At 49.8% G+C, this 54,476-nt stretch carries 69 protein-coding genes and 1 tRNA gene (2 of these 70 only partly in view); 22 read left to right on the forward strand and 48 right to left on the reverse strand.

Features of this window, described 5'->3' with window-relative positions; translation table 11 throughout:
* Positions 1 to 235, forward strand: partial view of a helix-turn-helix domain-containing protein gene (locus ACJJI3_RS12425; protein WP_444939915.1) — the 3' portion only. The gene continues 107 nt to the left of window position 1, outside the view; 235 of the gene's 342 nt are visible here — the last part of the coding sequence; the start codon falls outside the window, past its left edge; it ends in the stop codon at positions 233 to 235.
* A gap of 287 nt (positions 236 to 522) precedes the next feature.
* Complete coding sequence (locus ACJJI3_RS12430; protein WP_444939916.1) at positions 523 to 837, forward strand: hypothetical protein; 315 nt, start codon at positions 523 to 525, stop codon at positions 835 to 837.
* Between the two features lie 26 nt (positions 838 to 863).
* On the opposite strand, the gene ACJJI3_RS12435 is transcribed toward ACJJI3_RS12430, so the two are convergent.
* The 39 genes from ACJJI3_RS12435 to ACJJI3_RS12625 form a co-directional block, all read right to left on the reverse strand.
* Entirely contained in the window at positions 864 to 1,361 is a 498-nt protein-coding gene (locus tag ACJJI3_RS12435; protein ID WP_444939917.1) for a GmrSD restriction endonuclease domain-containing protein, read from the reverse strand.
* Between the two features lie 49 nt (positions 1,362 to 1,410).
* On the reverse strand, positions 1,411 to 1,818 hold the full coding sequence (locus ACJJI3_RS12440; protein WP_444939918.1) for a hypothetical protein: 408 nt from the start codon (positions 1,816 to 1,818) through the stop codon (positions 1,411 to 1,413).
* Positions 1,819 to 1,891: 73 nt separating this feature from the next.
* Complete coding sequence (locus ACJJI3_RS12445; RefSeq protein ID WP_444939919.1) at positions 1,892 to 2,596, reverse strand: RipA family octameric membrane protein; 705 nt, start codon at positions 2,594 to 2,596, stop codon at positions 1,892 to 1,894.
* Between the two features lie 151 nt (positions 2,597 to 2,747).
* The gene (locus ACJJI3_RS12450; protein ID WP_444939920.1) at positions 2,748 to 3,188 is read right to left on the reverse strand and encodes a DUF2793 domain-containing protein; all 441 of its coding nucleotides are present in this window, start codon (positions 3,186 to 3,188) and stop codon (positions 2,748 to 2,750) included.
* A 16-nt stretch (positions 3,189 to 3,204) separates the two neighbouring features.
* Positions 3,205 to 4,764: a phage tail protein gene (locus ACJJI3_RS12455; RefSeq protein ID WP_444939921.1), complete on the reverse strand. Its 1,560-nt coding sequence runs from the start codon at positions 4,762 to 4,764 to the stop codon at positions 3,205 to 3,207.
* 7 nt (positions 4,765 to 4,771) lie between these two features.
* Positions 4,772 to 5,353 (reverse strand): hypothetical protein, encoded by a 582-nt coding sequence (locus ACJJI3_RS12460; RefSeq protein WP_444939922.1) that lies wholly within the window; start codon positions 5,351 to 5,353, stop codon positions 4,772 to 4,774.
* Between the two features lies 1 nt (position 5,354).
* On the reverse strand, positions 5,355 to 6,245 hold the full coding sequence (locus tag ACJJI3_RS12465) for a hypothetical protein (RefSeq protein ID WP_444939923.1): 891 nt from the start codon (positions 6,243 to 6,245) through the stop codon (positions 5,355 to 5,357).
* Positions 6,242 to 7,159, reverse strand: a complete 918-nt coding sequence (locus ACJJI3_RS12470; protein WP_444939924.1) for a hypothetical protein — start codon at positions 7,157 to 7,159, stop codon at positions 6,242 to 6,244. The genes ACJJI3_RS12465 and ACJJI3_RS12470 overlap by 4 nt, the downstream gene beginning before the upstream one ends.
* Positions 7,147 to 7,581, reverse strand: coding sequence for an NlpC/P60 family protein (locus tag ACJJI3_RS12475; protein ID WP_444939925.1), 435 nt, complete (start codon positions 7,579 to 7,581; stop codon positions 7,147 to 7,149). Before ACJJI3_RS12475 ends, ACJJI3_RS12470 begins: the two co-directional genes overlap by 13 nt.
* 5 nt (positions 7,582 to 7,586) lie before the next feature.
* Entirely contained in the window at positions 7,587 to 8,516 is a 930-nt protein-coding gene (locus ACJJI3_RS12480; protein WP_444939926.1) for a phage/gene transfer agent baseplate hub protein, read from the reverse strand.
* Positions 8,513 to 9,103: a DUF2460 domain-containing protein gene (locus tag ACJJI3_RS12485; RefSeq protein ID WP_444939927.1), complete on the reverse strand. Its 591-nt coding sequence runs from the start codon at positions 9,101 to 9,103 to the stop codon at positions 8,513 to 8,515. The genes ACJJI3_RS12480 and ACJJI3_RS12485 overlap by 4 nt, the downstream gene beginning before the upstream one ends.
* Positions 9,103 to 11,328: a hypothetical protein gene (locus ACJJI3_RS12490; RefSeq protein WP_444939928.1), complete on the reverse strand. Its 2,226-nt coding sequence runs from the start codon at positions 11,326 to 11,328 to the stop codon at positions 9,103 to 9,105. Before ACJJI3_RS12490 ends, ACJJI3_RS12485 begins: the two co-directional genes overlap by 1 nt.
* Positions 11,329 to 11,344: 16 nt before the next feature.
* Entirely contained in the window at positions 11,345 to 11,608 is a 264-nt protein-coding gene (locus tag ACJJI3_RS12495; protein WP_444919120.1) for a phage tail assembly protein T, read from the reverse strand.
* A 20-nt stretch (positions 11,609 to 11,628) separates the two neighbouring features.
* Entirely contained in the window at positions 11,629 to 11,988 is a 360-nt protein-coding gene (locus ACJJI3_RS12500) for a phage tail assembly chaperone family protein, TAC (protein ID WP_444939929.1), read from the reverse strand.
* A 10-nt stretch (positions 11,989 to 11,998) separates the two neighbouring features.
* The gene (locus tag ACJJI3_RS12505; protein ID WP_444931509.1) at positions 11,999 to 12,472 is read right to left on the reverse strand and encodes a phage tail tube protein; all 474 of its coding nucleotides are present in this window, start codon (positions 12,470 to 12,472) and stop codon (positions 11,999 to 12,001) included.
* Positions 12,473 to 12,523: 51 nt separating this feature from the next.
* Positions 12,524 to 12,916, reverse strand: a complete 393-nt coding sequence (locus tag ACJJI3_RS12510; protein WP_444939930.1) for a hypothetical protein — start codon at positions 12,914 to 12,916, stop codon at positions 12,524 to 12,526.
* A 156-nt stretch (positions 12,917 to 13,072) separates the two neighbouring features.
* Entirely contained in the window at positions 13,073 to 14,152 is a 1,080-nt protein-coding gene (locus ACJJI3_RS12515; protein ID WP_444939931.1) for a hypothetical protein, read from the reverse strand.
* Positions 14,153 to 14,475: 323 nt separating this feature from the next.
* On the reverse strand, positions 14,476 to 14,739 hold the full coding sequence (locus tag ACJJI3_RS12520) for a hypothetical protein (protein WP_444939932.1): 264 nt from the start codon (positions 14,737 to 14,739) through the stop codon (positions 14,476 to 14,478).
* A gap of 34 nt (positions 14,740 to 14,773) precedes the next feature.
* Positions 14,774 to 15,565: a KilA-N domain-containing protein gene (locus tag ACJJI3_RS12525; protein WP_444939933.1), complete on the reverse strand. Its 792-nt coding sequence runs from the start codon at positions 15,563 to 15,565 to the stop codon at positions 14,774 to 14,776.
* A 16-nt stretch (positions 15,566 to 15,581) separates the two neighbouring features.
* Complete coding sequence (locus ACJJI3_RS12530) at positions 15,582 to 15,824, reverse strand: hypothetical protein (RefSeq protein WP_444939934.1); 243 nt, start codon at positions 15,822 to 15,824, stop codon at positions 15,582 to 15,584.
* A gap of 480 nt (positions 15,825 to 16,304) precedes the next feature.
* Positions 16,305 to 16,841 carry a hypothetical protein gene (locus tag ACJJI3_RS12535; RefSeq protein WP_444939935.1) on the reverse strand — a complete coding sequence of 179 codons (537 nt, stop codon included), beginning with the start codon at positions 16,839 to 16,841 and terminating at the stop codon, positions 16,305 to 16,307.
* Between the two features lie 127 nt (positions 16,842 to 16,968).
* A complete protein-coding gene (locus ACJJI3_RS12540; protein ID WP_444939936.1) occupies positions 16,969 to 17,259 on the reverse strand; it encodes a head-tail joining protein in 291 nt (96 codons plus the stop codon).
* A 61-nt stretch (positions 17,260 to 17,320) separates the two neighbouring features.
* Positions 17,321 to 17,647 (reverse strand): hypothetical protein, encoded by a 327-nt coding sequence (locus tag ACJJI3_RS12545; protein ID WP_444939937.1) that lies wholly within the window; start codon positions 17,645 to 17,647, stop codon positions 17,321 to 17,323.
* A gap of 97 nt (positions 17,648 to 17,744) precedes the next feature.
* Positions 17,745 to 18,041 carry a head-tail joining protein gene (locus tag ACJJI3_RS12550; protein ID WP_444939938.1) on the reverse strand — a complete coding sequence of 99 codons (297 nt, stop codon included), beginning with the start codon at positions 18,039 to 18,041 and terminating at the stop codon, positions 17,745 to 17,747.
* 7 nt (positions 18,042 to 18,048) lie between these two features.
* A complete protein-coding gene (locus ACJJI3_RS12555) occupies positions 18,049 to 18,420 on the reverse strand; it encodes a capsid cement protein (protein ID WP_444939939.1) in 372 nt (123 codons plus the stop codon).
* A gap of 81 nt (positions 18,421 to 18,501) precedes the next feature.
* Positions 18,502 to 20,550: a ClpP-like prohead protease/major capsid protein fusion protein gene (locus ACJJI3_RS12560; protein ID WP_444939940.1), complete on the reverse strand. Its 2,049-nt coding sequence runs from the start codon at positions 20,548 to 20,550 to the stop codon at positions 18,502 to 18,504.
* Between the two features lie 9 nt (positions 20,551 to 20,559).
* Positions 20,560 to 22,041, reverse strand: a complete 1,482-nt coding sequence (locus ACJJI3_RS12565; protein WP_444939941.1) for a phage portal protein — start codon at positions 22,039 to 22,041, stop codon at positions 20,560 to 20,562.
* The gene (locus tag ACJJI3_RS12570) at positions 22,041 to 22,256 is read right to left on the reverse strand and encodes a DUF6148 family protein (RefSeq protein WP_444900499.1); all 216 of its coding nucleotides are present in this window, start codon (positions 22,254 to 22,256) and stop codon (positions 22,041 to 22,043) included. The genes ACJJI3_RS12565 and ACJJI3_RS12570 overlap by 1 nt, the downstream gene beginning before the upstream one ends.
* A complete protein-coding gene (locus ACJJI3_RS12575; protein ID WP_444939942.1) occupies positions 22,257 to 24,248 on the reverse strand; it encodes a terminase gpA endonuclease subunit in 1,992 nt (663 codons plus the stop codon).
* Positions 24,220 to 24,741, reverse strand: a complete 522-nt coding sequence (locus ACJJI3_RS12580) for a hypothetical protein (RefSeq protein WP_444939943.1) — start codon at positions 24,739 to 24,741, stop codon at positions 24,220 to 24,222. The genes ACJJI3_RS12575 and ACJJI3_RS12580 overlap by 29 nt, the downstream gene beginning before the upstream one ends.
* A gap of 85 nt (positions 24,742 to 24,826) precedes the next feature.
* Positions 24,827 to 25,549 (reverse strand): hypothetical protein, encoded by a 723-nt coding sequence (locus ACJJI3_RS12585; protein ID WP_444939944.1) that lies wholly within the window; start codon positions 25,547 to 25,549, stop codon positions 24,827 to 24,829.
* A 4-nt stretch (positions 25,550 to 25,553) separates the two neighbouring features.
* A complete protein-coding gene (locus tag ACJJI3_RS12590; RefSeq protein WP_444919101.1) occupies positions 25,554 to 25,751 on the reverse strand; it encodes a holin in 198 nt (65 codons plus the stop codon).
* Positions 25,748 to 26,116, reverse strand: coding sequence for a 3TM-type holin (locus ACJJI3_RS12595; RefSeq protein ID WP_444919100.1), 369 nt, complete (start codon positions 26,114 to 26,116; stop codon positions 25,748 to 25,750). Before ACJJI3_RS12595 ends, ACJJI3_RS12590 begins: the two co-directional genes overlap by 4 nt.
* A gap of 468 nt (positions 26,117 to 26,584) precedes the next feature.
* On the reverse strand, positions 26,585 to 26,926 hold the full coding sequence (locus ACJJI3_RS12600) for a hypothetical protein (protein ID WP_444919099.1): 342 nt from the start codon (positions 26,924 to 26,926) through the stop codon (positions 26,585 to 26,587).
* A 206-nt stretch (positions 26,927 to 27,132) separates the two neighbouring features.
* Positions 27,133 to 27,510 carry a D-Ala-D-Ala carboxypeptidase family metallohydrolase gene (locus ACJJI3_RS12605; protein WP_444939945.1) on the reverse strand — a complete coding sequence of 126 codons (378 nt, stop codon included), beginning with the start codon at positions 27,508 to 27,510 and terminating at the stop codon, positions 27,133 to 27,135.
* 176 nt (positions 27,511 to 27,686) lie between these two features.
* On the reverse strand, positions 27,687 to 28,352 hold the full coding sequence (locus ACJJI3_RS12610) for a hypothetical protein (RefSeq protein WP_444939946.1): 666 nt from the start codon (positions 28,350 to 28,352) through the stop codon (positions 27,687 to 27,689).
* Between the two features lie 44 nt (positions 28,353 to 28,396).
* Positions 28,397 to 28,642 (reverse strand): hypothetical protein, encoded by a 246-nt coding sequence (locus tag ACJJI3_RS12615; protein WP_444919096.1) that lies wholly within the window; start codon positions 28,640 to 28,642, stop codon positions 28,397 to 28,399.
* A gap of 25 nt (positions 28,643 to 28,667) precedes the next feature.
* Positions 28,668 to 29,516 (reverse strand): hypothetical protein, encoded by an 849-nt coding sequence (locus ACJJI3_RS12620; protein WP_444939947.1) that lies wholly within the window; start codon positions 29,514 to 29,516, stop codon positions 28,668 to 28,670.
* Positions 29,517 to 29,858: 342 nt separating this feature from the next.
* Positions 29,859 to 30,128 carry a transcriptional regulator gene (locus ACJJI3_RS12625; protein WP_444919091.1) on the reverse strand — a complete coding sequence of 90 codons (270 nt, stop codon included), beginning with the start codon at positions 30,126 to 30,128 and terminating at the stop codon, positions 29,859 to 29,861.
* 96 nt (positions 30,129 to 30,224) lie between these two features.
* On the opposite strand from ACJJI3_RS12625, the gene ACJJI3_RS12630 reads away from it, so the two are divergent.
* The 11 genes from ACJJI3_RS12630 to ACJJI3_RS12680 all read left to right on the forward strand — a co-directional run bounded on the left by ACJJI3_RS12630 (position 30,225) and on the right by ACJJI3_RS12680 (position 37,035).
* Positions 30,225 to 30,899, forward strand: a complete 675-nt coding sequence (locus ACJJI3_RS12630) for a LexA family protein (protein ID WP_444919090.1) — start codon at positions 30,225 to 30,227, stop codon at positions 30,897 to 30,899.
* 219 nt (positions 30,900 to 31,118) lie between these two features.
* Positions 31,119 to 32,456, forward strand: coding sequence for an SNIPE associated domain-containing protein (locus ACJJI3_RS12635; protein WP_444919089.1), 1,338 nt, complete (start codon positions 31,119 to 31,121; stop codon positions 32,454 to 32,456).
* 304 nt (positions 32,457 to 32,760) lie between these two features.
* A complete protein-coding gene (locus tag ACJJI3_RS12640) occupies positions 32,761 to 33,093 on the forward strand; it encodes a response regulator transcription factor (protein ID WP_444939948.1) in 333 nt (110 codons plus the stop codon).
* Entirely contained in the window at positions 33,090 to 33,272 is a 183-nt protein-coding gene (locus ACJJI3_RS12645) for a hypothetical protein (RefSeq protein WP_444914662.1), read from the forward strand. Before ACJJI3_RS12640 ends, ACJJI3_RS12645 begins: the two co-directional genes overlap by 4 nt.
* Positions 33,269 to 33,571, forward strand: a complete 303-nt coding sequence (locus ACJJI3_RS12650; RefSeq protein WP_444939949.1) for a DUF7673 family protein — start codon at positions 33,269 to 33,271, stop codon at positions 33,569 to 33,571. Before ACJJI3_RS12645 ends, ACJJI3_RS12650 begins: the two co-directional genes overlap by 4 nt.
* A 165-nt stretch (positions 33,572 to 33,736) precedes the next feature.
* The gene (locus tag ACJJI3_RS12655) at positions 33,737 to 33,895 is read left to right on the forward strand and encodes a hypothetical protein (protein WP_444939950.1); all 159 of its coding nucleotides are present in this window, start codon (positions 33,737 to 33,739) and stop codon (positions 33,893 to 33,895) included.
* On the forward strand, positions 33,892 to 34,179 hold the full coding sequence (locus ACJJI3_RS12660; RefSeq protein ID WP_444914665.1) for a phage antirepressor KilAC domain-containing protein: 288 nt from the start codon (positions 33,892 to 33,894) through the stop codon (positions 34,177 to 34,179). The genes ACJJI3_RS12655 and ACJJI3_RS12660 overlap by 4 nt, the downstream gene beginning before the upstream one ends.
* Before the next feature lie 89 nt (positions 34,180 to 34,268).
* Positions 34,269 to 34,523, forward strand: a complete 255-nt coding sequence (locus tag ACJJI3_RS12665; protein WP_444939951.1) for a hypothetical protein — start codon at positions 34,269 to 34,271, stop codon at positions 34,521 to 34,523.
* Positions 34,524 to 34,631: 108 nt separating this feature from the next.
* Positions 34,632 to 35,564, forward strand: a complete 933-nt coding sequence (locus ACJJI3_RS12670; RefSeq protein WP_444939952.1) for a hypothetical protein — start codon at positions 34,632 to 34,634, stop codon at positions 35,562 to 35,564.
* Positions 35,557 to 35,802 (forward strand): hypothetical protein, encoded by a 246-nt coding sequence (locus ACJJI3_RS12675; protein WP_444919080.1) that lies wholly within the window; start codon positions 35,557 to 35,559, stop codon positions 35,800 to 35,802. The genes ACJJI3_RS12670 and ACJJI3_RS12675 overlap by 8 nt, the downstream gene beginning before the upstream one ends.
* A 30-nt stretch (positions 35,803 to 35,832) precedes the next feature.
* A complete protein-coding gene (locus ACJJI3_RS12680) occupies positions 35,833 to 37,035 on the forward strand; it encodes a tyrosine-type recombinase/integrase (protein ID WP_444939953.1) in 1,203 nt (400 codons plus the stop codon).
* A gap of 103 nt (positions 37,036 to 37,138) precedes the next feature.
* Here ACJJI3_RS12680 and ACJJI3_RS12685 read toward each other — a convergent pair whose 3' ends face one another.
* The 5 genes from ACJJI3_RS12685 to gltX form a co-directional block, all read right to left on the reverse strand.
* On the reverse strand, positions 37,139 to 38,953 hold the full coding sequence (locus ACJJI3_RS12685; protein ID WP_444939954.1) for a P-loop NTPase fold protein: 1,815 nt from the start codon (positions 38,951 to 38,953) through the stop codon (positions 37,139 to 37,141).
* Between the two features lie 191 nt (positions 38,954 to 39,144).
* The gene (locus ACJJI3_RS12690; RefSeq protein WP_444939955.1) at positions 39,145 to 39,330 is read right to left on the reverse strand and encodes a hypothetical protein; all 186 of its coding nucleotides are present in this window, start codon (positions 39,328 to 39,330) and stop codon (positions 39,145 to 39,147) included.
* A gap of 119 nt (positions 39,331 to 39,449) precedes the next feature.
* The gene (locus ACJJI3_RS12695) at positions 39,450 to 39,695 is read right to left on the reverse strand and encodes a hypothetical protein (protein WP_444939956.1); all 246 of its coding nucleotides are present in this window, start codon (positions 39,693 to 39,695) and stop codon (positions 39,450 to 39,452) included.
* A gap of 455 nt (positions 39,696 to 40,150) precedes the next feature.
* Positions 40,151 to 40,226 (reverse strand) — tRNA-Ala (locus ACJJI3_RS12700).
* Between the two features lie 161 nt (positions 40,227 to 40,387).
* A complete protein-coding gene (gltX, locus tag ACJJI3_RS12705; protein WP_444939957.1) occupies positions 40,388 to 41,863 on the reverse strand; it encodes a glutamate--tRNA ligase in 1,476 nt (491 codons plus the stop codon).
* A 276-nt stretch (positions 41,864 to 42,139) separates the two neighbouring features.
* Here gltX and ACJJI3_RS12710 point away from each other — a divergent pair, with 276 nt between their 5' ends.
* From ACJJI3_RS12710 to ACJJI3_RS12720, 3 genes are read left to right on the forward strand one after another with little or no spacing between them, the layout of a single operon-like run.
* A complete protein-coding gene (locus ACJJI3_RS12710; RefSeq protein ID WP_444939958.1) occupies positions 42,140 to 42,667 on the forward strand; it encodes a hypothetical protein in 528 nt (175 codons plus the stop codon).
* 38 nt (positions 42,668 to 42,705) lie between these two features.
* Positions 42,706 to 45,219, forward strand: a complete 2,514-nt coding sequence (locus ACJJI3_RS12715) for a TcfC E-set like domain-containing protein (protein ID WP_444939959.1) — start codon at positions 42,706 to 42,708, stop codon at positions 45,217 to 45,219.
* Positions 45,206 to 46,153: a hypothetical protein gene (locus tag ACJJI3_RS12720; RefSeq protein ID WP_444939960.1), complete on the forward strand. Its 948-nt coding sequence runs from the start codon at positions 45,206 to 45,208 to the stop codon at positions 46,151 to 46,153. Before ACJJI3_RS12715 ends, ACJJI3_RS12720 begins: the two co-directional genes overlap by 14 nt.
* 61 nt (positions 46,154 to 46,214) lie before the next feature.
* On the opposite strand, the gene ACJJI3_RS12725 is transcribed toward ACJJI3_RS12720, so the two are convergent.
* A complete protein-coding gene (locus tag ACJJI3_RS12725) occupies positions 46,215 to 46,898 on the reverse strand; it encodes a fimbrial biogenesis chaperone (RefSeq protein ID WP_444939961.1) in 684 nt (227 codons plus the stop codon).
* A 460-nt stretch (positions 46,899 to 47,358) separates the two neighbouring features.
* Between ACJJI3_RS12725 and ACJJI3_RS12730 the strand changes: the two genes are divergently transcribed.
* Positions 47,359 to 48,051 carry a glycerophosphodiester phosphodiesterase family protein gene (locus tag ACJJI3_RS12730; RefSeq protein ID WP_282934155.1) on the forward strand — a complete coding sequence of 231 codons (693 nt, stop codon included), beginning with the start codon at positions 47,359 to 47,361 and terminating at the stop codon, positions 48,049 to 48,051.
* Complete coding sequence (locus ACJJI3_RS12735) at positions 48,035 to 49,243, forward strand: glycerol-3-phosphate dehydrogenase/oxidase (RefSeq protein WP_444939962.1); 1,209 nt, start codon at positions 48,035 to 48,037, stop codon at positions 49,241 to 49,243. Before ACJJI3_RS12730 ends, ACJJI3_RS12735 begins: the two co-directional genes overlap by 17 nt.
* Positions 49,244 to 49,323: 80 nt before the next feature.
* Here the strand turns inward: ACJJI3_RS12735 and ACJJI3_RS12740 are convergent, their stop codons facing one another.
* From ACJJI3_RS12740 to ACJJI3_RS12750, 3 genes are read right to left on the reverse strand one after another with little or no spacing between them, the layout of a single operon-like run.
* Positions 49,324 to 49,545 carry a hypothetical protein gene (locus tag ACJJI3_RS12740; RefSeq protein ID WP_444939963.1) on the reverse strand — a complete coding sequence of 74 codons (222 nt, stop codon included), beginning with the start codon at positions 49,543 to 49,545 and terminating at the stop codon, positions 49,324 to 49,326.
* A 44-nt stretch (positions 49,546 to 49,589) separates the two neighbouring features.
* The gene (locus ACJJI3_RS12745) at positions 49,590 to 50,213 is read right to left on the reverse strand and encodes an isochorismatase family protein (protein ID WP_444934985.1); all 624 of its coding nucleotides are present in this window, start codon (positions 50,211 to 50,213) and stop codon (positions 49,590 to 49,592) included.
* 16 nt (positions 50,214 to 50,229) lie between these two features.
* Positions 50,230 to 50,922 carry a pirin family protein gene (locus ACJJI3_RS12750; RefSeq protein ID WP_444939964.1) on the reverse strand — a complete coding sequence of 231 codons (693 nt, stop codon included), beginning with the start codon at positions 50,920 to 50,922 and terminating at the stop codon, positions 50,230 to 50,232.
* Positions 50,923 to 51,054: 132 nt separating this feature from the next.
* Between ACJJI3_RS12750 and ACJJI3_RS12755 the strand changes: the two genes are divergently transcribed.
* The 4 genes from ACJJI3_RS12755 to ACJJI3_RS12770 form a co-directional block, all read left to right on the forward strand.
* Entirely contained in the window at positions 51,055 to 51,204 is a 150-nt protein-coding gene (locus tag ACJJI3_RS12755; RefSeq protein ID WP_444942556.1) for a helix-turn-helix domain-containing protein, read from the forward strand.
* Between the two features lie 842 nt (positions 51,205 to 52,046).
* Complete coding sequence (dusA, locus tag ACJJI3_RS12760) at positions 52,047 to 53,024, forward strand: tRNA dihydrouridine(20/20a) synthase DusA (protein ID WP_444939965.1); 978 nt, start codon at positions 52,047 to 52,049, stop codon at positions 53,022 to 53,024.
* Positions 53,025 to 53,068: 44 nt separating this feature from the next.
* Positions 53,069 to 54,064, forward strand: coding sequence for a transaldolase (gene tal, locus ACJJI3_RS12765; RefSeq protein ID WP_444939966.1), 996 nt, complete (start codon positions 53,069 to 53,071; stop codon positions 54,062 to 54,064).
* Positions 54,045 to 54,476, forward strand: the 5' portion of a protein-coding gene (locus ACJJI3_RS12770) for a tellurite resistance TerB family protein (RefSeq protein WP_444939967.1). 27 nt of this gene lie beyond the right edge of the window; 432 of the gene's 459 nt are visible here — the first part of the coding sequence; it begins with the start codon at positions 54,045 to 54,047; its stop codon lies beyond the right edge, outside the window. Before tal ends, ACJJI3_RS12770 begins: the two co-directional genes overlap by 20 nt.

A 54,476-nucleotide genomic window follows, 5' to 3' on the forward strand; every position in this document is an offset into this window, starting at 1 on the left:
TTCGAAAATGGAAACAGGCGTACAAAGAATTCCGGCGGACCTGCTGCCGGTGTGGTGTGAGGCGGTGGGGATTACTTTGGCGGAGGTGTACGGGGTGGAGAACCTGCACCACTTTGCGCAAATCCCGTTTCCGCCTTTTATTGCGCGGCTCTATTCGCAACTGCCAGAGAGTTTTCGCAAGCATATCCACCGGGTAATAGAGAGCACTTACCAGCTATGGAAAAGTCGGCGTTAATTTAAACCCCACTTCCTTTCGGAAGCTGATCAACAGCATATCCAATTGCTGCGCGTATTTTGGTTTTATCCAGATTAGGCTGAAATCTGGCATTGTCCCACCTCCTCAACCGGTGGACTGTGCCGCGCAACTGCTGTTCACTGATTGCATGTCTCTCGACCCTTTTACTCGACTAAAAGAATTACTCAGGGAAAAATTAATCCTCGCGAACGACCTGTTGAATTAAAGAACCAGTAGAGAGTCAATATGTAGACGTTGATACCTATAAAGCAAAAGGATAAATTGAAATGCAAATAGACAATAGCATGCTAAGTGCAGGCGACCTCACTCTCACTGAAGTCATAGACGTTGATGGCGCTGGCATTGTGACCACCGTTTATGAAGTCAGAACATCTGCTGGTTTGATTTTCACCAGCGAAAGCAAAGCCGCTGCGCTTGCGAAATATGAAAGCCTTTTGCAAAAACAACAACTACAACAACTACAACAACTACAACACGAGCAAGAGCTACAAAAGCTGCAAGATTGGCAAGAGCAACAAGAGCAACAAGAGCAACAAGAGCAACAAGAGCAAAATACTTCGGACCCAGATATGAGAATGTAACAAAAAAAGAGCCTATTTTACTTACATCACATCAGCCTATATTTGCCGGCTACCATCTCAAACTGTCGCTTATAGATAGTGTGAGCGGGTTGATATGGCGGCAACCATTCATCGGGGCCTTTAGCCCCTTTGCTTTGGTTGTGGCCGTCATCCACCAGCCAAAGATTGGCCGGGTCTTCCGCGAAGGTGCGGCGCTGTTCTCGTGTCCAGTTGGCACCACCGTTCTTGTGGGCCCAGGCGAGTGGGACTATATGCTCGACATCCAAGTCTGAAGCTTTATCGAAGAACTGACCAGTGTAGGGGTCCATCCATAAGCCTGATACGACAGTACAAGAACCCTCGTTACTGAAGGTAACCGGAGCTAAGGAGAGGCGAATCAATAGCTCCTGGCGGGTGTTCTGACAGTCACCGTCAGTATCGGACCAACGGGGAAGCCATTGTTGACGATCGTAATTTTTAGTGTGGGTCTTTTCATAACATCCATATAAAGTGGTCATTATGAAAAATATAGAAAGTAAACGCATACAAACCTTGCTGAGCCAGAGGCTTTCTTTACCCTAGCTTTTCTTAAGTTTACAGCATCTCAAGTTTTGCCATTAAAACTTGAACTCTATCATAGTGCTCTGCAACTACGTCCTGACAAGTCTTAACTCGATCAGAATACTCTAGATTAAGTTCATTAAATTTATTTCTAAGATCCTCTTGTGCAGAAGAAGCTCGTAGATATTTTTCTATTTCATTAGTGCTCAGCACAGCCTGATTTCTATCTCCGGTAATTTTTGAGACTATAGAAATTGCTGATCTCTTTGACTGTCTATAGCGAGCAAGACCACCTAAATATTCCTGGCAGGAATAATTTACAATCATATCTTCTCGGATAGCCGAAGCAAGCTCTCTAGCGACATTCTCTTCATTTGCATTCGCTATTGAGGCTAACACTAACAAAGCGAAACTTAGTATCAACTTATAATTAAACAACATACCAACCCCTTATTTTTTTATATTAGACAAACATCTTACAACTTATATCATTCAAATAAATAAAAGCTCTTATTTAATTATTTATCTTTGCTGTTCGTTTCTCCGCACCATGCCAAAAGCCACCTTTCCACCTACCTCCAAACAAAAAGAGCACCAAGCTCGCGACCACACTCCCCCCAACCACAACAAAATATAGTGCTTTAAAATCTCTCAACTGCTCAAACTCTGGTAGCGCGTGATATATCAAATAAAGCCACACCACCCCAATATATAAACTAATTATCTGATTGATTTTGGAGACTGAAAACTGTGAGGGCCCCGTTATAAGGTGAGAGAATTTATAGTAGCAATCTTCAGCAAACTGCTTTAATGAAACATATGAATGAAAAATCGACCTCCAACTCATCACCTCTCTTCGAGTTAATACAGTCTTGTAGAGCGGCCCCATTACATCATCTTCTAATAGCTCAACGTGTTTCTCCCAATTTTCTTGCCAGTGCTTGCTCCCTCGATTGACACAATACCATGCATTAGAGAAGACAAAACCCAAACAGGATAGAATCACTCCTAGCTCTCGCTTCAAGTCAGAATTTAACGATTGAACTGCAACATATCCAGCAAATATTACACCAATAAATGTCCAGAAATAGGTTGCCCTTTTCCAATACAGCTCTGTCTCAAATTTACGAATATCTAAAGCATGTGTTAATGCTTTTTCTTTTTTTTCCCCAGCAAACAAAACATCATATTCCGCCTGACTAATCTTGTCTTTGGGCATTACGATCTCTCTATCGAACAAGCCAGTTACTACTTAATACTTAAGTCCTGGATATAAGCTTTTAGTATTTCAGTTAGAAATAGATTTAATTAAGACACTGTACCATAAGAGAAGATCGAAACTTAAACCCACCTAAAGAACATCGCTGCCATTAAGTAACGCGGCTATCCCAATATACCCCATCCAAAGCCCCCAACATCTGCCCCACCACCCCAGCCAAATCCGTCGATGTATCCCCAGTAATCTGCGGCAAAGTCGCCGGGCGGTTGGCTACCTGCCAGCCACTGCTGCCATTGATATATAACAGGCCGTCCGCTTGATTCAGTGCGACCTTGGCGGGGAAGAATTGCCAGTAGCCGGGGTCTGCCACATAGCGGGTCAGCTGGCCGTTTTGGCTTGCCCACTCATTGCTACCGGCGGCAACTATATAGCGGTCGCCATCGCTGGGGGAGCTGGGGGGATCGTTTTGGATTCCCAACACTTCAATCTGCAGAAGCGCGTCGATGGTATCCAAGGCTTGGTTGAGGCTCGCGGCTGGGTCCAGGGTGCCTTCAGCGGCGTAGGGTATGGCGTTGTTGGGTGTGTTGCTCATGGTCCTTTGGTCCTGTTTATACCGTGATCTCTGCAGCCGGGCCGGCGCCGGTAATGCTGTTGATTTGGCTCACTTGGATGGTGGCGGTGCCTGGGTCGGTGATTGTTAGTGTGGTAGCGGTGGTATCGGTGCTATCGCCGTTCACCGTTACCCGGTAGCCGGTAAAGAACTGGCTTTGATCGTAGGCAGCGCGGCCACCTAAGCACCCCACCCCAACCCATTCGATGGTGAGCTGGCCGCCGCTGCGGTAGGCGCGCAGGCTGCTGGGTGCTGGCTCAATATGGCTGGCGCCGGTGTAGGTGGCGGCGGTGGTGGTCTCTTCGCCGCTGCCACTACTGGTGGCACGGAAGGTGAGTAGTTGGTTCAGGTTGTAGCGCTCGGTGGGGATATAGTTGAGCGTGTTGCGATCCAGCAGGACAAAGCGGGTACCCGCTGAGTGCTGGGTGATTTCGGTTCCCAGGCGCCCGCGCAGCAGGTAGCCAATTTCCCATAGGCCGGGACTGATCTCGTCAGCCTCGCCAAAGCTCACTATTTCATTACCGATCAGCGCCCGGTTCTGCCGGTTGAGCAGCTGCGCCAGGGTGCGATACTCGAGCGCATCGCCGTCGTCGTAGAGTTGGATTTGCACGCGGTTGTGGGTGTCGGGGATCTCGCGTTTATGCGTACCGAGCGCAGTAACCAACTCACCCATAACCGCTTCCACGTCCGTGGTATCGGACTCGCTATAGTTCTCTCCACTATCTAAAGACAGTGCAACAGTGGCACCGCTCCAGGCGCTGTTGCTGCCGGCGATAGCGATGTAATAGCCCAGCTGGGTATCGTCGCCGCTGGACAGTATTGGCGCGTCGATAAATTCGATATAGGTGGCGCCGGCCACTAGCGGCACTGGGTCCGGTGTGGCCATGGGGGCCACGCCTAGGGCCTGACTTTGGTAGGCGCTTTTGCGGTCGTGGATCAGTTTGTATTTTTGCTCGCCCCGATCAATATTCACTTCGTCGATGCGAAGGCGGTCGCCCTGATACAGCACCACATCACCAGCGGTGAGCCCCAGGTAATTGCGGGGTAAAGTAATATCAAACTCGCCGCGCTGCTCTTCGATCATTACTTTATGCATGATGACAGCGATCTGCGCGGCCTGATCGGTTTCCAGTACCACGGGGGTTTCAATACTTTTTTCCCCTTCGCCGCGAGTGTCGATACTGCGGTCTGAGGTTTGTTTGCAGGTATCGATACCGCCGACAGAGTCGTAGTAATTCAGGTTTAACACCTGCACGATTTCCTCGGGGGAGCGGCGGGTTTTTTCGTCGTCGCTATCACCGATTAAATCGTTGTCGCCGATTTCCATTACCGGTTCACCGCCGCGCGGAACAAAACTTACCGTGCCGCTGCGATTAACCGGATCAAAAAAATACACCTTGGCCAGCTCTTGGATATGCTCGAATGCCGGGGATTCGTTGGTGATCTGCATCCCCTGCACATAGCCTTCTAGCAGAGTGGTGTCGAATTTATCGAAGGGCACGCCGGCGCGCTCGCAGATCTCAGCCACGACGGCGTAGAGGGGATATGCAGAAGACATAGAGAGCCTAGGGTTTTAATAAAAATTGCAGCCTAAAATGGCGATTCATGCTGACTTTAATCAGCCCGGAACGATTCACGCTTTCCTGTAAGAGGTATTCGGTTTGATAGCGGTCGCGCTGCTGCCGACAGTAGAGGTTCCCCGATTTTAAATAGGCAAAAATCACATCACTCTTTGTGGATTGCAGAGGCCGCTTATCGTCCATGGTGACACGCGGGGTAACTACGCCGGGCCACTCGTCAGTGACCTGCATTCCCTGAGCGGTGTCATACCAATACAGTTTGGCTAGGCCCGCTTCGACATAGGCCAGCACCGGGTGCATATTCTGGTCGAACGCCAGACTCACTTCGCTAATATTACTGCCGGTGATAGCCGTGAATGCCGGCACCTCACGCGCATCCAGCACAATTTCAGTGCCGTCATTTAAGATACGCGCCCGCCAGGTCTGATACAGCAGCCCTTCTGACGGATCTTGAATCGCAATACCGCCGCTCTCGTAGTCAATCAGCGAGCGCACCGGCAGTTGGGCGGCGCCGGTAAAGGGGGCGCTATCGATTTGTGTCGATAGCGTATTATCGGGCAGCGCCATCTCAGACCCGACCCCAACTAACCGTGTGCCTGACAGTCAATTCCTGATCGCTGGTTTTTGAGATAGGCGGGTCTATTTCCACCTGAAAGGACATAGTGCCAAAATCGAACTTAAATGACCGAATATCGAAATTGGCTTCACTGATTTCAAACACCACACCGCCGCTGCGCTGGTGGGAACCCGGCACATAGTCATCGGTAAAAATATTCGTTCTGGCTGCCTCTTCAGAATCATCGCCCCCGGGGATACTGGTGATACTACCGATGCCTCCAGAGTAGGCGTAAGAGGAGAAATTTTGTTCCGGGAATACCAGTTCACCCGTTGGCATAGCCCATTCGCTGGGCGTGTCCACATAGGCGGCGCGGGCGGTATAGCTATACCCATTGCTGGAGCCCACCGCATCGACCTCCGGTTTATACATACGCAGCTCATAAGTCACTACCAAAATTTCATCCGCCTGAATCGATACCGTGGTGGGATTGCCCTGCTCATCTTTGATTAAGGCGCGGGAAAATAGGTTGCCGGAAGTGTTTGGAGAAATACCAAACTCGGAGATATTACCTGTGGCCGTTCCCGCGCTGAACTCATACACTCGTCGCACCCATAAATAGCGATCCCCTGGCGTTGTGGTATATCCCTCTGTTTGGTCGAGATCTGTCGACGTGGCCAGATAGCCAGTCAGGGTTGTGTCATTCACGGACGGCGTAGCAGTACCAGAACCCACCTGGCAGTAGGACAGAATGCTGCCCGATGTGAGGGTGCCGAACATCTCCAGGCCGTTATCTAAAATCAGATTATTTTGCCAGCCTGCCGCTGATACCAGCTTGCCGCCGGGCCGGCGCTTCTCCACTTTAAAGCGACCGGCAAATGCAATGGGAATATTGGGGGTCATACGCTCTCCAATTCGGCACTAAACCCGGCATAGGCCGGGATAATTGATTCAGGGTCTTCACTGTAAAAGCGGGCAACGGTTTTTAATTCAAAACTAAATCCGCTGTAGGCCGGGGCCATACTCTCCGGGTTTTCGGCGTAGTTACGGGCTAGGGTTTTTAGTTCAAAACTGAGCCCGCTATAGGCCGGGGCCAGGGCCTCTTGATATTCGCCGCTGTCTTTTCTTACCGCCCGCAGCTCAGCGAAAAAGCCGCTATAGCTAGGGGCCATGGCCTCAACGGTTGCGCCCATAGCCTGGGCATCAAATCGGCTGTATCCCGCCGTAAAACTGTCACTGCCTTCCAGCGCATAGGGCCTGCTGGTCAGCGTGTAACCCTCAGCCCGCTCCACCTCGAACGCAAATTGGGGAATGGCACCGCCGGTGCTGGTGAGGTTTTCGTTGTCGATCACCATGTAACAGGTGCCGCGATAGGCGTGTACCTCACTGACCCCAAAGGCGGATTGCATCACTGCGCTGGGCATCTGATCCCAGTCACCCAGGAAGAACTCCGCAATTTGCAGAAACGCGTAGTTATTCACTATCTGGGTACTGTCGGTACTATCGCGGTCGTACACCAATTCATTGTTGCGCCAGACGCGAGAGATACCGGTGATAGGCCCCTCGCAAATTCTTATGGCGTAGGTGCGGTAAACCTCCTCGTTGACAACTTCTGTCGAGCCGCCGCCCTTGCCGGATTTTTGTTTTTCTTTTTTCTTAACAATCTTGGGCGCGGTGGTGGCGATAATATTGCCGATAACCGGCAGCACCTTGCCAAAAATAATCGGGCGCGGTACGCCGGCTTTGGAGGTCTGCACTTTGATATCGTCAAAGGTGCGGCCTTCAATCGTCGTAGTACCAAAAATTAAGTTACCCATGGGGAATACACCTCCACCAGTAGGCGGCGCCAGCGCTTATCTAAAATATGTTCGCGGCAGTCTTGATCGGCGTGAGCATGGATTAAGGTAAATCCGCCGTGGGGATAATCCCCTAAAAAACCCACGTGACTCGGGTCGGTTTTTTGCGGCGATTTAAATATCGCAATATCCCCCGGTTGCCATAGGGGTTCCGCCACCGGATTGCCAAAACGCCGCTGCATTTTTTGCCGCAGGCCATCTTTCCAGGGTTCGCGGCCGTAGTGCTTTTCATCTTCGATATCGACACCGGCAGCGCGCAGACTGAGCACAATCAGGCCCACGCAATCGATCGCCCATTCGGTGCGGCCCCGATGGCGCCAGCGCACACCCTTAGCCACCAGGCCCCGCGCGTGGGCCAGTGTCGCTTGTCTTTGTGGATTCATAGGATCTATACCGGCACCGGCCCGTCGTTGATACCCGGCCAGGCGGTATCGCCAGGCACTCCAGCGCCGGGCGTATCGGAGGCTTGGCCGATAGGGATTAGATTCTCGCCTTTAAAATCCAGCTCGTTGCCGTGGTATTTACAGGTGGAAAACTGTTTGTCGCAGTCTTCGCGAATTTCCAACTCATCACCGGGTTGCACGGCAAACGGCAGGGGTTCGATCTGGGTGATCTGGCCGCTGGCGGTATCCACGGCCTCGATCTGATAGAGGCGCGAGGAGACGTTATCACCGGATTTCCAGCGCACTCGCCAGCGGTTGGCCGCCGTAGACAGTGAGGCAATATCATCTACCAGATAGGTGACTTTGGGTTCGTCGCTATTAACGGCGGTGACCGTAGCCGATTGCCACAGCGCATCCGCATTCACACCACAGCCGGTTTGCGAATTCGCATCGGTACCGAAAATAGCCCGGCAGGTGACGGAATCCACATGGCCGACAGACTGGCGCAACCGCATCATGTAGCTCAGCAGCTCAGGAATAAATACCGTGTTGCGAACGGTCTTTACCTCACCAATATCACCGCCGTCCAGCTCGATAGCGCCCATGGATAAATCGCGGTAATTAACCTCGTACATCACCCACTCCGCATTATCCAGCTCACCGCGCTCGGCCATCTCGACGGTGATGCCGGGTACGTCGGTGGAGTACAGGGAATAACCCTCGGCATTGTCCACATCGAATGACGTATCGCTGGCAATCACACTGGGGTCGAAGCCGTTCTGGGCGTAATAGGTAATTCCGTTGTATTCGACATTGCGGTCTAACGTAGTGGCACCAAATGCGCGGCCATCAGTGAGGGTGATTTTTAATAGGCGGCAAGTAGTAGTGACGCCGCTGTCGTAGTGGGCTTGCAGTGCGCCGGGAATGTACCTCACAAGCGAATCTCCAGCAGCTCAACACTGCCGCTACACACCGGCTGGCCCCTATTGCGATTTTCAATACTAAAGCTGACATCATCCTCAAAGCGCACCGGCACATCGAACTCACCTTGCCAGGTAATTTCTGCACCGGCAGTCGCACTGAGCTCCACTTGGCCCGTGGTGTAATCAATTGCAGCGGCCACCTCTTGGCCATCGACAAAAATTTTTACCGTGCCAGTGACCGGTTTAACAATCTCACGCTGATAAGACAGCGATCCAAACAAATAGCTCTTTACCAGCTGGTAAGTTTCGGTACTGCCGCTGCCGTAACCGATCACCTCACCGTCTGCAAAAAAATCACTGGCGTCCTTAAAGCGAAATCCTACCAGGGCACCGGCACAGGCGTGGTGCGCGGCAACGACAATTTGGTGATCTTCATAATCCAGGTTTTTAAATATCACCGAATACTGGCCCAGTGGGCGCTCCCACTCCGCATTGCGGCGCTCTACCCCGTTGCGCAATTCGCGAATATCCGTTTTGTAGCGGTGGCCATATTCCGAACCATAGGCCACGCGCTCCAGCAATCGACTTTCATTAAACATTAAGAGCCGAGCCTCCTGCGGTTAATACGTTGCTGGCGGGTACTCTCGCGAGCTAATTGTTTTGTAGTGCGATTATCCAACTTGCCGGAAACGCTAATATTCTGGGTGAAGGGTGCAGCTCCACCCGAGCTACCACCACGGCCACCGCCGTGCATATCCGCTTGAATCATCGCCAGGGTGCGATCCAGTTTTGCACTGGTTTCTGAGGTGGTGACCCGCTCACCTTTTTCCAGCAGCCAGGTGCCGGTTTCAGGTACCGCATCAAGGCCGTCATGAGCCATGCCGGTAAGCTTTGCCGCAGCCAGGCCGCCGGTGACATACACGGCACCGGCTGCTGCTGCGCCCAGTACCGGGCCCACATAGGGAATAGAAGCCATCGCGTTATAAGCACCCATGGCCGCGTCATTGGTGTTGGCAATAATACTGGTTAGTGCATTGCGCTTTTTCTCATCCAGCAGGGTTTGACCGATAGCGAGCGCTGCGCGCATATAGGCCGCCTCTTCGCCCTCCATACCGGAATAGTATTCCGAGGCCACCGACATCAACAGGTTGTAGCCCTCCAGCTGCTGCTGTCGGCGCAGGTCTTCATTGGCCTGGGTAATTTCGGTGAGCTTTTCCTCATACTGCTGGCGAATGGCCAGCTCTTCCTCATCCCAGGTGGCATTGAGGTCGGCGCGCTCGCTGCGGAATTGCTCCAGCATATCGAGCTGGGTGGAATACCAGTCTTCCAGCTCAGTGCGCGCGGATTCGATATCGGAGCCACTATCGAGGCCGCCGAGTGCAGGCGAATCTTCAGTGGCGGCGTCGGCGATACGGCCTAGCGTCTGCTGGCGCTGTTCATCGGTGATATCTTTTACCGCTTCAAGGATATCCAGGCGCTCGCGCAGTAACGATAGATTGCGCTCTTCATCGGTTTGCAGGTCTGAAACCAGAGAATTAAAAGCCTGCTGCGCGCGCAGCATTCGCTCGCGCTGCTCCGCCTCTTTCTCCAGTTCGCCTTCGATATCCCCCAATACATCCGAGAAGGTTTCCCAGGGGTCGCCGATGGCTGCCTGCAGTTTTGATAATTCATTTCCGGCTTCTGTGAGCGCGTTGAGGGAATCTTCGCCGAGTTGTTCGCCCTCAATGGTGACCTCTGTTTGGGTTTTGACTTTAATTGGACTGACTTCATACAGCGCATCAAGCTTTGCTTGTGTCTCCTCACGCAACTGAAGTAATTCTTGATCCGTACTGCCGATAAACTTAATCGGTGTGCTAAAGCCACCTTTTAGCCCTCGATCAATATCCTTCAGTTCCTGCTGTAATTTATCCGCTTCAGTAAGATTCCCGGTAAGCAGGGCAGCATTTGCCGCTAACTGCTTACCAAAGTTGCTAAATTCAACCGTTAAATTGAGACCGCCAACTGCCAGAGAGCTAACAGCTGCAGAGAGATCGCGCACCGCCTCGGTAGTATTTGGGTCTGAGGCTAGCTCAGTAAACTCTTTCAAGGCTGGAATAGCGCCCTTTACCATCTCCTTTTCCAGGCCATCCATTGCGCCTTTGAACTTATCGATATCCTCGCGGATCTCACCCAGTTGCTGCAGATCTAGATCCGACAGCACTGCCCCCACGTCTTCGGCCTCATCCCCCAGCCGGCCAAGTTCCTTGCCGTTGTTGCGCAGCAGCGGCAGCAACAAGGTGGCATCACTGGCAATGGCCTCCATATAGAAGGTCATTTCATTCTGGCTAAGATTGGCCTTTTCCAGACTGCTGACATAAAGCCCCAGCGCATCACGGCCCGATAAATCGCGAAACTCTTCAGCAGTGACTCCCACTTGCGGGGCGATATTTTCAAAGAAGTCCGCCATCGGCCCGGCGCCGGTCTGCAGGAAGTCACCGACCTTATCCGAAGTATCCTTGAGGATATCTGCAACCTTATCCTGCTCAACGCCGTAGCGCTGCGCAGCATAGGACATGCGCTGGAATTCCAGGGCGCTGGTGTTGGCCACCGCAGAGAGGTTTTCAATCTCTGCAGATTGCTCGATTACCCGTGAAGTCATGACCACTAGTGCGCCGGCAGAGGCCACAGAAATCGCTGCGAAAGATTTAGCTACTTTCTCCGCATTTTTCTTGACTTGTCGACGCCACTGATCAGACTTTTTTCCTGCCTTATCTAACCCCTTTTCAAAACCGCCCACCTTGGCGATCAGGTCTAGCGTTAATGTACCCAGGTTTTTATTTGCCATAGCGATCCACCGCCCCTTAGTGCCAGGTCTTCATCGCTTGTTCCAGCGAGATTTCCGGCTCCTTCTCATGGGGCATAAAGTCTGTGATTTTTGCGGGGGCGCCTTTGCCGCGATGGGTATTGGCGTAGAGGGTGGCAAGTAATGCCGTGGATCTTTCAGTGCGCATTCCCGGATGCAGGGAGCCGCGCAGCTCACGATATTTCGCCCAGCTTTGTACTTCTTGATAGCTCAGCCGCCGCTGGGCCTCTTCGATGGTGCAACCGCCAATGCCGTTTAGCACCAGCTCGTGCCAGAGTTCATCTAGCTCGCTGAGCTTTTCGCCTTTCCCAGGTTATTGACCGCACCGATTTCCAGCAGCAGTGCCTGGGTCAGGCCGTCATTGAGCGGACCGCGCTCCGGGTCTGCCTCGCCAGTGATATCTGCCGGGGTAAATATCGGCTTACCCTCAGCATCGACAACACAGGCGGCAATCCGCCCGGCAATAAGATTGCCCTCACCGCGCATCGCGGCCACATCATTGACCGCACTAAAGTAGGACAGGCGGCGAATGTAGACGGTTGCCGTAAATTCCTCTTTATCCTGCTTCCAGGTAATAGAACGCTTAACCGGCGCCCCGGAAAAGCTGCCCTGCTCTTGCAGGGACGCAATAGATAATTCCATAACTTACCCCTTAGCTTGAGGATTTAGCCGTCCAGGCAGAGCCGCCGCTGCGCTGGATCGACATTTCACCCGTGACCAAGGTGTTCTGCTGGAAATCAAAGGGGAAGTCGGCCACATAACCCTCGAAGGTAAACCAAGTGCGCGTGCTCGGCAGTGTCCACTCGCCGGTTGTCACGGTGGGCGCTTCAGACCCATCGCTCCAGCCCACCGCCCACTGGATACTGTCCACTGTGTCATCCTGGGACAGTTCATGCAGGCGCTTATGCACCGCGTTCTGTGAGTCTATCTTGAGGCCCACAGAAGCCTGCCCCGGTGTACGCAGGCCGCGCTTGAACTTCTTATCCAGGTCTTCCAGGGAGGTGTCATCCAGCTGATCGGCAGGGTTGCCGCCGGGGTTAAAAGAATTCACCCCGGTAACTTTCTGCACAGAATCATCTGCCGGGTCGATAAAATAGATATTGGTGCCCTGAGCCAATTGGGACATAGGGGTTCTCCAGTCGCTTTAGTGGAAATGAAATACCGACGCAGGGGTGCGTCATTCAGTGGAATATTGGGCGCTGTAGGTCAGGCGCACCTCGCCCAGGGGGTAGTCCTGATCCAGGGCGAAGTCCGTTTGCGAGAGCGCAAAGATTTCACAGGCCCCGCCCAGGGTTCGGTCCTGTAGGACACTCTCAACCTCGGCCGAGGCCTGATCCAGTAGTTCATAGATATCCCCCCGGCTATGCACCACCACCGACACGACAAGATCCAGCTGGCGGGTGGTGCCAGAGAACTCCTGTTGTGTTTGTTCTGTGGCAAAGCCGACGAGAATGGCCGGCAGCTTTTCCCGTTCGATGCCTTCGGTGGTGCCGGCCGGGGGGAAGGTGTAGCCGGATAGGGTTTTTAGTTTGTTTAGCGCGGCATCGCGGATGGTGATGCGTTGGGTCATTGGGATCGCTCCAGGAATTTTGGACATAAAAAAACCCGCTGGTGCGGGTTTAGGTAACTGTTGATTTTTTTGCTGGACGTCTTTTTGATGGTTATCTACGATTCAAGAGACCTTATGAGACAGAATAAAGAGTGTTTTTGGTGTAGCTTTAACCCCTCAAGAAGGTGCGCTAGTTACGGTGTTACTTGAACTATTAGAGGACGCCTTTGGTGTAGCAATCACCAGCCTGTTTTGTAGTGCCCCCGTAAATCCTTCATACACCCACTCGCCTATATTCATGTCAAAATAATGTTGTACAACCCTCTCTGCACGAAAGACTTCAGGGTCTAAAGGATTTTTAGCAAACGGGTTATGATAAACTTGTAGACCATCAAGAATGGTCTCTTCATGCTCACTTGCTGGGCAATCCCGTTTTTCTGGTTCTCCTTTGGGCGATGAAGCCCATATAGATAATACTCTAGTATCTGTCTTGTCATTCTCTGACGTAGCACTCAACTTCCCCCATGTGGCTGTACAGCTAAATAGCACAGCGCTGACTTCAGCCATATCTGGATTATCAAAAAATCCTAGAGGTATCTCAGCCCCATTATCTTTTTCAACATAACCCAATTTAAGCCCAGGTGGTCCGTCGGGAAATTTCTCAGGCTCCAATAGGTAGGCTTCTTCGTCAACATAGTAGTCGTATAATAAAGCTCTAATTGGGCGATCATACTGGTAATTAAAGTGAGGCTGCTCAAATGGAGCCACTGCTATTACAAATGGCTTATTTTTAACATGTTGAAATTTACTATATGATTTATTGTACTTTTTCACCTTCCCTAAAATTGCATTTGAAAGCCGAATAATACCTTCAACATTAAGCTTCTTTATATCCAGGTTTTTTAGCTCTTCAGCCGAATATGATTTGTCCCATTCGTTAGGCTTTCCGTCAGCAGCATTGGCAGTCACTGCTTCGACGATGAAGTCCTCGTCGCCTCCAACAATAGAAAAATCAGGTGTTTGATGCGACCAGTCGATTTTTAGACCGTACTCTTTGAAAGCTGCATATAGATAAATTTCCCAAAAGGATGAATTGAAGGTTGTTTGAAACTCCGCAACAAACTTTCCGTCTCTATCTTCGAAACCATCAGCCCATTTCTCTAAGAGGTCTCTTTCAGCTTTACGAAAGGGGACCATTACAGATAAAAAATTTTTATGAAGCTTTTCTTCAGCTACAATCGGTACAAATAGATCCATTTGTATATCTCTTAACCCCTAAAGACCGTAACACCAGACAATTTTAAGCGCAGTGGAAGTTTGTTGCATTTGCATACGATTGCTACATCCTTTTGGGGCTGCGTAGATTCTACATCCCCGCAGTAAAATAGCGATCATAGTAGACACCATTGTTAGAAACTCTCTCGTTATTCATCAGTTTGGCAAGAATAAATGCCTCAATTTTCGTCTTAATATTTAAAAAGGCGGCAGCTGCTGAACGCCCAACGGAGTGTGAAAAATGGGCGAGCGCTATTTCCTTGTGGTGTTGTATTCACGCTCACAGCCGCCGTAAAACCACCGATCTACTTATCGGAATAGACCTCTAAGATCCGATCGAACATTCCAGCAACGTAGGCAATTTTCTCTTCTTCATCTTTCACGTCATCAAGGTATTGCACCAAATGTTCTGCGCAGTACAACGGTATGTCTACCCGCTCCATTCGGGGCCGCACCCGCTCAAGGATTAAGCACATCGCAAAATCTCGGCCATCGCCCGCATCTGCTGTGCGCAGTAGTTCGCGTGATACTTTGCTGGCCTTCTCCGGAAATCTAATCAGTTTAGTCATGCCTAATTCTCCCTTGGGCATAGATTGCTATCACTCAAGCGGCGCTTTTCCACGCATTTATCTGATCCAGCAATTCCGGGAAGGTCTCGACGTAGTACAAAGGCTGAGTCTCCTTGGGGCTCCTGGGGCTGGTTTCATTTTTACCAAAGCGCAATCCAGCCTCAGTGAGTGATTTGAACTTCTTGATGCTCCCCTTGCTGGAGCGGCGCCCCAACTCCTCCAGATACCCCATCTCCATAAGAATGGGATTGACGGCGCGGGCCGAAAGCGATACTTCGTAGTCCTTTAGTAGGTCGCTAAGGGCCTTCACTCGCGCTTCCTCTACATAGTCCGGCAGGAAGCGGTCACTGACACCTCTCTCAGTACAGATCGTGCTGAGCATACGGACCTTACTGCTATCACTCATACGCAACATCCGGGCAGCGCACTCTGCAATTTGCAACTCTGGCAAGGATGGGGATAAAAGCGATACTTCTGGAGCGACCCCAAGGTTGCCCTTTCTGAAGTCAATGAAGGTTTGGTTAACCTTGAGACGGAAGGCAGGACTGATCCAACCGGCATACTCCACCGCTAGTAATTCATGGGCAAAGGTTCCCGGTGCTATACCACCGTGGATTTTACTAATTGGAGCAAGATGTAAATTTACATCTTGGTCTTCTAGCTCTGCGATTAAAGCCTTGGTTTCACTTCGCCTCAGCCACTGAGCGGGACTCTTATGCCTACCCTCTCCACTTGCCTGATGCAAAGCATTCAAGTTAAAACGCCCTTCAGCGTCAGTTGTAATTTCCACACCGGCAATTACCGGCAAGCTATTAACGTTACTCATAATCACTTTCCTGTGGTTAATGTTCAGTACTTTGCTTCGCAGCCATACGTTCGGCGGCGTAGGTCAATCCATCCAGGACCGCGCCCTCTTCGCCACAGAGGGCATTGAGTGCGGCAGTTTTTACTGGGGAGTCGGGCCATTCCAGAATGCGCTGGCGGGCCAGGTTTAAATACTGTAATTCGCGCAACTGCTGGACATGAGCCGGCTGTAGCGCTGGTTCGGAGTGATTAGGTGTGAAGATCGCGTGGGCACTGGCCATGGGAGGGCCTCCTGAGAAGTTTTAGTTCCTAGCGGCTGCCAGTTAGTAGCTGGCAGCCGGGTCTCAACTAGAGCCTTCTCAGAAGCTCCGGGCCTATTCCCCCAGAAGGGGTCTTGTATTACGCCTCTCGACCCGGCTATAAAAGCTAGGCGTGCCAAATTGCAGGCACAAAAAAACCGCGAGGCTGTCGGGTGCGGTAACCGCTGAGAATGTTCTAGTTCTCTCAGTGTCCACCAACCCGCACGGAGCTGTCAAGCTCTCAGCCTGGGGTTAGGCTACCCCTGTCCCAATCTCCAGTTAATCACTCCAAATATATGGTTTTCTATACAGCCCGCTTCCGCAGGCAATAAAAAACCCCACCAGCGCTAACTGGTAGGGTTTTTTTAAGTGCTCTAGCTATGTTGTAACCATACTCCAGCGGGCAATGCCATACAAACGGGATGGACTACTTTGGCGGCTTTTGCCCCTGCACTAGGTCATTTAATTTTTTTGTTTTGTCTTTGATGGCTTATCAAACGATTTACTCAGTTCAACTGCGTTTTTGATAACTTCTTTGGTAGCATGTATCACCGGAGAATAAGCATCGGCCATTTCACTCAAGTACTCTTGAGGCGGGACGGCAGATTCACTGTTCACCCTAAGTTTGGCTCCCTTGATAAGCCACATCGTATATTCTTGAATTACGGACGAAAGTTGCTCAACACTTTCACCAAGCTCAGGGAAGTATAGAGCCTGTAAAGCCTCAACTTTAGAAAGCGGAGACATTTCAAGAACCTCGTCTCCACCAAATAAATGATAGTTTCTTAGCTTTTGAAGCCACACATCAATTTCATAAGTTTCTGAAACAAATTTTTCTAATTTTTCTTTTTTATTTTTTAGCTTTTCCTGTTTGTCTTTTAAGCTTTGTGCGTAGGTCGTCCCAATAAGACTACCAAGTATACCTATGATTGCACCTGCCAATACCGGGAGTAATCTGTAAGCCATTAAGGCAAGCTGTGTTTGGTCTTCTTGCAACAAGACATCCCCCTTTCAAAAGTAGGATTAAGATAACACATGTAACTAATTTATCCTTCTTTCAGATAAACGACAGCTAACCTAAGTGAAAAATAAATTATCACCTAAGCTCCATTACTATCAAACTAGATTACCCTTCCACCAACCCCCTCCAAACCACCCCATCATCTGCCAGCCGCTTGCGAACCTTATACTCCACACCACCCAACGTAATCACCGCATCAGAGTTGTAAGCTCCCACCTCACTCACCAGCAGGCTCAACTCAATACGCGGCACCCGCAGCCGCTCCTCCTCTGCGAACTCGTCGATCTCCTGATCAAGGATCACCTTGCAATCAATAGGCTCAGCGCCGCTACCATCATCATAGGTAGCGGCTTTGCTGCTTATGGAATGCGATGCGCCGAGACATGGGAGGCACACTAGAGGGTTTGGCTGTGTTTCAAATCTGTGGCGGACGGAGTCCACCACTCTGCTTTTTAAATTAATTCTTAATCGACATATGTGTTGCTTTGTTGAAATTATCTAGTCTACAGTCAGGGGTATCAGTGTCATGCACCAGCGTTACTTTTTTTCCTGACATCAAAGCAGCTAAAGCTATAGACAACATGTCTTTAGCATCAGAATCGTCTGCAGGCCACCAAAATTTACCAGTGGAAGCACAAGTGGTATCTGAAATCGTTGTGTGAATTAGGTGTAAGCCATTGTGGGAAATGACTTGCTCAACCACACCTTCTGTCGTCCAACCTGCATATGTATTTTTTGATAAAAACAAAACAGAAACTACTATTAATAAACGACTAAATTTCATTGAACCCCATCCTAGTAGTTGGCACAAATGCACATGAAATATTAATTAAGCGAAGCATTTTCTATGATTTGTAACGAGTTTGGAAGGTCTACAATACCTACCTATCAACCAACAACTTCCAAACCACCCCATCATCCGCCAGCCGCTTGCGCACCGTGTACTCCACACCACCCAGCGTAATCACCGCATCAGGGTTATAAGCCCCCACCTCACTCACCAGAAGGCTCAGCTCAATACGCGCTACCCGCAAACGATCATCCTCCTCAAACTCGTCAATCTCCTGATCCTTTATCACCCGGCAATCAATAGGCTCAGCGCCGCTACCATCGGTATAGGTAGCGGCTTTGCCCCATTTGCGAAACGCGCGCTCTGCGGCTCTTTGGTCCAGGTCCATGGGTCACCTAGGCCTTAACGGTGCCCGGTACGCCGGTAAACTTCACGGCAAAACTGGTAACGCCATTCCCGGCGGCCTCTGCGGCAAAGGTGGTGGAGCCGGTGATATCGCCAGTGGCTGCGGTGGCTGCATTACTATCGAATGAGCTGGAGGCGACCACCCAGGTGAGGGTTTCGCCCTGATTGATCTCTGCGGCGGATACCTTGGGCACGGTGAATACGCCATCAATGGCGATCACGCCGGAGGCGCCCACGGCGATATCGTCCATCGCGACACCCAGGACCGCACCTGCGATTACCACCTGGCCAGAGATAATCGCTGCGCTGGTGTTGTTGGTGAAATCGAGCATGCGCCCATCTTGTACAAAATTCGTAGCCATAATCTTTCTCTCAGTGGATAAAGCAGTAGAAATAAAAAAGGCCGCGTAGTGCGGCCCTTTCCGGTTTAATTTCAGTTGGGATTAGGTTTTGGGTGTTTTCACCATGCCTTTTGCATCCCAGGCTTTAGCGGCGGCATCCAGTCGCACTTTGAATTCCACCCCATCAACACTCCAACCATTTTGCTCTTCTAACACCGGGGCCTGCTGACCATCCAGATAGAGCACTTCGATAGTGTCGTGTGCTACCGGGTCGGCATTGAGGTACCAGCCGTTGTGTCCGCTAAGGCGTGCATCAGAGAGCACTTCAGCAATATTGCGTACGCTGTTCGGCGTGGTGTTGTTTGTGGTGGATGCGCCCACTTCGAATTCGGATTCCAGAGCAACCTTTGCGCTGCCTTCGTCGGCAATATCACAGAGCAGGAACTTGGGCCGGATATTGAGCACTGCGCTGCCATCCTTTTGCTTGCCCATCTTCACCCGTGCGGCATCGATGCTGGCGGTATTGATTAGAGCGGCGCTGGCTAGGTTGCCATGATCTGCATGAAACAGGGCTTTTCCATCTGCCATTTTGGGATTGTTGAGCAGGATGCTGAATACCAGATCCCCCACGGTGCGCACGGCGGCAAGGCCCATCTTTTGCGGGATTCGGGTGAATGCGCCCAGGTCGTCATTAATAATCGCCTGGCGGTTAATAGAGAAGAGTTCCCCGTAAGTAGCCAGTGCGGCAGTCTCGGCCCGTTCGCCGATACTCACATATTTAAATTCTGCCCCCGGTGCCACTTGGCGCAGTGAGGGGAAGCTGCCCAGGTCCGTGCGGGTGGTGAGTTTAAAGTCACTGAGGTTGCCGACACTGGTAAAGCGCGGGAAGATTTCCTGTGCTTCTTCATAGCCTTTGAGCATGGATTTATTGGCGATATTGCCGAGCACCGTTGCGAAGTCACCCGAGCTATGGGTAAACGCTGCGGCGACCACACCCATTCTGTCGAGTCCGGACAAGCTCTGGCCGTGGGCTTGCATGAGGATGCGGGCAATCTCCATCATGGTGTAGCCGCTGAGTTCATTGCCCTCTGTGCGCTTTTCACCGAGGGCACGTACAGCAATCGCATTTTCGGCATCGACTTTCATGCGCTTAATGCCTTCACCTTCCTGCACTACCACGCTGTAGCTTTGCACGGGAGTTGGGGTTTGGCTGCCGAGGGCTGTGAGCAGTTTGTCTTTGGCTTTATCGGCGGTGCAGTCCATATCATTGAGACATTCCTGCATCACAACACTGTGCGCTTCGAAGCCTTTAAATACGGCCGTGATATCGTCTTTGCGCTTTTTTTCATCGGCGGCAAATTGCGCTTTGGCATTGGCTTCAATTTGCGCTTTCATTTCTGGAGTAACCTCGGGCGCAGCGGTTGCAGCTGGCGTGGTGGAGGTGGTTTTAGGCATGGCTTGCGCTTCCTTGGTTTGGGTTTGGGTTGGATTGCCTGCAACCGCAGACGGGAATCTAAATTCAGTGGACCCCTGCATGACCAATGCGTTAATGGCTTGAGGGGTGTTTTTAAATTGATTTAAGTGATCAGCACTGAAGCTGGCAGCCATCTCGATAGCTGCGGTGGTATCGGTGGCGAAGCCTGCCTCTACCGCTTCTGTGCCGGTATACCAAGTCTCGTCATCCATCACTTGGCTGATTTCCTCATCGGACATGCCGGAGCGCGAGGAATACAGGCTTTTCATGGTGGCTTTAACTTTGGCCAGCAGGCTCTTGGTTTTTTCCAGAGCGCGCTCATCACCGCGAACACCGGCACTGGGGTTGTGCACCATGTAATAGGCGTTCTCGGCGATATGGACAGTATCCCCGGCGAGGGCGATCACGCTGCCCATACTGGCTGCGATGCCTTCAATCCAGGTTTCCACTTCGGCCTTATGGTCTTTAAGCAGGTTGTAAATAGCCGTGCCGTCGAACACATCCCCGCCGGGGCAGTTGATGTGTAGATTTATCTTGCTGACATCGCCGAGCGCTTTCAGGTCTCGGGCAAAATCTTTTGCGGTCATGCCCCAGCCGCCGATAGAGTCATACAGATAGATATCCGCTTCACTGGTATTGGCGGCAGCGGTCATGCTGTACCAGGATTTATTCGGCATGGCTGCCTCCTATTCAGATTCAGTTTCTTGCGCGGGTACGGCTTCGCGTTTGGTTGGGGTGGTAATGTCGTTTTGTTTGAGCTTCCGCTGCCAGGCAGCAGTTTGCTTAATTACATCGTCCGGCTTCTTGCCACGGCGGCGGATGGTCTGCTGTGGGCTGGCCAGTACATTTTCCAACAGGGTTTCATCGGCGCTGGCTTCATGGACCGGATTAATCCAGGGCATCACCGGGGTAATAAAATCGACGTGCATTAATGTGGATGGATCGACATCACTCGGCACTTTGAAGGCATCCGCCAGTAAACCCATCTGCACCCAGCGGCGGGTGGCCGGCTCAACGATTTCTTCACAGAATTCCAGGCTAAGGGTTTCGTAATTGGCCCACTGCTCCACCAGTTCCTGGCGTTGCGCGCTATAAGTACCGTTGTAGTTTTTGCTGATACTGCTAAAACTGGCCATGGTGCCGGCAGCAGTCATCCGGTGCATGGTTTCTAAAAATGGCGTTAGTAGACCGCTGGGGCGATTGCTTTGAATGGTGCCGACAGATTCCCCAGGGCGTAAATCGTCGTAGATAGCACCAGCGCGAATATCCAGGGTGCGATTTCCTTCATCATCAACGTCGTTCTGCGAGTAATCATCTGGACTGCCCTTTTGGATAAAGCCCACCATGGCCGAGGCAATTTTGGCAGCGACACGCTCGTTTTCTTCATAGTCTTTAATATCAGTAAGGCGATTCATTACCGCTGCAAAAATGGAAACCCCACGGGTTTGGTGCAGCCTGCGCACAAATTTCAGATGCTCGATATTTTCAGCGCTGTGGAGCCTGCGTTTCATACGCCAGTTAAATGAGGCCCCTGGATGTTCGTCGTACAACCAAAACCCTGATGGCTCGCCCCAGGCAGATTTTTGAATGCCTTGCACAATGCGCTTGCTGGGATCGTTGTAATCCACCGGCAGGAAGTCCGGTTCCAGGCATTCGATGGTGTAAGGCACCGGGGTGCGGTGCTTTAAGCCGGGCACTGTGCCTTGCAAGTGCCGCATTAACGTTTCACCGTCTCTCAGCCAGGTATTACACAAAAGCCGCTGCGCTTTTCCCCAGCTGAACTGCCGGGTGCATTCCGGGCGCCTTGCCCATTCCTTGTGGGCATCATTCATTTGGCTGGCAAAACCATCGTGGATATCGCCATCCCAGGTTTTGGGTTGGAACTCCACATCGATGCCGCGCGGGCCGACAATGTTATTTACCAGGGTGGTGAGAATGCCAAAGGCAAAATCGTGGTTTTGCTCCAAATGCCGGGCTTGGCCGCGCAGGGTTTCCACACTGCCTTCCAGCACCAGGTCGCCGCTGCGGTTATCACCCGGGTTTTTGCGCAGGCGACTGGGGCGCGCGGCTTCATAGGCGGCGGCAATCTCCAGGGCGCGCCGGGCTTGTACGCGGCGCAGGGCAGCCTCGGGTGCAAAAAAACCGATGACAGAATCCAGTTTATTCATTAGCAAAAATTCGCGTAGGCGGGCCCGGGGCGTTTGCCGGCGGCCTTTAAGGTTTCTGCGGTTGCGCGGCGCTCCCACTCCTGGCGGCCCGCGCGGATTTCCTGCAGGTTCTCGGCGGTAAATTGGCGGCCGTTAATGACCGTGGTTTTTCCGGCGAGCACGTCTATCTCGGCCTCGATATAGAGGTCGACCATCTCTTGTGCGGTTTTAGACATTTAACTATCCAGTAGAGAGCCGGCTGGCTGCGCGGGCTGCCTTGGTTTTTTAACGATGGGCTGTTCTGTAGTTTGTTGAGGTTCGCTAAATAGCGTGCGCTGGCCCAGGCGCGATTCGATGGTGGACCATTTTTTCTCGTTGTATTTGTGCATGCCCATGGCGTGGGCGGCGTGCAGGGCGTAGACCTCGGTATCGGTGCCTTCATTGGGCCGGCCGGGGCGCGGCTGCCAGGTTTCCCGGCCTTTATTTTTCTTGCTGGGGGCTTTGACTTCAGCAGTCACCTGCTCCCAGTAATCCTGCCGCACATGCTTGCAGCTGTGCATATAGGCACTGGTGCCGAGCAGACGCTTGGCCATCAGGTCTTTGGCTTTATGGGTGCCAACCATATATACCTTTACCCCAAAGCGGTCTGCCTTGGTGCGGCGCTTGGGATTGTTAAAATCCACCTGCCGGGGCTGGTTGAAGATTTCCTTGGTGCCGAAGTCGTTGCTGTCACCTTTAATCGCCATCACCAGCACGCCGCGATATTTTTTATCGCGAGTTCGCACCCAGTGGTACACCGCGTTACTGGTGCCACCATCGGAGGAGTCGATACTTACCGCCGCTGCGCGAATTTCGCCGAAGCGCTCGTGCTCAAAGCTTTGGAACACCAGCTTATCCAGAGCTGACCAGCAATCATCTTTTTTATCGGCGGTATCGCCATCGATCTCGCCCCAGTACATCTGCCAGGATTCTTCATTCCGGCCAAAGGCGCGAATGGTGATTGCGAGTCGGTCGTGCTGTACGTCGATGCCGACCGTTACCAGCAGGCCACCGGCAGGGCACACTAATTCCGGGTAATCCTCGGCGGCCTCTTGCAGCTTTTCATGGTCCAGCAAGCGGCTGGCGGCGTACTGGTAGGGCCGGCCCAGTTTGTTGTTCTGAAAAACAATGCGGGCAGATTCATCGCCGCTTTTCGCTTCGTGTTCCGCTTCGAGAAAATCCCGCACTACATCGGCAAGGCCAGTGCCGGGGATACATACATAAAGCTCCGATAGCTCCATAAAGGTTTCTATCGGTTCAATTTCGTCCTCAGAATAATCCTCGCCGCATTGAGTTTTTACCCAACCGGCAAAGTCATCGCCATTTTCCTGCGCGGTTTTACAGGTCTGCAAAATATTGGCCTGGCGGCGGTAGTCATACCATTCACTGCCACAGTGCGGGCAACCATACACCGCGCTTTCTGGCTGGTGCAGGCCAAACACCGGGTGCGATGTGCCGCCTTCTTTTTCCAACCAACTGACGTTTTCCCAGTCCAATACATGGGACTCACCGCAGTCGTGACAGGTAATCGGTAACACTCGCATGGTGCCGAGTTTGGTGTAGTGTTCTACCTGGGAAAGATCCGCAACCGCAGGTGTACCACCAATAATTAATTTCTTATTGCGCATCCGCTTAAGGCGTTCGCGCAGGTGGCGAATGGAATCGCCCTGATCGCCGACATCTTTGTTGGTATCGTCAGGCTCCTCTACATAGCCCCGACGGGCTGATGTGGATTTCACATTGGAAATAGAGTTGGAACCAATGGTGCGTACTTCACCGCCGGGAAATTTTTTCCGTGTTGAACGGCTGCCGCCTTTGCGGCTGGTGGTGACATCGATCACCCGGTTCACTGCTGGTGAGCCTTCGATAATCGGCACCAGCTTTTCATCCATAAACAACCGGCCTTTTTCATCCTTGGGGAACAGCATCAGGATGCGGGCGGGCTCAGTAGCGGCAACCTTGCAGATATCGGTAGCCAGCAGAACCGTCCAGCCGATCTGCGCGGCCTTTTGCATCACTACCATCCATGACACCGGATTATCCAGTGCATGCATTACACCCCAGAAATAAGGCACATAATCGTTGCGGTAATAGCCCGCGTTATCGCTATCCTCTGACGGCAGTTTGATATTTTCCGGCAACCACTCAATCAGCGGGACTTTAGGCTGCGGTATCCAGGTTTCCCGCACTTCCTTCACCAGGCGCGAGAGATTCGATCTCGTAACTACCAATAGCTCTGAGGGCAGCGTCAATACTAGGCTGTAAGGGTTCTCGATCGACGGTAATGGCATGCTGACTTTCGATAGCAATAAGGATGCTTTCTACCGCTCCTAAAAATTCATTCTTACCAATGGTGGACCACTCCACCATCACCTTACGTACAGACTCAACATCAACTATTAATTGATCCTCTCGGTATAATTCGCGTCTAATTTTCTCCGCGCTCATCCTAGCCTTATCTGCATCAGCCAAATCTTTTTGATTGCGAGCTTCATTAGCCTGACGGCCAGCAGCTTCAGTACGCAGCCGCTCACAATAAACTTGTAGCCACACGCTGTAAGTAGAGCCTTGCGGCAACACCCCAGCCTGCACATGCTTAGCAATTGCCGGTTGAGAAGTTCCCACCAGCCGAGCGAACCCCGACTGAGTGGCCTGATCATTAAGTGATGGGTTGTCAGCCAAGGTATAACCCCCTAGGAAATTTCAGATAGCTGTTAAAAACACGGGCCCGAATTGCCCGTATTTTGGGTCGCTCAGGAGGACCCGCTCAACGTCTCTTTGCGGTCGCAATAGCACGATCCATTGCCTTATCAAGCTCTATCGGGAAGTGTCGCCGCGCTATACCTTCGGCAATTCGGACAAAAGGGAAGCGCTGGCGGTAGTTCGGCCTGCCTTTAAGGAAAATAAGAATGGGTTTAGCCGTTGGATTACGCTTGCCGCCCGCCCTTTTCCATATACCCAGGACACCATTAATTTTCCCAACAAAATATTTAGACTTAGGGCCTTGAGAACTATCAGCCTTACTCTTTCTAGCACCCGAGTTAGCGCGCAGCTCTGACAAGATCCTTTTATAGATACCAACCGAAATGTTGCCATGCTTATTTAACTTGGCCTCCTTCCCATGCACTACATACATCCCCCTAGGTAAGAGGCCCGCATGCCGAAGCGCACGCTCAAAGCGTTTGTCAGCCCGGTTCTCATTAATCACCGAGGGTGCCAGATACTCACTAGGCGCTGTGCCATTGGGGGCCTGATCACGGATGAAGATCTTCGCCACACCCGAGCGCTTAGTGGCTTTCTTCACCAGTACCGAGTTCAGTGTCAGCTTCGCCGGATTGACAAAGATGCGCCCAATGGCTGCGCGCTCTTCTCCACGTATACGAAACGCCACATTATTCAGAGCAACCGAACTGGCATAGGGCAACTGCTTTTTTAATTCAGCAGCTGCCTTATCAAACTTTGAAGTATCCAGCTTTACACTAACGTCCATCGTCTTAGCCCTGCTGCCTTTCTTGCAGCTTTAGTCGCTTGTGGTTGTAATACCAATTAACCATTAAACCCGCCGCAGCTATCAGCACTCCAGCAAGGCCTAACCAGTTATCCGCGAGCCAACCGGCGAGAGTTCCAGCACCAATGGCAGTCATATAGCTGGCCTTATCTGCTAATTCTCTTAGGGTGTCGTGAAGTGTCATGACTGCTTCCAGGCCTTCATCGCTTTTTCAGCGCTGCGCCCCACGACATAACCACCGAGGCCGATTTTTACTATCTCCAGCAGTGCCAGAGTTTGGTCCTCGCTTAAGTTTGGAGCTGTCCATCCCAGCCAGTGAAATACAATCAGCCCGACGAATGTGAGCATTGTTACTGGCCGCCAATTTCTCTGTAGCCATGACTCCCCCGAGGCTTCTGCCGTGATTACCTGGGTAGCTGCTTTTAGCTCTTCCAGGTCCATTGAAATCAGCTGCGAATCAACCCGAGCCTTTAACCGATTAGCTTCTGCTTTATCTGGGAAAGCCTTGTCTATGACCTTACCGAGAAGATTGGATATGGCTGAAATCATGGAAGCTCCAAAATAAAGGGCCGCCCGGTGCCGGTGGCAGGGGGAAGAAGCACCGAGTGGCTAAAAGGGTCAGGGGGGATATTAATTTCCGATTTATCAGGCTTCTCACGCATATATCGGCTGTTCTGATTGTGGGTAGTCACCGCAGATATATTTCAGCCCAGGCTAGTGATCAAATTGCCAACTAACCCCAACCAATCAACTGAGGCTTGCACTTGAACTACCCCATCACCGTTTATACCAACTTTTCTGTACGTTCACCTCACACCGATGCCCTTCTAACAGGCAAAAAAAACCGGCCTGAATGGGCCGGTTAAGGGGGAATAAAATTTCTTTGCTCGTACTGACTGCTCCCTGTAAAGACAACAATCTCAAAGTAGCGTATTTATACTCTTAAAACGCAAAAGCACCAAATGGAAGAAGATATCTTACGCAAGAAGTGAATTCCCTTGGAAAATCTCTACACCCTTAGTCTTTATGCACTTTTATATGATGAAGCGTCACAGTTCCCGTCTCATCTGCACAGGCAGGGAAAGTGGTCAAGGTTACCGTCTTGTTTTCGGAGTGCGCGTATATAATTGAGTCCAGGTATTCCTTACCCATTGGCCTAGACATACTGAATGAAATGTAATCACCATTCCAGCCATGGCATGCAGGTGGGTTCTGAACGCCTCCCTCAGGGTAGATCCGAACAAGATTCTTAGTATCAATTAGTACGAACGAATCTATTTTTGCTACAGTCTCAGAATCAGCAGCAAAAGAAACTTGAGAGATAAGAGCGAGTAAACAAACACCAATATATTTCAACATGTATTATTCCTTTTTATAGTTTCAAACATAAATCGAAGAAGCCTTATAAATGGTTAAAGCACGTTCGTCAAATCTTCGAAAAGATAAAATTTATATTTAATTTTATTTGAGTAAAATGATAAAACGGCAAATGTAGATGGCGGAATCTTAGTTATTATTCTTTTCATCTATAACCTTGCCGGATCGATTTGATATGGCCCAAGTCATTAGTAATTCCAGATTGTGGGGCGGGTACGCTCGCCGGGTATTGATTCCAAGTCATCCAAGTGAAGGAAACGTCTACCAATTGCTCCCTTTTGCTTAACCCCTATGCCGGTGAAACCCTCTTCAAGCGCAATTCGGATTAGTCGGTGTGCCCTACCTAGTGCAACTTGAACATCAACAGCCTGTCCGGTGGTATGGGTCATAGTGGCCTTTAGCTGGGCGTTATGAGCTGGGCAGCGGTAGCCAGAGTTAATAACCATTGGCCTGCCAAAGCTTTCTCTGACTCTAATCAGGCGTTGGAGCGTTTCATCTTTAAATTGATTCTTGCCACAACAACGACAGGCCAACTCAGACTCTGTGAAATAGTCGTTATGAAACATAAAACCTCAAGGTTTAAGCAAAAAAAAAGGCGCCCAAAAGAGCGCCATTAAGAACATTAACAAGGATGAAAAATGAGTGATTCAAAACGAAAAAACCCGGCTGGGGGAGCCGGGTTTCTGTTGCAAGCGGAAAAACCGCAAGCTAGAAAAAAAGTACCATCCTGGGTCAAAGTCTGTCAACCCACCTTCAGCAACTTTTCTTTGTAACCCTCGACAACCTCAGACACAGGCCCCAGAGCACGAGCAGGGAGCGGATCTAAACGCCTTTGTAATTTCCGCCAAATATTCTTCCACTCCTGATCCCAGGTGGATTTTTGGCAACCAACAATAACGCGTGCCTGCTTCACATCTACCTTGCGCCCATTTACATCCCGAAACGCACACGCACTAATACAAAATAACGCCAACTGGCTAACCTTCTCCCTTGGGTGCGGCTCCTCCCACTTATCGAACTCAGACATCAAGAACTGCAACAGCGCCGCCCGCTCTTTAAATCTTTTTGCGGGAGGAGCATAGGCAGCCATGCCCCAGCAATAAGCCAACGGATCACTATCCCGCAACCTAGCAACAACGTTTTGAATTATTCCCCTCTCGCAGACATCCATAATCCGGCTACCGCTTCCCTTCCCCACAACCGTCTCAGTACCACTCACTCGCGGCGCATCTATCCGGCAAATGACTTGATCTGCTTTGCCCTCAACCTCACCCCGAATAACCACCTTCCGGCCCCGGCGCGTGCTTAGGGTGGCCGTACTCCTACCGCCCATGGCCTCGTAGTCAAACGCCGCTGCCGACCCATCGAACGCATCATGCCAAGCCTGTCTCGCAGTATCGAATCTCATATCACTCCCCCCAAGACATCAAACGGTAACCTCAACCGGAACAATTACGCAGCCTGCTGAAAACTATCGAAATGCTCCTGAAAAACCTTTCTCGCCACATGCAGATTATCCCGATGGAAAGTCCCCAAATAATCCTCATGCACCTGTCGAATTTTATTTTGAGTAACCACCGTATGGGCAAACACCAAATCCACTTGGCGAGGGTTATCCGTGCGAAATACCGCTAAGGGTCTACTCGCAACGGTAGTCATAATTCGCTCTTTGGCTTCTGTCAGAGTCACAACGGTCATAGCATCGCTCCTTGAAAATCTGTGTTTACCAGCCGGTGTCTGTCAGCATTTCACCGATTGGCCGGTCCCGTGTTCGCTGCTGGGACGCTACTCGCTGCGGTGGAATAAACTTTTCGCGTCTCACCCAGTTGCGCCACACTGCCAACCAATCACGCCGTACCCCCTGCTTGCCCGACTGAGATTTCCAGTAATCACCAAAGCTAGCCGCAATGTCGTGGATCTGGTGCATCACCTCTGGCCGCGTCTTGGCCGCCTCATCGTAAAATTCTTGGGTTAACTGCCAATCATCGGGAAGGCGGGTACCACGCTTCGATGGCGGGGCGGGTTCCTGGCGGACAGCAAGGGCACCACCCTGACCGCTCTCTCTCTGGTTATTTTCTAGAGTGGTTACTTTCTTAGTATCTTTACTTTCTTGTGTCGGCAAATCCGGATACGGTAAACCCGTATCTGGTAAATCCGTATCCGGTAAATCCGTATCCGGTAAATCCGTATCCGGTAAATCCGTATCCGGTAAATCCGTATCCGGTAAATCCGTATCCGGTAAATCCGTATCCGGGTTTTCAGGAAGTGGATCAGCATTTCGTGGCATATCTGAGATTTCATAGTCCATACCGACTATTTTCCCCCGCTCACCGCGCCGAGTAATTCGCTGGCAATAACCAGCGTCGATCAACTCACCCAACAGCTTGTAGATCTTGTCCCTGCCCTCCTGAGCCTCTTTGGCCAGTGCCGAAGGTGAAACCTCCCAATGATCCGGCTTCGACAGCAAGTGCAGCAGCAAGCCGCCAGCAGCGAATGAAATACGGCGATCACACACAACGGAATTTGAAACCACCAAGTAATTTGAAGACGGCCGAGCACTTCGACGAATCATGCAGCAGCCCCCCAGAAAAATAATGAATGGGTCATATTGTTTTTACCTATCCTTGATTTCACTATTCGCGCACGGCGAACTACACCCTACAGAGACGCCAAAAGCGCAGAGAAATGAGTGCCGGTCTTTCGCGGCTGTCAGCGGTCTTTCCCGCAGTCTTCAAAGCGGGCCGGCTTGGCGTCCCTCACCGGCCCTTTCTTGGGTAACTGACACACCCTGTATAAATCCCCATATACCGCAATGAATTAATCCCGATCTTCAGAAACCGCAGAATGGCAGGACAATAAAATGGGGAATTGAAAATGATCGTTATTCTGGTTTCTGAAACGAACCCGCACAGCCTTAACTTGCCTGCCGAACTTCTGGCATGGCTTGCTCCTCAACTAGATCATCCAACGGCCCAAAGACATCAGGCCGAAGACACGCCCGGGAAACCTTCCTCTGAGTAGCTAGCTCTATCTTTGAGCAAAGCTTTGGCGGTATCGCCTTTAATCCATTACGCATCTGGGAGACAAAGACCGGGGTTACCCCTATCGCCCTTGCAAGGTTGGCCTGTGATCCGACCAGTTTGATAGCGATATCTAGGGCAGAGTCTGTCGTTTCCTGCACCATTGCTGCTGCTCCTTGTCATCAGAAGCTAGAGTATTAACTTTCAGCTACCAGAAATCAATAGCCGATAATTAATTAACTTATAGCTAATATGTCGCCATGAAACATCCAGACTTTGCAAAGAGATTCAAGCAGGCGGTTACTCATGCCGGCGTGGAAGATACGCAGGAGGCATTGGCGCGCCTGTTTGAGGTAAGCACCGTAACGATATGGAGCTACCGCAATGGAGAGAAGCTGCCACGAATGAGTACAGCCAAACGAATTGCAGAAACGCTTGGTGTCTCTGTTGATTGGCTTCTCACCGGTACTGGTAAAGGACCAGGTGAAGGAAACACTAAGGAGGGAAGCAATGTTACCCAAGGACCAAGGATTCAAGGGAGAATCCCCCTGATTAGCTGGGTACAAGCTGGAGCCTTTTGTGAAGCTCTAGACTTAATTGATCCGAGTGAAGCCGAAGCTTGGCTGCCCTGCCCAGCAACACATTCTGACCGAGCCTACGCTCTACGTGTTAATGGCGATAGCATGACAAGCCCCTACCCAGGCCAACGATCTTACCCTGAAGGAACCATTATATTTGTTGACCCTGACAAACCTCTCACTAATGGTTGTCGAGTTATAGCCAAGCTTAATGACGAAGTTACCTTCAAGATTTATGCCGAAGATATGGGTCGCACTTTCTTACGGCCAATCAATCCCAGCTATCCATCAATGGATATCACGGATATGGATGTTAGCTTTTGCGGCGTCATACTTGGTTCCTACACCCCAGACTAACACCTTCGCAATTAGCACAGATGTACAAAAATCACTTTAACTTGTGACATAGCCTCCCCCAAGCCGAAATTCACCTCAATCAAAAAGCAACAAATGAAATAACTTTGTTGCTTCACATCTATCCGATTAGATATATTTCTAATTCTCTGCACTTTCACCTCAAGTGAACAAAAAATAGAACATAGTCGATTTTGCATCTTGCACTAAGGATAGAGTCAAATGGAGCAACAGCTAATTATCGGAATATCCATAACAATTGCGACCCTTATAGCACTTTCAGTGGTAACAACAAAAATTTACCTACAGCTTAAAAAAATTAAACAGAAGTATTCAAAAATAATAAATATTGATGAAGAAGTTGAAAAAGCTAAAAAAGAGAAACAAAAAATATCCACTGAAACAGCAACCCTTATACAAAACTATAAAGAAAAAAGAGAAATACTAAACAAGCTAATCAAGAAAGCTGCCATCTATGACGAGGAAATCCAGCTTGCTGAGTTAGGATTCTACAAACCTCACTTTGACTTTGACACATCAGAGGTATACAAGCAGAAAATAGGCCATATAAAAAATGAACAAAAAGGCTTAATTTCTTCTAAAAAGGCAATATATTGCAACACCCAGTGGACTGTAGAAGGAAGCAAAGCGAAAGGCAGAACGATGACTAATCGGGCCATCAAGTTAACTGCCAGAGCTTTTAATAATGAATGCGACTCCGCAATTTCCAATACAACCTGGAATAATGTTGACAGAATGGAAAAGCGAATAGAAGCTGCCTATGACGCCATAAACAAAATGAATCAATCTAACTCTATAGTTATCTCACATGAGTACTACCTCCTAAAGCTTAAAGAGCTACGACTAGCCTATGAATACAAAGATAAGAAGCAAAAAGAAAAGGAAGAGCAGCAAGAAATTAAACGCCAAATGCGAGAAGAGTTAAAACTAGAACAAGAGATGGAAAGATCTCTCAAAGAGGAGGATAAGTATAAAAAATTATTAGACAAAGCAAAGAAAGAGGCTGAAAAAGCCACAGGAAGTAAACTTGAAAACCTTAACGCAAAAATAGCCAAGCTAAACGAAGAACTCACAGAGGCCCATAAAAAATCTGAACGCGCCAAATCTATGGCAGAACAAACTAAACAAGGGCACGTATATGTTATTTCAAATGTAGGATCATTTGGTGCGCATGTATATAAAATTGGAATGACCAGACGACTAGAACCAAATGATCGGGTCAAAGAGCTTGGTGACGCTAGTGTCCCCTTCACCTTTGATGTCCACGCCATGATCTTTTCAGACAATGCTCCGGCGCTAGAAAACAAACTTCATAAGGTATTTGATCAAAGAAGACTCAATTTAGTTAATACAAGAAAAGAGTTCTTCCGTGTATCCCTTTCGGATATTGAAAGAGTAGTTAAAAGGGAATATCCAAATGCTGAATTTATTAAAACCGCTGAAGCCAGAGATTACAGAGAATCTCGAAGTATAATTGCCCAACGTCAAAGTAAGAAAGCCGCAAATAATCTAGCTGAAGAGTTTCCTGAAACTATATAACAGCTACATAAAAGCACCCTGTACATGCACTAGTCATTGGCTGCTTGCCCAATTAAGTAGAAGCTCGCAGCCTCCATTGGCGCTAAATTCTTCATAAAGCGACAATATTCTGCTCAAGCTCAAAACTAGATAGAGCCATTATCCCTTTCTGGCAGCCACTCCTAGCGCCATTGATATTCAATAAGTTACTTGCCCCTCACGACAAACGACACCACTACAACCCCTAGTATTAACTTTCGGCTATTGACGAACACATTAACTTTCGGCTACTGTCTTCATGCAAATCAAGGACAGGGCACCCAAAATGCGCACCGAAACGGAGTTCCGACAGCTAGCACCACGCCAAGCGGAAGCGCTAACACATCGCGCCCGAGGGCTCTCAAACCGGGAAACCGCCCAAGCTATGCAGTGCTCCGTCACCAACGTCAGCAACCTGCTCGCGGAGTGCTTCTACAAACTGCACGCCCGCAACAGCACCGACGCCGTGGCCAAGGCGGTAAAACACGGATTAATCCAGTTCGTCCTGATCGCCACGATTGTCAGCGGAATTGGCGCAGAGCAAGAACAGCTACGCACCCGACTCCAACGCCGCCTCACCTCACAAACCATCCGAAACAACCGGGAGGGAATCGCATGACCGCCACCGTGTTTGTACACCCCACGGCGATGAGTAAAAACAATATCGACCGCCTCAAGCGCCGCATCGATATTGCCAACGCCGTCCACAAAATTGGCACCCGCCTAGTGCAGCCAAAACCCACCACCGCAAAGCCAGTAAATAACAACTGGCCACCGTTTGGAGGTGATGCCGCATGAACCAGAACAACCCAGCCCACAGCGTGGAAACCCTGCTCACCGTCGCCAATGGAAATTCTGGAGCCAGCAAAGTTGCCGCACTGGTTTTGCTTTCAGCCTGGAATAGCTACGACTTTTCAGTCCCCGTAGCAGACCTTGCGTTACTGGATGGCGACAACTTCCAACACGCAATCAACGTGATGAATCTGCGCTACCACGGCAGATCACCTGAAAACGTCATTGCGGATGGTGAGAAAAAATTCCACGCCCTCTACCGCGACTGGAACCACCTGGAATCCCAGAGGAAGGAAGCCGCGTGAACCAAGCCCAGCCGCTACCGCAAATGCCCTGCCCCCACTGCGGAAAATCCGCAGAGCCGGTATTTAACGGGCAATTGCAATTACGCGGCTGGAGCTGTCAACCCTGCCGATACTGGGAACCCGCCATCGGCAGAGAAAGGAAGTTTACAAAATCCGGGGCCGGTTATGAGTGAGTTCAGCCGAATCTTAGAGCTATACGAAGAACTGCTGGCCAAGGTGAAGCTGCAAGAAGTTGAAATGAAAAGTATGCGCGAACAAGTCGCCACACTTTCCGAAGCCATCCAAGGCCAAGCTCCACAAAAAGAAAATCAGGAGGCAGCGTGAGAAAGGAAAAAACCTTCACCGTCACCCAAGCCGCCCGCCTACTGGGAATGGGCAGAAACAATTTAATGAAACTCATGCGGAACAACGGCTTATTACACAGCCAAGAACCCATGCGCAACTCCCCCACAAAGTGGGCCACCACGCAGGGCCTGCTCGTAGCAGAAAACGCTGAATACAAACGCGGACCAGTGGCAGTGCCGTACATCAACACCAAAGTCACCTCCAACGGCATGGTTTGGATGCGCGACCTTATCGAAAAACAAACCGTACCCGAAGCTAGTTAGCAAATTTACCCGCGCCCCGGGCGCATCAGTCAGCTGTAACCGTTAGGGCTGCCGGTACGGAGCCCAATTTTAATTAATTGGAGAACTCCATGGAAAGATTCGCACTATTCACTGGCACCTACAACTTAATGATGGGTGGCATCAAAGATTTCAAACGCTCCTACGACACTGAAGAAGAAGCCTACCAAGAGGTAGAGCGCATTGCCCAGCAGGAGCTGTTCACACACTGGGCTCAGATCTTCGACAAGAAAACCGACACCGCAAAAATTTATCGTATCGACGATAAAAAAATCACCGAGGACAAACCCCAAGACTGCCCCCACCCAGAACCAAACGCCGCCTAACCCAAAGCCAATAACTTTCTAAGCCCGCCCAGTGCGGGCTAAGTGGGTAGAAAATAGCAACGAATAAAACCCAATGGCTAATCGTAAACAGAAAAAAGGGAGAGCCGCGTGAAGCTCTGGCAATCCCTCACCGGTATCGCCGCCCTAATCTTCTGCGGCACCAGCCTAGCGTTTACTGTGCAGCTGTGGATATCCATGCCCGCAGGTCTCGGCGGGCAGGTGGTGGCCGGGGCCACGGCGGTGGCGCTGGAGCTGTGCAAGTTCAGCTTCGCCCCGCTGGGCCTCTGGTTGTGCAGCCAAGGGCAAAAGAGCGGCTATGCCCTGCTCTGCCTTTGGCCCCTGCTGGTAGTGATCAGCATTGTTGCAACGGTTGGATTCCTCGCCAGCCACAGCGACGAACAGCAACAACGCAGCGCCCGTAACAGCCAGGAATACCAAGCGTTGCAACAGCAGTTAAACAGTTTGCAACAGCAGATCAACACCCTAAACGGCCTGATCAACACCGACGCCAACAACGGCTACCGCCAACGCGCCATTAATACCGCCGCACAGTTATCCACAATGGAAGCTGAGCGCACGCAGCTCATAGAAAAGCTATCCACAATCGAACAGACACCCAGCACGCACAGCGCCTTCAGCAGCTTAGCGGGCACCCTCAACGCAGACCCGGCAAAGGTTCAGCATATCGGCTTCCTTGCCCTAGCGATCATCACAGACATCGTGGGATTGGTTGCGTTACTAGCGTTTAACGCCGCCGCAACAGCTGCGAAACGCGCCACTGCACCGTTGCAACAGCCTGAAACGGTGGAAACACAACCGTTACACACCGCCCACTTGAATGAAGAACAACAGCAACTCGCCCAGCGAATCCGCGCCGGGGAGTTCGGCCACAAGCCCGTCATGCGCAACATCATCAACGAAATGCGTCTTCGACACGGAACCGTTAAACCCGTTTTCGACGCCCTGCAACAGGCGGGCGCACTCAATAAAAATGGCCGGGGATACTTCCTCGCGAGTCAGGGAGGGCTGCCCAATGGGTAAGCTGGTTAAAGGGGTCACCTGGGCCAAGGAGCAATTCGAAAAAGGCTCCCGCCCAGGCAAAGAGAAAATCTTGGAGTGGATAGAGGCCGAGCATATCCCCGGCCAGATCATCGCCGGGGAGCCCTATGTGGATGCCGACCGATTCGCTATACGCGATCACACCGGCAAAACCCCAGCACAAAATACCTCCGCCAACGATGGCCAGCCCAGAAGCGGGCTAGACCTGTTGGCAGGCTGAGAACAGATTAAGCAGTAGGCGAGCAAGGAAATGGCCAGACCTAGAAAGCCCCGTATGATGGGTGACACTCTATTACCCGATAACCTTTATCCAGATTCTCGCGGACGGGAAAACTATTGGCGCTATCGCCGCCCAGACCTGACGGATAAAGTTTTCTCAGCAACGCTTGAAGAAGCTATTCGCATGGCTGAGCAGGCCAACACACAGCGCGGTATTAAGCTTGAGCGCAAACCTGTAAAAGCCCCAGACAGAGCGAGCTTCGCCTACCACGCAGCACGCTATATAGATTGGCGTATTGAAAATGACCCACGCTTACCCAACAAGGCTAGCTGGCGCAATCGCTGTAACGCCTTGAAGAGGTTTGGTGAAGACTTCGAAGTGATCCCCATTCACAAAGCTAAATTAGCCGATCTGCGCAAATGGTGGGAATTTCTTACCTATCACCAGCAACATGCCCGCCGCGCGGAATTTAATAAATTCTTTAATTTCCTAATGGCCGAGGGATTATCCAAACTAGAAAGCAATCCTTTCACCACAGCCGACGACCGCCCGCGCCTGCTGGAAAAGGGAAAGCCCATTAAAAAGCGTCAACGCTTAACCTTGGAAGCTTACTGGACCATCTATGAAAAAGCCGGGGAGTTAGGTTATGAAGCCTTACAGATTGCCATGGGCATCAGCATGCTAACTACCATGCGCCGCGCTGATATTTGCGAATTAAATTTTGAGAAACACCTTAAGGGTGACCACCTACGCAAGACAATCAATAAATCCGAAGCGCAACGGGATAGCCTCGCCGCAAGCCATTTAAGTTTTAACTTAAAAACACACCAACAACTCAGCAAGCTAATTACCCGATCCAAAGAACTCAGCTTAAGAAATTACCGCTGCCCCTACATATTGAGCCACACACCCAAACAACGGCGGACGGGGAAAACTAAAGAGCATGTTTGCCAGGTAAGCCCCGATCGGCTCAGTGATATGTTTACGGAAGTGCGTAACGCTACCGGCCTATATATCAGCCTACCCAAGAACCAAACTCCACCCAGTTTCCACGAAGTGCGAAGCTTGGCTTCTGACCGGTTTAAGCGAATGGGGTATGACGTGAAATCGGTACAGCAATTGATGGCGCATACTGATGAGCGGGTTACTCAGTCTTATCAGGCAGGACATGGTATTGATTATGAAGAGATTAGTATTTACCTTGATGAACAAGCAATTGGGAGAGGATTCTGAAAAATGTTAAGAACCTTTTCCTAACCTCACTTAACACATATTTAGCCGGCAAGGCCAAGCATTAAAAATGCTAGGCCATGAAAACCAATTATTTAATTTCTATTTATTCAAAATCATATTTAACATCCCTATTTTTAAGGACTCTAGATATCTGCTTAAAGTGACTAGAGCGAAGACTGAAAACGCGACCATACTTACTGCAAATAGCTTCTACCAAATCTTTTGACTTCTGACTTTCTAAGTTTACAGCATCAGTACAATTCGGGTCTGACAATCTAGACCCTAGCATACGAGTCAACTCAAAAAGTTCCCCATTATTAAGCATCTCCAAAGCATCAATCACATCTTTTGGATCTTCATAGAAAGTGAACACAGGTTTATATCTATATTTTTCAAAAAGATCGCTCGAATCCTGAGGAGCCTCTTTAATAAGCGTCCAAAAATCACCATTAAAAGCAGTATCCGAATCACTTATATATCGCTCATGCAACTCACAAGCATACTCATACAAGTCCTCTGAAAATTTAAATCTTTCACTTTGACTTCTATCTTTGAAGGATGGAATTTTCTCCATAACCCCCTCGCTATAGAGTTGATCAAATAGATGCCTGATCTTATCTTTAATATCGAAATAATCAAAATCTAAAACACCACGCGCTACATCACTAGCAATACGATCTGCAAAAACAAGCAAAGTGATTGGATTTTTAATAGCCCTCCCTTCAAAAACCTCACTAAATGCAGTATAAAAAACTTCCTCACCCTTACTGTCATCCATGTGCATATATTTAAACGCATCTATATATACTTCATACGTTTGAGATTCTCTCCAAGAGATAAAACTATTCAGGAAGTCTTCTTCGCAATAGAAGCCTTTTTCAACAATACCAAAAATACCTTCAAGCTTTATTTCGGGTTCCTTATGAAAGATCTCCCCCAAAAGGTATTTTGAGGGTAAACCAATACATTTTGGATCATCCTCTTCGATGAAGTAGCCGAGCTCCCTTAGCAATCCAAAACTTTGCTCATCTCCATGGCTGATTATTTTTCTTTGAGTCTCATTATCCAAAATATATTTTCTAAATAGAATCAACACAGATAACAGGCAGCAATAATATGAAATAGCAGATGTCCGACTAAGATTAAAAACACTCTCATTCTTACAATAAATGTAATCAAACAACTGCAAAGAATCACTAACAACTCTAATATTTCGATAATTTGATTCTTTTAAAACACTTACAATTCTGCTCTCATTATCACCTACAAGCTGTTTAATGTATCGCTCTGACCCCTCTCCACCAAAACTAACCAACCTCAAAGAAGCATGAATTACTTCAGCCGGAGATTTTTCCAGTCTATAGATATGCCTTATTGTTTTTTCTTTTGCATTAAAAATCCCTTTATTGCTTCCATCTTCAATTTGATCTAAAGCCCCAATTATTATGCACTTACCACCTTCATGCTCCACAAGCTTGTTAATATACGAAAGACATACTTCGATATCACCTTTCCAACGCTCTATATCATCAAAGCACAGTATTAGAGATTTACTTTTATTTAACCGAGAAGACTTCCACTTTTTTAATGCGAACTGAACGACATAACCAACACCTCCCACTCTGACCTCATCAACTGTTTGTGCGTTTGAATTTAACAACCCTTTTATAAAACCGTCTTCCGAATCACCAACGAAAGACATAGCCTTAAATATTTCACTTTCTATTTCTTGTATTGTTTCCAACCCAAAGAGGGATATATAAATAGATCCTTTTCTATCAATTGTCGGCAGAATTTCTTCTTTAAAAAGGTGTGTTTTCCCTACCCCCCAATCCCCATCAATCATTATTGAGTAAGGTGTTTCCGCTCTATCCAAATAAGCTTTAACTGCGCACTTTATATTCTCAATACTCGACATTCTAAGATCCCTCTTACTTTAAATCCAAACTTAAAAGAAATGTTGACACATCAAATATTACTAATAGACTCTTAATGTTATCATTATAAACCTTAAAGAACCCTTATATCTAAATAAATATAATTATTTGTTTAAGCAATATTTATATAGGGATAACCACAGCCATCTATGACAACTTACTTAGACTATCTTTAGTCTGGTAAATTATCTCTTTCAAGACACCATTGCTCATAAGGCAACTTTGTCTTGCTTTCCTTATATTTAAAGCGAAGCTCTTGTTGAGCTTCAAATCCAATCTTCTTTTGCTGTTTATTAATAAATAATTTTTCGCGTTGTTCTGGAGCCTGCAGATAGATTACTGATCTAAACTTATCCAAGCACCACTGCCCTTTACGAAGAGTATACTTGCCAGCCCTCCCCTTACGTGATGGCATTAACCCAATCTGTAAAAAAGAAACCTTAATTAATATGCCCGCAAGAACTGCAATAACTTCATCTATATTTTCTGCTCTTTAATGTTTTGGCTACCTTGCTCAATCAACTCTTCAATTTCCGACACCCACTCTTCACCCCTATATTTGACAGTATCAAAAATGGAAATCTTAATTGCACCAAGTGTTTTTATTCCATACTTTTTCCAGATAGATAGCTCATTTGACTCTTTAAGGTCATACCATGCTTCCTTACCGAATAAATCTTCCAAAGTAAATTTAAGGACTTGATATTTTGAGTATTCATTCATTGAACTTATTTTACCTAGCGTTAGAGTAGATGAAATGACTTAGAGCTATATTCGCAAGGCGACTTGTTGAGCCTTCAAGCCCGCACTTATTTTGAACGATATCCATTTAAACAAATAGTTGAGCTTAGTGTTTATGGACTCCAGAAACTTTATTACCAATTATTTTCGTTACTGAATTCCACTTCAGGCAACCTTAAAAGTCAAAGGATTAGCGGTTTTTCATTAACGATCATACAAAGCTGCGTTTGCCCTTCATTAGTAAAAACTCAGTGGGCACCTAAGTGAGCGGATGTGGTTAGGTAGCTATGATGGGAGAAATTTCAGACGAAAAAAAAGGGCCTAAAGGCCCTTTTTTAATACCCGCAGATTTGTGTGCGGGTTTATGTACAGTTTGTGTACACTTTGCAGAAGTTGATTTCTCTTCCTCTACAACCCCTTGATGGACAAGGGAAATTTGGTGGAGCTAAGCGGGATCGAACCGCTGACCTCAACACTGCCAGTGTTGCGCTCTCCCAGCTGAGCTATAGCCCCAAATTTTGTTGCCTGACGTTTCCGTCGAAAGCGGGGCGCATTTTAGCAAGGTTTAGGCGCCTGTCAACAGAAAAAATAACTTTTTAATCAATTAGTTAGCTGCTGACACCACAAGCCCCCGGAGGCTGCCGCTTCCAGGGGCTCACCAACGCGAATCAGCCTTACTTGAGTCCAGCGTACTCTTTTTCCCAGCGCTTCAGCACCTTCTTCCCGGCACCGCCCAATACGTCGATCGCCTGGCGCAGGCGGGCGCGGCTGAGGTCGGGGCCCAGGAGCACCATGGCTTCCATCACGGAGAAGGACGCAGTGGTGCCGCTGATGGCGACAAACAGTGGGGCGTTAAAGTCTTTCAGCTTGATTTCCATGGCCGTGGACAGGGCTTTCACTGCCTGGAAGATACTGTCCTTGTCCCAAGCGCGCAGGGCTTCCAAGCGCCACAGGGCAAATTGAAGCAGCTTCTTCTGGTCATCCAGAGGCAGCTTGTTGCTGCTGAAGCTGTCTTCGGTCAGGGGCAATTTGCCAGAGGCGAGGAAGCTAACCAGCGGGGCAAAGTCACCGAAGGTTTCCATACGCTCTTTCGCCTGGGGCAGAACCTTGAGCAGGTTGTCGCGGTTGAACATCCACTCGGTGAGGCGATCAGCCAGTTGCTCGTTTTCCAGTTCGCGAATCCACAGACCGTTCAACCAGGACAGCTTCTCTACATCGAATACCGGGCCGCCCAGGGAGACACGCTGGATATCGAAGTGCTCCAGCATCTCTTCAAGAGAAAACTTCTCACGCTCATCCGGCATGGACCAGCCCATACGACCCAGGTAGTTAAGCAGAGCTTCGGGCATAAAGCCGGCGCGCTGATAATACAGGATAGAGGTGGGGTTCTTGCGCTTGGACAACTTGGTCTTGTCCGGGTTGCGCAACAGCGGCAGGTGGCAGAGCACCGGCATTTCCCAACCAAAGTATTCGTACAGCAGCTTGTGCTTGGGTGCGGAGTTGATCCATTCTTCACCGCGAAGAACATGGGTGATCTCCATCAGGTGATCATCCACAACATTCGCTAGGTGGTAAGTAGGCATACCATCGGACTTGAGCAGAATCTGTGCGTCCACTTGGGCCCAATCGATCTCGATAGTGCCGCGCAGCAGATCTTCCACCACACAGCTGCCGCTCTCAGGCACATTCATACGCACTACATAAGGTGCTCCGGCAGCGCGACGCTTTTCAACTTCCTCTTCTGGTAGAGCCAGGTCACTGGGCTTCAATGAAGTCCGGCCAGCTTCCCGCAAGCCTTCACGGAGTTGCTCCAACTCTTCTGCGGTACGGTAGCAGTGGAAGGCATTCCCTTTTTGTACCAGCTCATCGCAGTAGGTTTTGTAGATATCGCCACGCTCACTCTGGCGATAGGGGCCATGGGGGCCACCTACATCCGGTCCTTCCTGCCAATCCAGTCCGAGCCAACGCAGACTGTCGAGAATGGCTTTCTCCGATTCCGGGGTACTGCGCTGCTGGTCGGTGTCTTCAATACGCAATACAAACTGGCCGCCTTGAGCGCGGGCAAAACACTGGTTGAAGAGGGCAATATAGGCTGTACCAACGTGGGGATCACCGGTTGGAGACGGTGCGATTCGGGTTCTTACGGTCATGATAAACCTGATTGATAAATGGAGGACTCGTTAAACCGCAGGATTATAGCGCTGGCCAGCCTCTTGGCACAGGCGGGGTTTTCTCCTCAATAAGAATATTTACGCGCCATAACTTCATTATTGTGAGCTAATGACGTGACATACATCACGAAAAAAGTATTATTGCGGCCATAAAGAAGGAATGGCTTGACTAACGTATTACCCCAAATTTTGCAGGGGTTTCCGCGAGCAGCTTCTCCCTAAGAACGATAAATTAATCGCTCAGGATGGCATACCATGCAAAAAAATGTAGTTCGCACACTGTTTTCTGCTATTGCAGCAGGTACTCTTTTCAGCATTTCTGCCGCTTCAATGGCTGATAGTGCTAGTGCAAGCAGTGATATCACCCTATCTTTCACTCCCACCATTGAGATCACTCGTGTAGAAAACCTCACGATTGCCGATCCCACTTTGGGTACCGATGCCGTAGGCACCGAAGATTTCTGTGTGGGCGGCCTCGGGTTCTCCACCTACAGCATTACTTTCGACAGTAATGACGGTGAGAATGACACGGAATTTACCCTGACCGACGGCACCAACAACGTGCCCTACAGTGTTGGTTTTGATAACAGCACCTCCGGTACTTTTACTACTGTTACCGAGGGCGATGCGCTGACAGGCCAAACCCGGAATATCGCTTCCTGCGGCTCCAGCGATAACGCGCGCTTCCAAATCACTGTGGCCAACAGCGCTTGGGAAACTGCAACTGTGCTAAATGGCACCACCTATACCGATACCCTGCTGATCACTGTCGCCTCCGAGTAACAGTAAAGAGTGGCTGGCCCTGCCAGCCATAGCTCAATATGGCAGGACGTCATCTGGGGCGCCTTGCGCTGGCTTTGTGTCTGGTGCAAGCCTCCTGCCCCGATGCCCTTGCAGCGACCGCAGCGACTTTCCTGCTGGAAACCTCTGCTCCTGAAGGGTTTGATGATCTCACCGAACCCCAGCAACTCGTGGTGGATCTCTACTACGGCGGCCGGGAAATTGGTGCTGCGCAAGTCACAATTGACCCGCGCTTTGTTCGCTTTGACTCCCCGCCTGAGGTACTCGAACTATTGCCCGAGGTTCGCGATACCGAGCGAATTCTCTCCATCCTCGAACGACCGCAAACAAGAAACAGCCACCATGTATGCCGCTCAAACCGGCAGATTGGCTGCGGCTACTTAATGCCCTCGGAGTTTGCCGTTATTTACGATGAGCAGCTCTACCGGCTGGATCTTTTTTTCTCACAAGAGCTGTTGCCGCAACAAGCGGCAATCAATGATCCTTATCTGCCGGAAGCGAGTTCTGACTTCTCTGTCGTACAAAACCTGAGCGGTTCCTGGAGTGGGGTTGAAAGTGATTGGGGCCCGGACAGCTATAGCGCTGCATTAAATGGCAACACCATAGTGAGCTTTGGTGAGAGCGCTCTGCATTCACAATGGTCTGCGGCCTCAGAGCAGGACAGCCGGATCCATAGCCTGTATTGGAGTCGGGATTTTCGGGGGCAAGCCTATTCGGCCGGCCTTTTACAACCCCAAGGTGGCTTTGGCTATTTCCGGCCCCAGGAAGCGATCTATGGCGTAGAGCTACGCACTTCCCAGCGCACCCGAACCGATATCAGTTATCAACAGGGAGCGCCGGTTGAAATTAATATGCCGGTGCGCGGTAGAGTCGAGGTATATCAGGATGAACGACTTATCCACACCGAACTACTGGAGGCCGGCAACCGCCTATTAAATACCTCTACCCTACCCCACGGCGCCTACGATATTGAGGTGCGCACCTACGATGAAGCGGGGCGGGTATTAAGCCGGCATATCGAATTCTTTGCCAAGGATTCGCTACTGCCGGCCCCCGGCGAATGGTTTTGGAGCTTGCAGGCAGGCTTGCCCACCCGTAATTTTTGGGACGACACTCTGCCGGACCACTACGAAGAAGGAATTATTACGGCCTCTATCGCACGCCGTTTAACGACCGGATTGGGTCTTTTTGTTTCTGGCGCCGCAACCGAGGAGCAGCAATTGTTGGAAATCGGCGGTCGCTGGATTGGCGAAGGCGTTGAAGTCTCCCCAAGCTTGGTGACATCCGGTGATGGACGCAGCGGATACCGATTTCAGGCATTAGTTAAAATGCCCTACGGGACTTTTAGTGCAGTAAAAACCGAGCTGGATGCCAATACAACACCGTTCAACAACGATAAATATACATTACTGCCAGGCAGCTATTCCCAAACAAGTCTGAGTCTGCGCACAGCGGTACTGGGCGGACAGCTATCCCTAAGATTCAGCGAGCGGGACCAAAACCAACTCCCCGGCAGCATCGACAACGGCGATTCACTAAGCAGTGCCCAGAAGTTAAAAACCCTGGAGTTCCGCCACCCCATTTTTAAAAGCACCCATTGGCTCGGCAACGCCACTCTGTCCCACAGTGATGCAGACGGCGAGCAATACACCAGTCTGGAATTCCAGTTCCGAATGCGCTCCAAACACTGGCAACACACCGCTAATCTCTATAGCGACAACAGTGAACAAAGCACTAGCAGCGAGCGATTTGCACTGCAAAGCCGCTGGTACGACCGGGATTTATGGGCGGCTGAATTTGAGCAGCAGCTTTCTGTGGAAGCATCCCCAGAAGCCAATTACCTGGAGGCCCGTACGCATTTAGCGGGACATCACGGATACTTGAATACTGCAGTTGGTCTTTATGATGATGATGAAGGCCGTGCGATCAACTACCTCGGAGGATTCAGCACCAACCTGATTGCCACAAAAAATTCCCTCAATTGGGGCGGTGAGCAAAATCTCCAGAGCGCGGTTATCGTAAATATCGAAGGCAGTGAAGATAAAGATTTTGAAGTTTTGGTTAATGGCAGCCGCCGTGGATACGCCAAAGGCGGCACAACCTCAGTGATTAATTTACCGGCTTATCACAGTTACGACCTTTCCCTCCGGCCCCTGGAAGAGGGCTTTTTCGACTACCGGGAAACCTCCGAAACCATTACCCTGTATCCGGGCAATGTGGGCGCCAGCAGCTACCAGATACTGCCACAAATCCTAGTACTGGGCCGATTGACCAGCCTTGGTCAGGGGCTGGCAAATACAGAAATAATCATTGGCGAACACTCAGCGCAAACTGACCAATATGGCATTTTCCAAATGGAATTCCACGGTGAACATAGCACCATCCTAAATACAGAAGTTCGCTGGGGAAATTGTAAAGCCTCAATCGAAGCCGCTTCATCGGGCGATAGCTGGCTCAACCTGGGAACCATAGAAGAGTCAGAGGCCAACTGCCAGACTGGGCAAATAGCAGAGGTAAGCCGTGTCCGTAATTAAGAAGCTGCACAAACTTGGCCTGGCCTCTGCACTGTTGATTCCGCTATTTAATATACCAGTACAAGCCCAGGTAAATTGCTCCAGCAATAACGATTTGCGAGTTTGTGGCCTGGAAGATTCACACACTATTGATTACGAATCAGAACCTAAAGAAATTCAGTTCACTACCCGAAGCCTGCTGGGAAGCTGGACCCTGCGCTACGATGTAGAAGTGAGTCCGCTCAGTGGATCTACTTTCGCACTATTTGCGGACAGTGGTGAACAGCTGGATATTGATATTTCATTTCGAGCCAATAACGGCACCACGGAAACACTCAGTCCAGGAACTCAGTCCGCTACTTTTGCTGGCACCAGCGACGATGCAGATACTTATTTAGTGATCGAGCTGGACAGCAGCCAAATACCCTCTTCCAGCCGCTACTCCGCCAGCTTTGAGATGACACTGAATAATTATTTTATTATTTGGACTGCCGGCACCGAAACAGTTCAGTTTGACATTGTGCTGGACGTAGAGCCAAACATCGCCATTCGCAATCTGGGTGATATTGACCTCAGCAACAGTGGCACCCTGTTTGGACAGGCCATTGAGGGCAGTGAGGACTTTTGTGTTGGCGGTATAGGATTTAGCGGTTACACAGTAAACCTGTCCAGCGCCAATGGCAGCTCCGGGGGATCAGGCAGCAGTGCCTATGAATTGGGGGGAAACAGTGAACAAATCCCCTACAGCGTTGCCTTCTCAGACAACCTGGCTGCAACTTCAGGCATTTCCCCGGATAGCCTGGGAGATATCTCCGGCAGCTTTAGCCGAACTTCGGATGAAAACTGCCTTTCTGATAATGCGCGAATTTATATTTCTATTGCGCCCTCAGACTGGGAAAACGCGGTCGAACCTCTCTACACCGATGTACTCACAGTAACGGTGAGCAGCCAGTGAGCTAAATACAAAATAATCCTTTAATCCGCCCAGCCTGCTATAGGCAAGCAACCAATTCTAATTAGCCACTAAGAGGAAAACGAACCCGCTCACTCTGCTGCCCTCGCAGTAAAACTTCCAGCTCGCCGCCAACAGGTTTACCCGCTACTTCGATACTGGTGCCAGCGTATAACCGACCGGTGGCCTCAAGCTTTTCACACTTCTCTTCAGTCACACAATGACGAACTTCCACGACTTCTACATTAATATTGCCACTATTCGTGAGTCGGTAATTATCCCCTTCAGCCACTAAATCAATTTTATAAGCTCCACCTTTTGGCTGCACAAATACCAATGCCTGATAAGCCACAAGGATTTTTAGTGCCGTTCTGTCACTCTTGATATCACCTACAACGGGTTTAAAAGTCACCCGGTAGACTTTTTCCTCTTCAAGATCTCTATCTAAGGCCATTAAGCGAAAGCGCTTTCTCTCTCCGGGGGCCAGGACAGCTCTTGCGGGGCTGACAAGGAGTTTAAATTCATCGGGATTTATGACCCTGACTCGACTCTCATTATCCTGGCCGGGGTTATCCACACGGAATATTTCAGTTTGGATATATAGCGTCTCATTATCTGGGTTGCTGACGAGAACATCATCCCGAGCGCTGGGAGTATCTTCCAGGTAAAGGACAATTTTATCCACAGACATAGCTGCCATTACTGGCTGGACGACAAAGAGTAGCAGTGAAAGCAGTACTTTTTTCATAAAGAGCGGGTACTCTTAGAACTTCCTATAGTAAGCGCAATATCGGGCTGTTTTATCCACAAGTCAAATCGGAACCTAATGAGCCTCCCTTAAATCAACATCACCAGCCCCGCTAGTAAATAAGAGGCAATACTGATTTGCCCTACACCGCCTGAAAAGTAAAACACTGCCAACGTAATAGATCATCCTGACGGGACATACCGCTAGCTAACTCAGTGGCGCGCTATCCATATGGGCAGTATGCAATCGATTCAGCATCATCACTATGTAAAAACCCCAGCCCTCCATTGATAGCCCTCTGGTCCCATATTTCCTCCCCGTGAACCTTGCAACAGCGGTGGCACCGTCTATTTTTCCTGTATGACCCGGCTCCAGCCAGGGTCCGGTTCATCTCTGGGCAAAGGCCAAATCACGCCCAATTCCAGACGACAATAACACCCGCTTTTCGGACCAGATTCACATGTTAATTGCTCATCGCGGCGACAAGACCCGCCAACCAGAGAATACGATTGCCGCTTTCGAGGCGGCCCATAATCTGGGGGCCTGCGCTATTCAGTGCGATATCCGCTTCAGCGCCGACGGCACCCCCTGGTGCTTCCACGAGGATAGCCTGCACATCCCCGGCAATGACCAGTCCCAGGTCTTCCACTCCCTTAGGGACTCACAGTTACACCACCAGTCGATCAATCGCTTCATCGAGCTGGTAGACTGGGCCAGCTGCCATCGCCACCTGGATTGGTTTATCGGTATCTCACCTGCCAATATCGCCGCCACTGGATTTGTCACCGCCGTTAAAAAGTTAATGGAGCTGATGCGCACTGAGAATGAGTCATTCGCTCTACTCACCGCAGACTGCCGCAGCCTCAGAGCCGCCCGCAATATGGGCTGGCATCGGGTTGCCCTTGAGATCAATAGTGTCTCCCGGTGCCTATCTGCCGACATTGTCACTTTGGCGCCAGAATATCTACTAATTCGCGACAGCCAGGTTGAATGTGACGAATTGCCCCCAGGCCCCTGGCAATGGGTTGTCTATGAAATCAACTCGACAGAAGAGGCAGTACTCTGGCGCAAGCGCGGTGCTCACCATATTCTCACCGGCAACTTGCCGCTGCTGATGCGCTCCCGGGAAGCGAGTGATGTCTACGGATTTTGATGTCCTGGTAGTCGGCGCAGGTATACAGGGAGCGGGAGCCGCTGAGGTTCTGGCCACAAATCACTATTCCGTGGTGATACTCGAACAGCTGGGTATCGCCGCCGCCACTTCCTCTCGCTCCTCCAAACTCATTCACGGCGGCTTGCGTTACCTGGAGAGCGGCCAGTTCCGTTTGGTCTACGAGTGCCTGCGGGAGAGAAAGTGGCTACTGGATAACAAGCCTGAACTCGTGAGAATGGTCCCTTTTTATATCCCTATCTACCAGCACAGCAAGAGACCCGCCTGGCTGGTCCGCTTTGGGTTGAGCCTCTACAGCCTGCTGTCGGGAATAAACAACAGCTATTCCCGCTTTCGAAAAGTCCCTAAATCCCAATGGGATAGCTTGCCGGGTTTGAATCGGGAGGGCCTGAAGGCCGTATTTCGCTACTACGATGCACAAACCGACGATGCCGCTTTAACCCGTGACGTTGTGGCTTCGGCAGTCGCTCAAGGGGCTCAAATAATTTGCCCTGGCAGTTTGGTAGGCGCAGAAGTCACCCGCGACCATGTCCGGATTGATTATGTAGCAAACGGCAAGCTCAACACCCTGCGCACCCGTGCACTGGTCAATTGCAGTGGCCCCTGGGTAGCCAATACCAATGCTCGCTGTACGCCCCCAGTAGATATTCCACCTATCGACTTGGTTGCAGGCACCCATATCTTGTTGCCTCTATCACTGGGCGACAAAATCTACTACGTCGAAGCTGATGACGGACGCGCAATTTTTGTAATGCCCTGGCAAGACAAAACCCTGGTAGGGACCACAGAGCGGCCCTATTTCGGCGATCCTCGCGACGTAACACCGACTCTCGAGGAAGAGAGCTATCTCTTACAGGCCGTACAGAAATATTTTGCGCAAGCCCGAGGGCTGAACGGCGAGGACATTTGTGAGAGTTATGCGGGGCTGCGAGTGCTCCCTGAAATGGAGAAGAGCCCCTTCGCGCGATCCCGGGAGTCCATTATTTGCTGCGATGACGATAAGAAGCCACGGATGTTGGCCGTAGCAGGCGGCAAATTGACCAGCTACCGCGCTACTGCCCGCAAGATACTGAAAAAACTGGAGCCCACCCTCCAGGCTGGTCGATCGATTGCCACAAAAAATACCCCGACCAAAACAGAAGATAGTTCCTCCGAAAGAGAGCGAAATATTTAAATACATTTTGAATATGCAGTTTAATTTTCCAATCTCAAGTCACTTTAATATCAACCCAAAATAGTCATCTGACAAATAAATTATCTCTTCACCTTTTTACCGTAAATGTGCCCAACCAAATAGAAAGCGAACGGTAAAATCAAATAGCTAATAATCGGTACTATAATCGCCACAGCAGCAATTACTTGTAACAGTTTATGATCTGGCAAAATTAGGGCTAAGCTGTCGGGAATAAAATAAACCAAAGGAATCAGGGATAAAAAAGTAATTAATGTAGCAAAATGCCTATTGTGATGAACCATAGATATACTCCCGCCCCTCCCGTAAAAATGAGAGGGGCTTTGAATTACTTTTGGTTTGCTGCAGTAAGGTAGCTGTTATATACCCATCGATAGGTCGTGTGTTGAGCTAATATGCCCCCAAGCTCCGTGCCGTGATCACTTCGCCAATCATCCATCATCTCAGCCAACACGGATGACCAGGTAGCAACTTTAACGCCCGCCTGCGTCATACGATGCATAGCAGCTTGTGTCACTGTACTATTCCAAGTACCAGAAGCATCCACTACGGCATATACATCATACCCTTCGGCTACAGCAGAGATAGCGGGAAACATCAAGCAGACATCCGTAACGATGCCAGCCATAATTATTTTTTTACGCCCGGTTGCCTCAATAGCTCGCTTAAACTCCGGACTTTTCCACGCGTTTATCTCACCTTCACGCTCAATTATTTCACTGCCCAAGATGTTTGTTATCTCTGGCATAATAGGACCATTAGGGCCTTCAGGCATACTCGCGGTAACAACAGTGGGTAAACCTACTGCTTTCGCAAGATTTGCCAATCCCTTTATGTTCTCCGTCATCAGATGCGGATCCAGATCCCGACAACTCACCAATAATCCCGTTTGATGATCAATTAATGCCAACACAGAATTGTCTTTAGTTAAGGTCTCTGAAAACTTATTCACGGTGCTACCTACCTATTTAATGTTTTAACTTTCTAATAACAATTGCACTTGTATTAACATCTGCAATTAACTTACCGCTATAACTCCTAATTAAATCTCCATCCTTCACGTTTTCTTTTTGCCCAGCTTCAGAAAAGACTCCCCAGCCTTTAGTTAGGTAACCCAGAGTTTCACCATTAAATGAAATTTGCTCAGCTGCATTTAAATTGGCGATCTCGATAATCGTACTGTTATCAAAGGTCACTGTTTGATCATCGCGGCCCCCATAAACCCGGGTGACCGTATTTTGGCTGGGCATGTAATACTTGTAGCCTGCGGCTTGACCAGAGACAGTTGGTAAGACCCATAACTGGATCATTCGATTTTTTTTACTATCCGGGTTCACCTCGTTGTGCGTAAACCCCTGGCCTCCAGCTCGCTGGACTTGCACTCCTCCTTTATCTAAACCTTTGCCATGCTCTAAAGATCCCTCATGTTGTATTCGTCCATCCACCATGACCGAAATCACATCTATCTCACGGTGAGGGTGCATGCCTGTTTCGCCTTTCGGGTTGAAGCGGGCATCGGCCAGATATACAAAATTATCGAGCCCTTCAGAGGTATGTGGATGTTTGTGTGGAGCGAATACCTGGCTATCCGTGACCAACCTGTGCTCGGTAAGCCCAGCAAAACCGCCAAGTGGTAGTGAGTCACGTTTGAGAATTTTCATGATATGCCTCCAAAATATGTAAGCGATGGAGGTATCTTAGGTACAACTTATTGTTTGATATATACCAAAATAAGAATATCACTATCTCATTTTCAGCAACAATAGATTTCTATGAGCCAAGATTTCAAAGATATGGTGGTGCTTTTAGCCGCAGTGGAAACAGGTAGCTTTATCCAAGCCGCAAATCTCCAGGCTATACCAAAAGCCAACTTAAGTAAGAAAATCGCCCACCTGGAGGGTCAGCTATCAGTCAGGCTCTCAAACCTTAAAGGAAGTTGGTAGGAAGTATTTAAATCACTGTCTGCATATTGAAGAAGAGATGATACTGGCCGAAGGGAAAGTGTCTGAAATCCTGCAGATTCATTACCGACCCAGCTCACCTTAAAATATGAAACTCCTACGAAAATTAAAGGTTAGGAGAATCATCGAAAGTTATTTAATTAGCGCCCTGGTAAGATCCCCTCCATAATTTCGCAGTGTGAAATAAGTGCTCGAGAAAATATAAGTCTAAGTTTTTCGGATGACTTCTAAATTATTAATCGAGGCACTGTTGCCAATCTATTGCAAAGTTAGAGCATGGAAAGAAAGGTCATTTATGCACCACATCCATAAAATATGATCAAGATTACTTAAATCTGTGCGTTTATTGGGGCTCTAGCTGAGATATTTAAACAAAGAAAACTATGTAATATCTGGCCGCAAGAATAGCGGACGAAAAAATGTTATTTCTAAGCAATTAAACTTCTGTCTTTCCACTACGGAAAGCTAAGTTAAAAAAGAAGCTGCTATTTAATAACGCCATACAGAGTCCATGCCCTCAATGAACTGCTGGCAAGATAATACTCTGACCTTATCCCAATTACTCACCACTTAGGCGAGCCTAGTAGCGCTAAGTATTCATCAAAAGAGGCCCCGGTTCTGGAGCTACACAACCAGCCCAGCGAGCATACGTTGCCCAGTGGGACAGCTGTCAGCCCCATGCAACCGGTACAACTGTTGGGCACAATAAATGCTCAAGAGGTCAAAATACCCTCATCCAGATACATTTCCACATGGGGTCTACGTTTTACATCCCATATAATGGCGGGCTACTCTGTTTTTATTAGTCTGTTACACCGTAGTTTATGTCCGATTTTAGCCCCCATCGCTTTTGTACCGCTCCGCTGCTTGATTGGAGCGACCGCCATTGCCGCTATATGTGGCGCCTATTGAGCAAGCATGCACGCCTGTATTCGGAAATGGTGACCACCGGGGCAATACTGCATGGTGACCAACAGCGACATTTGCAATTTGATGCAGCTGAACAACCTGTCGCCCTGCAGTTGGGGGGCAGTGACCCTCAAGAACTGGCTGAATGCGCCCGTATCGCCGAGGAATGGGGCTATAGCGAAATCAACCTTAACTGTGGCTGCCCCAGTGACCGAGTCCAGTCCGGGCGCTTTGGCGCCTGCCTTATGGCGGAACCGGATGTGGTAGCCGCAGGGCTCACTGCCATGCGTGAAGCAGTATCTATTCCGGTTACCGTCAAGCATCGTATCGGCATCGACGATATGGAAGACTACCCAGGCCTGACCCGCTTCGTGGAGGCCCAGGCTAACGCCGGTGGGGATACTTTTATCGTCCACGCGCGCAAAGCGTGGCTAAAGGGGCTAAGCCCCAAGGAAAACCGTGAAATTCCTCCGCTCAATTACGACATGGTTTACCAGTTGAAGAAGGATTACCCCCAACTACAAATTGTTATTAACGGGGGGATCAATTCAATTGAGGAATGCCAGCAACATTTAAGCCACGTGGATGGTGTTATGCTGGGACGCGCGGCTTACCAAACCCCGACAATCCTGGCCCAGGTGGACAGCCAATTATTTGGCGGTGAGACCGGCCCGGATGCCATCCAGGTGGTAGAGCAGATGCTGCCCTATATCGAGCAGGAAATGCAGCGTGGACAGCGCTTGAATCATATCACCCGGCATATGCTCGGGTTATTCCAGGGGCTTCCTGGTGCTCGGCGCTTCCGCCGACATTTGAGCGAAAATGCCCACAAGCCGGGGGCGGGTCCCGAGGTGCTTGAACAGGCACTGGCCCAGGTCACCCAAGCCGCTTAGACCGCTTTCAATATGTAGACCAGTGAATAATTAAGGGAGGAACCATGAACAAGTTGGAGCAACTCAAACAGCGCAGCCAGGTTGTAGCAGATACGGGAGACATTGAAGCGATTCGCCGATATTGTCCTCAAGATGCAACAACCAATCCCTCCCTACTGTTTAAGGCCGCCCAGCTCCCTCAGTACGACAACCATATCGCCGAGGCACTTCAGTGGGCCGAAAGCCACCAGGGTGGCTCGAACGCGGAAAATATTGCACGCCTGGCCGCCATCAAACTGGCTGTCAGCATCGGCACGGAAATCTTGCAGTTGGTGCCCGGAGTGGTATCCACCGAGGTCGATGCTCGCCTCTCTTTTGATACCCGCGCTACTATTGACTACGCACGCCACCTGATCGCCTTGTACGAACGCGCAGGTATTGCCAAAGAGCGGGTATTGATCAAGATCGCGTCGACATGGGAAGGCATTGCTGCCGCATCGGTACTGGAGCGCGAGGGAATCCACTGCAACCTGACCTTGTTGTTCAGTCAATCCCAGGCGATTGCCTGTGCTGAAGCCGGGGTGACTCTGATCTCCCCCTTCGTCGGTCGAATCCTCGATTGGCATATCGCCAACAGCGGCCACGAGTCATTCCCTGCAGAAGAGGACCCGGGCGTAATCTCGGTGCGCAATATCTATGAGTACTACAAGTCCCGGGATTACAAAACCATTGTGATGGGCGCCAGCTTCCGCAATACCGGGGAGATTGAGGCTCTGGCAGGTTGCGATCGACTGACAATCAGCCCTCAGCTATTACAGGCCCTGGAGGACAGTGAGGCACCTCTCGCTGCTGGCCTGCCACCGGTATCCACAACCAAATCCCGGCCGACACAGGATCTGGCTGAAGCCGAATTCCGCTTTCAATTGAATAGCGATGCCATGGCCACTGAAAAGCTTGCCGATGGCATCCGAAACTTCGTGAAGGATCAGGAACGTTTAGAGCTATTGTTACAGAACCGAGTAAAGGGACAGCAGGAAATTCATGCTGCAACAAATCCGTAAACTGTTTGAGCAGATAGGAAATAGCGTTGATGTTGAAGCACGTGATGAAAAAGACGTGCGGATGATCAGCGCTGCGCTGTTAGTCGAGGTTGCCACTGTCGATCAAAAGCTCGATGAGTGTGAGCGTGAAACGCTCACACAACTCCTGTGCCAGCACTACTCTCTCGACCAGGCTAGTGCCACAGAAATAGTCAGTGAAGCTATTGGCCAACGGGACAGAGCCACATCCCTGTTTGAGTTCACCCAGGCGGTGAATGAACAGTTCAGCGAGAGAGATAAATACCTGCTGATTTTGCAGATGTGGCAGGTAGCTTTTTCAGATGATGTTATCGAGGCTTTCGAGGAGCACCTGATTCGCAGGGTGGCAGAGCTAATTTATTTGCCACACGGACTCTTCACCAAGGCACGCGCC

The organism is Microbulbifer maximicatervae (SeqCode), assembly GCF_052466985.1.

Coding starts and splice junctions, on each gene's coding strand:
- ACJJI3_RS12430 (WP_444939916.1), top strand. CDS start 523: ATGCAAATAGACAATAGCATGCTAAGTGCAGGCGACCTCACTCTCACT.
- ACJJI3_RS12435 (WP_444939917.1), bottom strand. CDS start 1,361: ATGCGTTTACTTTCTATATTTTTCATAATGACCACTTTATATGGATGT.
- ACJJI3_RS12440 (WP_444939918.1), bottom strand. CDS start 1,818: ATGTTGTTTAATTATAAGTTGATACTAAGTTTCGCTTTGTTAGTGTTA.
- ACJJI3_RS12445 (WP_444939919.1), bottom strand. CDS start 2,596: ATGCCCAAAGACAAGATTAGTCAGGCGGAATATGATGTTTTGTTTGCT.
- ACJJI3_RS12450 (WP_444939920.1), bottom strand. CDS start 3,188: ATGAGCAACACACCCAACAACGCCATACCCTACGCCGCTGAAGGCACC.
- ACJJI3_RS12455 (WP_444939921.1), bottom strand. CDS start 4,764: ATGTCTTCTGCATATCCCCTCTACGCCGTCGTGGCTGAGATCTGCGAG.
- ACJJI3_RS12460 (WP_444939922.1), bottom strand. CDS start 5,353: ATGGCGCTGCCCGATAATACGCTATCGACACAAATCGATAGCGCCCCC.
- ACJJI3_RS12465 (WP_444939923.1), bottom strand. CDS start 6,245: ATGACCCCCAATATTCCCATTGCATTTGCCGGTCGCTTTAAAGTGGAG.
- ACJJI3_RS12470 (WP_444939924.1), bottom strand. CDS start 7,159: ATGGGTAACTTAATTTTTGGTACTACGACGATTGAAGGCCGCACCTTT.
- ACJJI3_RS12475 (WP_444939925.1), bottom strand. CDS start 7,581: ATGAATCCACAAAGACAAGCGACACTGGCCCACGCGCGGGGCCTGGTG.
- ACJJI3_RS12485 (WP_444939927.1), bottom strand. CDS start 9,103: ATGTTTAATGAAAGTCGATTGCTGGAGCGCGTGGCCTATGGTTCGGAA.
- ACJJI3_RS12490 (WP_444939928.1), bottom strand. CDS start 11,328: ATGGCAAATAAAAACCTGGGTACATTAACGCTAGACCTGATCGCCAAG.
- ACJJI3_RS12500 (WP_444939929.1), bottom strand. CDS start 11,988: ATGGAATTATCTATTGCGTCCCTGCAAGAGCAGGGCAGCTTTTCCGGG.
- ACJJI3_RS12505 (WP_444931509.1), bottom strand. CDS start 12,472: ATGTCCCAATTGGCTCAGGGCACCAATATCTATTTTATCGACCCGGCA.
- ACJJI3_RS12510 (WP_444939930.1), bottom strand. CDS start 12,916: ATGACCCAACGCATCACCATCCGCGATGCCGCGCTAAACAAACTAAAA.
- ACJJI3_RS12515 (WP_444939931.1), bottom strand. CDS start 14,152: ATGGATCTATTTGTACCGATTGTAGCTGAAGAAAAGCTTCATAAAAAT.
- ACJJI3_RS12520 (WP_444939932.1), bottom strand. CDS start 14,739: ATGACTAAACTGATTAGATTTCCGGAGAAGGCCAGCAAAGTATCACGC.
- ACJJI3_RS12525 (WP_444939933.1), bottom strand. CDS start 15,565: ATGAGTAACGTTAATAGCTTGCCGGTAATTGCCGGTGTGGAAATTACA.
- ACJJI3_RS12530 (WP_444939934.1), bottom strand. CDS start 15,824: ATGGCCAGTGCCCACGCGATCTTCACACCTAATCACTCCGAACCAGCG.
- ACJJI3_RS12545 (WP_444939937.1), bottom strand. CDS start 17,647: ATGAAATTTAGTCGTTTATTAATAGTAGTTTCTGTTTTGTTTTTATCA.
- ACJJI3_RS12550 (WP_444939938.1), bottom strand. CDS start 18,041: ATGGACCTGGACCAAAGAGCCGCAGAGCGCGCGTTTCGCAAATGGGGC.
- ACJJI3_RS12555 (WP_444939939.1), bottom strand. CDS start 18,420: ATGGCTACGAATTTTGTACAAGATGGGCGCATGCTCGATTTCACCAAC.
- ACJJI3_RS12560 (WP_444939940.1), bottom strand. CDS start 20,550: ATGCCGAATAAATCCTGGTACAGCATGACCGCTGCCGCCAATACCAGT.
- ACJJI3_RS12565 (WP_444939941.1), bottom strand. CDS start 22,041: ATGAATAAACTGGATTCTGTCATCGGTTTTTTTGCACCCGAGGCTGCC.
- ACJJI3_RS12570 (WP_444900499.1), bottom strand. CDS start 22,256: ATGTCTAAAACCGCACAAGAGATGGTCGACCTCTATATCGAGGCCGAG.
- ACJJI3_RS12585 (WP_444939944.1), bottom strand. CDS start 25,549: ATGGACGTTAGTGTAAAGCTGGATACTTCAAAGTTTGATAAGGCAGCT.
- ACJJI3_RS12590 (WP_444919101.1), bottom strand. CDS start 25,751: ATGACACTTCACGACACCCTAAGAGAATTAGCAGATAAGGCCAGCTAT.
- ACJJI3_RS12595 (WP_444919100.1), bottom strand. CDS start 26,116: ATGATTTCAGCCATATCCAATCTTCTCGGTAAGGTCATAGACAAGGCT.
- ACJJI3_RS12600 (WP_444919099.1), bottom strand. CDS start 26,926: ATGTTGAAATATATTGGTGTTTGTTTACTCGCTCTTATCTCTCAAGTT.
- ACJJI3_RS12605 (WP_444939945.1), bottom strand. CDS start 27,510: ATGTTTCATAACGACTATTTCACAGAGTCTGAGTTGGCCTGTCGTTGT.
- ACJJI3_RS12610 (WP_444939946.1), bottom strand. CDS start 28,352: ATGAGATTCGATACTGCGAGACAGGCTTGGCATGATGCGTTCGATGGG.
- ACJJI3_RS12615 (WP_444919096.1), bottom strand. CDS start 28,642: ATGACCGTTGTGACTCTGACAGAAGCCAAAGAGCGAATTATGACTACC.
- ACJJI3_RS12620 (WP_444939947.1), bottom strand. CDS start 29,516: ATGATTCGTCGAAGTGCTCGGCCGTCTTCAAATTACTTGGTGGTTTCA.
- ACJJI3_RS12625 (WP_444919091.1), bottom strand. CDS start 30,128: ATGGTGCAGGAAACGACAGACTCTGCCCTAGATATCGCTATCAAACTG.
- ACJJI3_RS12630 (WP_444919090.1), top strand. CDS start 30,225: ATGAAACATCCAGACTTTGCAAAGAGATTCAAGCAGGCGGTTACTCAT.
- ACJJI3_RS12635 (WP_444919089.1), top strand. CDS start 31,119: ATGGAGCAACAGCTAATTATCGGAATATCCATAACAATTGCGACCCTT.
- ACJJI3_RS12640 (WP_444939948.1), top strand. CDS start 32,761: ATGCGCACCGAAACGGAGTTCCGACAGCTAGCACCACGCCAAGCGGAA.
- ACJJI3_RS12645 (WP_444914662.1), top strand. CDS start 33,090: ATGACCGCCACCGTGTTTGTACACCCCACGGCGATGAGTAAAAACAAT.
- ACJJI3_RS12650 (WP_444939949.1), top strand. CDS start 33,269: ATGAACCAGAACAACCCAGCCCACAGCGTGGAAACCCTGCTCACCGTC.
- ACJJI3_RS12655 (WP_444939950.1), top strand. CDS start 33,737: ATGAGTGAGTTCAGCCGAATCTTAGAGCTATACGAAGAACTGCTGGCC.
- ACJJI3_RS12665 (WP_444939951.1), top strand. CDS start 34,269: ATGGAAAGATTCGCACTATTCACTGGCACCTACAACTTAATGATGGGT.
- ACJJI3_RS12675 (WP_444919080.1), top strand. CDS start 35,557: ATGGGTAAGCTGGTTAAAGGGGTCACCTGGGCCAAGGAGCAATTCGAA.
- ACJJI3_RS12680 (WP_444939953.1), top strand. CDS start 35,833: ATGGCCAGACCTAGAAAGCCCCGTATGATGGGTGACACTCTATTACCC.
- ACJJI3_RS12685 (WP_444939954.1), bottom strand. CDS start 38,953: ATGTCGAGTATTGAGAATATAAAGTGCGCAGTTAAAGCTTATTTGGAT.
- ACJJI3_RS12695 (WP_444939956.1), bottom strand. CDS start 39,695: ATGAATGAATACTCAAAATATCAAGTCCTTAAATTTACTTTGGAAGAT.
- gltX (WP_444939957.1), bottom strand. CDS start 41,863: ATGACCGTAAGAACCCGAATCGCACCGTCTCCAACCGGTGATCCCCAC.
- ACJJI3_RS12710 (WP_444939958.1), top strand. CDS start 42,140: ATGCAAAAAAATGTAGTTCGCACACTGTTTTCTGCTATTGCAGCAGGT.
- ACJJI3_RS12715 (WP_444939959.1), top strand. CDS start 42,706: ATGGCAGGACGTCATCTGGGGCGCCTTGCGCTGGCTTTGTGTCTGGTG.
- ACJJI3_RS12725 (WP_444939961.1), bottom strand. CDS start 46,898: ATGAAAAAAGTACTGCTTTCACTGCTACTCTTTGTCGTCCAGCCAGTA.
- ACJJI3_RS12730 (WP_282934155.1), top strand. CDS start 47,359: ATGTTAATTGCTCATCGCGGCGACAAGACCCGCCAACCAGAGAATACG.
- ACJJI3_RS12735 (WP_444939962.1), top strand. CDS start 48,035: ATGTCTACGGATTTTGATGTCCTGGTAGTCGGCGCAGGTATACAGGGA.
- ACJJI3_RS12740 (WP_444939963.1), bottom strand. CDS start 49,545: ATGGTTCATCACAATAGGCATTTTGCTACATTAATTACTTTTTTATCC.
- ACJJI3_RS12750 (WP_444939964.1), bottom strand. CDS start 50,922: ATGAAAATTCTCAAACGTGACTCACTACCACTTGGCGGTTTTGCTGGG.
- ACJJI3_RS12755 (WP_444942556.1), top strand. CDS start 51,055: ATGGTGGTGCTTTTAGCCGCAGTGGAAACAGGTAGCTTTATCCAAGCC.
- dusA (WP_444939965.1), top strand. CDS start 52,047: ATGTCCGATTTTAGCCCCCATCGCTTTTGTACCGCTCCGCTGCTTGAT.
- tal (WP_444939966.1), top strand. CDS start 53,069: ATGAACAAGTTGGAGCAACTCAAACAGCGCAGCCAGGTTGTAGCAGAT.